The 57671-nt window shown below is 38.4% G+C and carries 54 protein-coding genes (1 of these 54 running past the window's edge); 52 read left to right on the top strand and 2 right to left on the bottom strand.

What is annotated here, in order from left to right; genetic code table 11:
- The 9 genes from fmt to spoVM are packed head-to-tail and all read left to right on the top strand — an operon-like array spanning position 1 to position 8529.
- Positions 1–942 (top strand): methionyl-tRNA formyltransferase, encoded by a 942-nt coding sequence (gene fmt / locus ACFVT8_RS11195; protein WP_387079903.1) that lies wholly within the window; start codon positions 1–3, stop codon positions 940–942.
- Positions 939–2300, top strand: a complete 1362-nt coding sequence (gene rsmB, locus ACFVT8_RS11190) for a 16S rRNA (cytosine(967)-C(5))-methyltransferase RsmB (RefSeq protein ID WP_387079905.1) — start codon at positions 939–941, stop codon at positions 2298–2300. Before fmt ends, rsmB begins: the two co-directional genes overlap by 4 nt.
- A complete protein-coding gene (gene rlmN / locus ACFVT8_RS11185; protein WP_387079907.1) occupies positions 2300–3442 on the top strand; it encodes a dual-specificity RNA methyltransferase RlmN in 1143 nt (380 codons plus the stop codon). Before rsmB ends, rlmN begins: the two co-directional genes overlap by 1 nt.
- Positions 3443–3448: 6 nt before the next feature.
- Entirely contained in the window at positions 3449–4198 is a 750-nt protein-coding gene (locus ACFVT8_RS11180; protein ID WP_387081475.1) for a Stp1/IreP family PP2C-type Ser/Thr phosphatase, read from the top strand.
- Between the two features lie 2 nt (positions 4199–4200).
- On the top strand, positions 4201–6192 hold the full coding sequence (pknB, locus tag ACFVT8_RS11175) for a Stk1 family PASTA domain-containing Ser/Thr kinase (RefSeq protein WP_387079909.1): 1992 nt from the start codon (positions 4201–4203) through the stop codon (positions 6190–6192).
- A gap of 11 nt (positions 6193–6203) precedes the next feature.
- Positions 6204–7088 (top strand): ribosome small subunit-dependent GTPase A, encoded by an 885-nt coding sequence (gene rsgA, locus ACFVT8_RS11170; protein WP_387079911.1) that lies wholly within the window; start codon positions 6204–6206, stop codon positions 7086–7088.
- A gap of 2 nt (positions 7089–7090) precedes the next feature.
- Positions 7091–7759 carry a ribulose-phosphate 3-epimerase gene (gene rpe / locus ACFVT8_RS11165; RefSeq protein WP_387081476.1) on the top strand — a complete coding sequence of 223 codons (669 nt, stop codon included), beginning with the start codon at positions 7091–7093 and terminating at the stop codon, positions 7757–7759.
- Positions 7756–8409 carry a thiamine diphosphokinase gene (locus ACFVT8_RS11160; RefSeq protein WP_387079913.1) on the top strand — a complete coding sequence of 218 codons (654 nt, stop codon included), beginning with the start codon at positions 7756–7758 and terminating at the stop codon, positions 8407–8409. The genes rpe and ACFVT8_RS11160 overlap by 4 nt, the downstream gene beginning before the upstream one ends.
- Positions 8410–8427: 18 nt before the next feature.
- A complete protein-coding gene (gene spoVM, locus ACFVT8_RS11155) occupies positions 8428–8529 on the top strand; it encodes a stage V sporulation protein SpoVM (RefSeq protein WP_156304606.1) in 102 nt (33 codons plus the stop codon).
- 379 nt (positions 8530–8908) lie between these two features.
- On the opposite strand, the gene rpmB is transcribed toward spoVM, so the two are convergent.
- Together rpmB and ACFVT8_RS11145 are read right to left on the bottom strand one after the other, a co-directional pair.
- Entirely contained in the window at positions 8909–9097 is a 189-nt protein-coding gene (gene rpmB, locus ACFVT8_RS11150) for a 50S ribosomal protein L28 (protein ID WP_004227417.1), read from the bottom strand.
- Positions 9098–9340: 243 nt separating this feature from the next.
- The gene (locus tag ACFVT8_RS11145; RefSeq protein WP_387079915.1) at positions 9341–10078 is read right to left on the bottom strand and encodes an IclR family transcriptional regulator; all 738 of its coding nucleotides are present in this window, start codon (positions 10076–10078) and stop codon (positions 9341–9343) included.
- 222 nt (positions 10079–10300) lie between these two features.
- On the opposite strand from ACFVT8_RS11145, the gene ACFVT8_RS11140 reads away from it, so the two are divergent.
- From ACFVT8_RS11140 to fliF, 43 genes are all read left to right on the top strand, one after another.
- Entirely contained in the window at positions 10301–11173 is an 873-nt protein-coding gene (locus ACFVT8_RS11140; RefSeq protein ID WP_387079917.1) for a dimethylarginine dimethylaminohydrolase family protein, read from the top strand.
- A 16-nt stretch (positions 11174–11189) separates the two neighbouring features.
- Entirely contained in the window at positions 11190–11951 is a 762-nt protein-coding gene (locus ACFVT8_RS11135) for a dimethylarginine dimethylaminohydrolase family protein (RefSeq protein WP_387079919.1), read from the top strand.
- Between the two features lie 392 nt (positions 11952–12343).
- Positions 12344–13777: an amino acid permease gene (locus ACFVT8_RS11130; RefSeq protein ID WP_387081478.1), complete on the top strand. Its 1434-nt coding sequence runs from the start codon at positions 12344–12346 to the stop codon at positions 13775–13777.
- 42 nt (positions 13778–13819) lie between these two features.
- Positions 13820–15424, top strand: a complete 1605-nt coding sequence (locus tag ACFVT8_RS11125; RefSeq protein WP_387079921.1) for a M20/M25/M40 family metallo-hydrolase — start codon at positions 13820–13822, stop codon at positions 15422–15424.
- A gap of 277 nt (positions 15425–15701) precedes the next feature.
- Entirely contained in the window at positions 15702–16895 is a 1194-nt protein-coding gene (locus ACFVT8_RS11120) for a diguanylate cyclase (protein ID WP_387079923.1), read from the top strand.
- 120 nt (positions 16896–17015) lie between these two features.
- Entirely contained in the window at positions 17016–17375 is a 360-nt protein-coding gene (locus ACFVT8_RS11115; RefSeq protein ID WP_053483333.1) for an Asp23/Gls24 family envelope stress response protein, read from the top strand.
- Between the two features lie 18 nt (positions 17376–17393).
- The gene (locus ACFVT8_RS11110) at positions 17394–19043 is read left to right on the top strand and encodes a DAK2 domain-containing protein (protein WP_387079925.1); all 1650 of its coding nucleotides are present in this window, start codon (positions 17394–17396) and stop codon (positions 19041–19043) included.
- Positions 19044–19392: 349 nt separating this feature from the next.
- Entirely contained in the window at positions 19393–20055 is a 663-nt protein-coding gene (gene sdaAB / locus ACFVT8_RS11105; RefSeq protein WP_387079927.1) for an L-serine ammonia-lyase, iron-sulfur-dependent subunit beta, read from the top strand.
- A 14-nt stretch (positions 20056–20069) separates the two neighbouring features.
- Positions 20070–20981, top strand: a complete 912-nt coding sequence (gene sdaAA / locus ACFVT8_RS11100) for an L-serine ammonia-lyase, iron-sulfur-dependent, subunit alpha (RefSeq protein ID WP_387079929.1) — start codon at positions 20070–20072, stop codon at positions 20979–20981.
- Between the two features lie 425 nt (positions 20982–21406).
- A complete protein-coding gene (gene recG / locus ACFVT8_RS11095) occupies positions 21407–23452 on the top strand; it encodes an ATP-dependent DNA helicase RecG (RefSeq protein WP_387079931.1) in 2046 nt (681 codons plus the stop codon).
- Positions 23453–23581: 129 nt separating this feature from the next.
- A complete protein-coding gene (fapR, locus tag ACFVT8_RS11090) occupies positions 23582–24154 on the top strand; it encodes a transcription factor FapR (protein ID WP_387081480.1) in 573 nt (190 codons plus the stop codon).
- 2 nt (positions 24155–24156) lie between these two features.
- Positions 24157–25149: a phosphate acyltransferase PlsX gene (gene plsX / locus ACFVT8_RS11085; protein WP_387079933.1), complete on the top strand. Its 993-nt coding sequence runs from the start codon at positions 24157–24159 to the stop codon at positions 25147–25149.
- 330 nt (positions 25150–25479) lie between these two features.
- Positions 25480–26433, top strand: coding sequence for an ACP S-malonyltransferase (gene fabD, locus ACFVT8_RS11080; protein WP_387079934.1), 954 nt, complete (start codon positions 25480–25482; stop codon positions 26431–26433).
- Positions 26426–27172 carry a 3-oxoacyl-[acyl-carrier-protein] reductase gene (fabG, locus tag ACFVT8_RS11075; protein ID WP_387079935.1) on the top strand — a complete coding sequence of 249 codons (747 nt, stop codon included), beginning with the start codon at positions 26426–26428 and terminating at the stop codon, positions 27170–27172. The genes fabD and fabG overlap by 8 nt, the downstream gene beginning before the upstream one ends.
- Before the next feature lie 61 nt (positions 27173–27233).
- A complete protein-coding gene (gene acpP / locus ACFVT8_RS11070; RefSeq protein WP_387079937.1) occupies positions 27234–27470 on the top strand; it encodes an acyl carrier protein in 237 nt (78 codons plus the stop codon).
- 538 nt (positions 27471–28008) lie between these two features.
- Positions 28009–28773, top strand: a complete 765-nt coding sequence (gene rnc / locus ACFVT8_RS11065) for a ribonuclease III (protein WP_387079939.1) — start codon at positions 28009–28011, stop codon at positions 28771–28773.
- 3 nt (positions 28774–28776) lie between these two features.
- Positions 28777–32358 carry a chromosome segregation protein SMC gene (smc, locus tag ACFVT8_RS11060; RefSeq protein ID WP_387079941.1) on the top strand — a complete coding sequence of 1194 codons (3582 nt, stop codon included), beginning with the start codon at positions 28777–28779 and terminating at the stop codon, positions 32356–32358.
- Positions 32355–33626: a signal recognition particle-docking protein FtsY gene (ftsY, locus tag ACFVT8_RS11055; RefSeq protein WP_387079943.1), complete on the top strand. Its 1272-nt coding sequence runs from the start codon at positions 32355–32357 to the stop codon at positions 33624–33626. Before smc ends, ftsY begins: the two co-directional genes overlap by 4 nt.
- A 198-nt stretch (positions 33627–33824) precedes the next feature.
- Positions 33825–34160, top strand: coding sequence for a putative DNA-binding protein (locus ACFVT8_RS11050; RefSeq protein ID WP_387079944.1), 336 nt, complete (start codon positions 33825–33827; stop codon positions 34158–34160).
- 12 nt (positions 34161–34172) lie between these two features.
- Positions 34173–35531 (top strand): signal recognition particle protein, encoded by a 1359-nt coding sequence (ffh, locus tag ACFVT8_RS11045; RefSeq protein WP_387079945.1) that lies wholly within the window; start codon positions 34173–34175, stop codon positions 35529–35531.
- 94 nt (positions 35532–35625) lie between these two features.
- A complete protein-coding gene (gene rpsP, locus ACFVT8_RS11040; RefSeq protein ID WP_049668417.1) occupies positions 35626–35898 on the top strand; it encodes a 30S ribosomal protein S16 in 273 nt (90 codons plus the stop codon).
- 15 nt (positions 35899–35913) lie between these two features.
- Positions 35914–36147 carry a KH domain-containing protein gene (locus ACFVT8_RS11035; protein WP_004269410.1) on the top strand — a complete coding sequence of 78 codons (234 nt, stop codon included), beginning with the start codon at positions 35914–35916 and terminating at the stop codon, positions 36145–36147.
- A 795-nt stretch (positions 36148–36942) separates the two neighbouring features.
- On the top strand, positions 36943–37458 hold the full coding sequence (gene rimM, locus ACFVT8_RS11030; RefSeq protein WP_387079948.1) for a ribosome maturation factor RimM: 516 nt from the start codon (positions 36943–36945) through the stop codon (positions 37456–37458).
- Positions 37458–38195 carry a tRNA (guanosine(37)-N1)-methyltransferase TrmD gene (trmD, locus tag ACFVT8_RS11025; protein ID WP_387081481.1) on the top strand — a complete coding sequence of 246 codons (738 nt, stop codon included), beginning with the start codon at positions 37458–37460 and terminating at the stop codon, positions 38193–38195. Before rimM ends, trmD begins: the two co-directional genes overlap by 1 nt.
- Positions 38196–38311: 116 nt before the next feature.
- On the top strand, positions 38312–38656 hold the full coding sequence (gene rplS, locus ACFVT8_RS11020) for a 50S ribosomal protein L19 (RefSeq protein ID WP_079560440.1): 345 nt from the start codon (positions 38312–38314) through the stop codon (positions 38654–38656).
- Positions 38657–38762: 106 nt separating this feature from the next.
- Positions 38763–39332, top strand: coding sequence for a signal peptidase I (gene lepB / locus ACFVT8_RS11015; protein WP_387079950.1), 570 nt, complete (start codon positions 38763–38765; stop codon positions 39330–39332).
- 55 nt (positions 39333–39387) lie between these two features.
- The gene (ylqF, locus tag ACFVT8_RS11010) at positions 39388–40263 is read left to right on the top strand and encodes a ribosome biogenesis GTPase YlqF (protein WP_387079952.1); all 876 of its coding nucleotides are present in this window, start codon (positions 39388–39390) and stop codon (positions 40261–40263) included.
- Positions 40264–40553: 290 nt separating this feature from the next.
- Positions 40554–41312, top strand: coding sequence for a ribonuclease HII (locus ACFVT8_RS11005; protein WP_387079954.1), 759 nt, complete (start codon positions 40554–40556; stop codon positions 41310–41312).
- A 95-nt stretch (positions 41313–41407) separates the two neighbouring features.
- Positions 41408–43300, top strand: a complete 1893-nt coding sequence (locus ACFVT8_RS11000) for a hypothetical protein (protein WP_387079956.1) — start codon at positions 41408–41410, stop codon at positions 43298–43300.
- A complete protein-coding gene (locus ACFVT8_RS10995) occupies positions 43297–43599 on the top strand; it encodes an EscU/YscU/HrcU family type III secretion system export apparatus switch protein (protein ID WP_387079958.1) in 303 nt (100 codons plus the stop codon). The genes ACFVT8_RS11000 and ACFVT8_RS10995 overlap by 4 nt, the downstream gene beginning before the upstream one ends.
- A gap of 162 nt (positions 43600–43761) precedes the next feature.
- Positions 43762–44922, top strand: coding sequence for an ADP-forming succinate--CoA ligase subunit beta (gene sucC, locus ACFVT8_RS10990; RefSeq protein WP_387079960.1), 1161 nt, complete (start codon positions 43762–43764; stop codon positions 44920–44922).
- A 17-nt stretch (positions 44923–44939) separates the two neighbouring features.
- Complete coding sequence (gene sucD, locus ACFVT8_RS10985; RefSeq protein WP_387079962.1) at positions 44940–45842, top strand: succinate--CoA ligase subunit alpha; 903 nt, start codon at positions 44940–44942, stop codon at positions 45840–45842.
- A gap of 184 nt (positions 45843–46026) precedes the next feature.
- Complete coding sequence (gene dprA, locus ACFVT8_RS10980; protein ID WP_387079964.1) at positions 46027–46923, top strand: DNA-processing protein DprA; 897 nt, start codon at positions 46027–46029, stop codon at positions 46921–46923.
- Between the two features lie 91 nt (positions 46924–47014).
- The gene (gene topA, locus ACFVT8_RS10975; RefSeq protein WP_387079966.1) at positions 47015–49093 is read left to right on the top strand and encodes a type I DNA topoisomerase; all 2079 of its coding nucleotides are present in this window, start codon (positions 47015–47017) and stop codon (positions 49091–49093) included.
- An 18-nt stretch (positions 49094–49111) separates the two neighbouring features.
- Positions 49112–50425: an FADH(2)-oxidizing methylenetetrahydrofolate--tRNA-(uracil(54)-C(5))-methyltransferase TrmFO gene (gene trmFO / locus ACFVT8_RS10970; protein WP_387079968.1), complete on the top strand. Its 1314-nt coding sequence runs from the start codon at positions 49112–49114 to the stop codon at positions 50423–50425.
- A 308-nt stretch (positions 50426–50733) separates the two neighbouring features.
- Entirely contained in the window at positions 50734–51633 is a 900-nt protein-coding gene (xerC, locus tag ACFVT8_RS10965; RefSeq protein WP_387079970.1) for a tyrosine recombinase XerC, read from the top strand.
- A gap of 20 nt (positions 51634–51653) precedes the next feature.
- Positions 51654–52199: an ATP-dependent protease subunit HslV gene (gene hslV, locus ACFVT8_RS10960; RefSeq protein ID WP_053483307.1), complete on the top strand. Its 546-nt coding sequence runs from the start codon at positions 51654–51656 to the stop codon at positions 52197–52199.
- On the top strand, positions 52199–53596 hold the full coding sequence (gene hslU, locus ACFVT8_RS10955; protein WP_387079972.1) for an ATP-dependent protease ATPase subunit HslU: 1398 nt from the start codon (positions 52199–52201) through the stop codon (positions 53594–53596). Before hslV ends, hslU begins: the two co-directional genes overlap by 1 nt.
- 87 nt (positions 53597–53683) lie before the next feature.
- Positions 53684–54463: a GTP-sensing pleiotropic transcriptional regulator CodY gene (gene codY / locus ACFVT8_RS10950; RefSeq protein WP_370042872.1), complete on the top strand. Its 780-nt coding sequence runs from the start codon at positions 53684–53686 to the stop codon at positions 54461–54463.
- Between the two features lie 951 nt (positions 54464–55414).
- Positions 55415–55807 carry a flagellar basal body rod protein FlgB gene (flgB, locus tag ACFVT8_RS10945; protein ID WP_387079974.1) on the top strand — a complete coding sequence of 131 codons (393 nt, stop codon included), beginning with the start codon at positions 55415–55417 and terminating at the stop codon, positions 55805–55807.
- Positions 55808–55810: 3 nt separating this feature from the next.
- Complete coding sequence (gene flgC / locus ACFVT8_RS10940; RefSeq protein ID WP_387079976.1) at positions 55811–56272, top strand: flagellar basal body rod protein FlgC; 462 nt, start codon at positions 55811–55813, stop codon at positions 56270–56272.
- A gap of 23 nt (positions 56273–56295) precedes the next feature.
- The gene (gene fliE, locus ACFVT8_RS10935; RefSeq protein ID WP_387079978.1) at positions 56296–56601 is read left to right on the top strand and encodes a flagellar hook-basal body complex protein FliE; all 306 of its coding nucleotides are present in this window, start codon (positions 56296–56298) and stop codon (positions 56599–56601) included.
- 336 nt (positions 56602–56937) lie between these two features.
- A protein-coding gene (gene fliF, locus ACFVT8_RS10930) for a flagellar basal-body MS-ring/collar protein FliF (RefSeq protein ID WP_387079980.1) crosses the window boundary here: on the top strand, positions 56938–57671 show its beginning. The gene runs 856 nt beyond the window's last position; the window shows 734 of its 1590 coding nt (coding positions 1–734); the start codon lies at positions 56938–56940; its stop codon lies beyond the right edge, outside the window.

Below are 57671 nucleotides of genomic sequence, written 5' to 3'. Positions count from 1 at the left end.
ATGACTTCAATAATTTTTATGGGAACACCTGATTTCTCCGCGCCAATTCTGCGTATGCTACATCATGAAGGCTATGATATTAAAGCTGTAGTTACACAACCAGACCGTCCAGTTGGGCGTAAACGTGTGCTAACACCACCACCTGTTAAGGCAGCAGCTATGGAGTTAGGTTTACATGTCATTCAGCCTGAAAAGCTACGCGGTTCTGGGGAATTGCAGCAAATTATTGATTTACAGCCTGACCTAATCGTCACAGCTGCTTTTGGACAAATTTTGCCGAAAGAATTACTAGATGCTCCACCGCTTGGTTGCATTAACGTCCATGCGTCACTTTTACCGAAGTATCGTGGCGGAGCACCTATCCACCAAGCAATTATTGATGGTGAAAAAGAGACTGGTGTAACAATCATGTATATGGAGCAAAAGCTTGATGCTGGTGATATCGTATCTCAAAAGGCTATTCCAATTGAAGAGGATGATCATACGGGTGGACTGTTTGACAAGCTTAGTGTTGTAGGGTGCGAATTATTAAAAGATACACTTCCTTCTATTATAAATGGAACAAATAATCGTACAGTGCAAGATGAAGCACAAGTAACCTTTGCTAGCAATATTTCACGTGAACAGGAACGTATCGATTGGACAAAGGATGCTACAACTTTATACAATCAAGTGCGTGGTCTTCATCCATGGCCAGTTGCCTATACAACATTTGAAGATGGAAACTTTAAAATTTGGTGGGCAAAGGTTGGCGAAACAAAGCACGATACTACACCCGGTGAAGTTGTTGCGATTTCAAAGGATCATTTTGAAGTTGCAGCAGGAAATGGTACAACACTTGCCTTGTATGATGTACAACCAGCTGGTAAAAAGCGCATGACAGCAGAGGAATACTTGCGTGGTACAGGTTCTAAATTACAGATTGGGGACCAATTTAAATGAGTAAAAAAAGCGTAGTAATTTGGGATGGAAATGTGCGTGATGCTGCACTTTCTATTCTGTTAGCAGTAGATAAAAATCAAGCCTATAGTAATTTACTTTTAAATGAAACAATAAAGCGCCATAAAATTGAAGCAAAGGATCGTGCACTTTTAACAGAAATAACGTATGGCACTCTACAATATAAAATGACACTTGACTACTATTTAGAGCCCTTCATTCGTGGCTCGGTGGATCATTGGGTGCGTTGGCTGTTACGTTTATCTTTATATCAAATGCATTATTTAACGCGTATACCACCACATGCAGCGGTGAATGAAGCTGTAGAAATTGCTAAACGTCGAGGTCACCAAGGCATTGCTTCAATGGTCAACGGTATTTTACGATCTATTTTACGTCAAGGTGTAGCTTCTACTGATGAAATTAAAGATCCAATTGAGCGCCTTGCTATTGAAACGAGTCATCCTGAGTGGTTAGTACAGCGCTTTGTCGATAACTACGGTATTGAAGTAGCAGCTGAAATGTTACATGAAAATAATGTACCTCCGGTGCAAACTGTACGTGTAAATACAACGAAAGCAAGCGTTGAGCAAGCGATTGCTAGCATAGAAGCTGAAGGATTATCAGCGAAAAGAAGCGATCTAATGCCTGAATGCTTACATGTAACAAATGGCCAACCAGCTCGAACAAAGGCATTCCAAGAAGGGCTTATAACTATTCAAGATGAAAGCTCCATGATTCCAGCAAATGTTTTGCATCCATCTCCTGGCATGCGCGTCTTAGATATGTGTGCAGCTCCAGGTGGAAAGACAACACATATAGCAGAGATTATGAAAAATGAAGGTTCGATTTTAGCAACCGACCTTCACCCTCATAAATTAGATTTAATCGACCATAATACGGATCGTCTAGGGATTGATATAGTAGAGACTGCTCCGGTTGACGGACGTAAAGCACCAGATTTTCTACAATTAGAATCATTCGATGCTATTTTAGTCGACGCGCCTTGTAGTGGTTTAGGTGTTATGCGCCGCAAGCCAGATATTAAATATACAAAGCGTGAGGAAGATTTAGAAAACCTCCAAAAAATACAATTAGCGCTATTAGATGCTGCAACAAAAGTATTGAAAATAGATGGTAAGCTTGTGTACAGTACATGTACAGTCGATAAAAGAGAAAATGAAGGTACTGTAGAGGCCTTTTTAACAACGCATCCAGAAATGGAAGCTATACAACTAGAATCTTTACCAACAAAATTAGCGGAAAAGCAAGCAAATGGCATGCTTCAAGTCTTTCCACAAGACTTTGGCAGTGACGGTTTCTTCGTTGCCGCCTTTCGTAAAAAAGGAGGATCCAACTAATGGTGGATCAAGATAAATTTAATGAGCGTATAAACGACTTAGTTGTTGAAGCAGAAGACAAGCCTGTTCGACGTGCAAAAAAAGAAAAACCAAATTTAAAGGAATCGGTATACTCATTACAGCCGAAACAATTAGAAGAATGGTTAACGGAAAACGGTGAAAAATCGTTCCGTGCAGCACAAATTTTTGATTGGCTTTATAATAAACGTGTAAAAACATTTGAAGAAATGTCTAACCTTTCAAAGGGATTACGTGAAAAGCTTGAAGCAAGTTTTGCATTGACGACATTGTCAACAATTATTCAACAGGAATCAAAAGATGGTACTATCAAGTTTTTATTCCAATTACAAGATGGCTATTCGATTGAAACTGTATTAATGCGTCATGAATATGGGAACTCTGTTTGTGTAACGACACAAGTAGGCTGCCGAATTGGCTGTACGTTTTGTGCATCAACTTTAGGTGGATTAAAACGTCACTTACTAGCAGGGGAAATTGTAGAGCAAGTTGTCAAAGTACAACAAACTTTAGATGAATTGGGCGAGCGTGTGTCACATATCGTCATTATGGGTATTGGAGAACCTTTCGATAATTATGATGCGATGATGAACTTCTTAAAAGTCATCAACCATGAAAAAGGGTTAAATATTGGTGCGCGTCACATCACTGTCTCCACATCAGGAATTGTTCCTAAAATTTACGAATTCGCTGAGGAACAGCTACAAATCAACTTTGCAGTATCCTTACACGCACCGAACCAAGAGGCTCGTCAAAAACTAATGCCAATTGCACGTGCTTACAAATTGGATGAATTAATGGAAGCTGTTCGTTACTATACTAAAAAAACTGGCCGACGTGTAACTTTTGAGTATGGTTTAATGTCTGGTGAAAATGATTCAGTTGAAATTGCAGAAGAATTATCTGCATTAATAAAAGGAATTAAATGCCACGTGAACTTAATTCCTGTAAACTACGTACCCGAACGTGATTATGTTCGCACATCCCGTAGTCAAATCTTTGCCTTTGAAAAAACATTAAAGAAAAATGGTATTAACGTAACGATCCGCCGTGAGCAAGGTTCTGATATTGCTGCTGCGTGTGGTCAATTACGTGCGCAAGAGAGATCTGAAGAGACGAGGTGACCAGTGTTGGAATACACAGTCGAAAGTGATATTGGGTTAAAACGAGCAATCAATGAAGACCGCGCGGCATTTTTTAAACGTCCAGACGGGCTTGCACTAGCACTTGTAGCGGACGGCATGGGTGGTCATAATGCTGGCGATGTAGCGAGTGATATGGCGATGAAAAAGATAGAATCCGTTTTTTTACAGGCAGAGGCACATCATTTTGCATCAACAACAACAAAAAAAGAATGGTTATTACAAGCAGTCAAGCAATTGAATAAAAGTATATACGACTATTCTTTATCACATGAAGACTGTAAAGGAATGGGCACGACGTTTATTGCAGTGTTAATTGAAAAAAATCATTGTTATATCGCACATGTTGGCGATAGTCGTGTGTATTATTTCTTTGATGATGGTGCACAACAAATAACAAGAGATCACTCCTATGTAAATGTTCTGGTTGAAAATGGTGAAATTAGTGAAGAGGAGGCGTTGACGCATCCGAAGAAAAATTTCATCTTAAAAGCTGTTGGTACAGAAGAAACGATTGAACCAGACTTTTACGAAGTTGATTTAGCATCAGAATCGTATTTACTCATTTGCTCTGACGGTTTAAGCAATAAACTTACAGTGTATGAAATGGCATCAATTATTACGTATCCAGATTCAATAGAAGAAAAAGGACGAAAACTTGTGGAATTAGCAAATGCAAGCGGGGGGGAAGACAATATCTCCCTCGTGCTAGTCACAAGGCAAGATGAGGAGGTGTAAGTATGCTTGTAGGTAAACGAATAAGTGACCGCTATAAAATTATAGAGCTTATTGGTGGCGGTGGTATGTCCAATGTTTATTTAGCACATGACATGATTTTAAACCGTGATGTAGCGATCAAAATATTACGCTATGATTTTACCAATGAAGATGAATTACATCGACGTTTCCAACGTGAAGCACTTTCTGCTACAAGCCTTACACATCCAAATATCGTTAGTATTTATGATGTAGGTGATGATGGTGATCTACATTATATTGTGATGGAATATGTCCAAGGAAAAACATTAAAGCAGTACATACAGGAATTTGCACCAATTTCTCCTGCTAGAAGTGTGCATATTATGAAGCAGTTAACATCAGCAATTGCCAATGCTCATGAAAATCATATTATCCATCGTGACATAAAACCTCAAAATATTTTAATGGATGCTGAGGGCAATGTGAAAATAACTGATTTTGGCATAGCGATGACACTTAGCGCAACGTCATTTACACAAACGAACTCCGTGCTTGGAACGGTGCATTATTTATCACCAGAGCAGGCTCGTGGTGGTACGGCAACAAACAAATCTGATATTTATGCGCTGGGAATTGTTTTATATGAATTATTAACAGGGGAATTGCCATTTTCAGGAGAGTCAGCTGTTTCGATCGCACTTAAACATTTACAATCCGAGACACCGTCAGTTCGTGCATTCGATGCTACAATTCCTCAAAGTGTGGAAAATGTTGTGCTAAAAGCTACGGCGAAAGATGCTTCTCATCGTTATTCAACTGTAGAAGAAATGCAAGCAGATTTAGAAACAATTTTATCGCCAAATCGTATCAATGAACCGAAGTTTGTCATACCGGAAGATAATGAAGTGACAAAGGCTATTCCGATTATAAGAGAGCCAGTTATACGTAAAGACGAAGATTTAACGAAGACAAGAGCAATTGAACCAATTACGCAGTCAAAGCCGAAACCCGAGGCTAAAAAGCCAGTTGAAAAGGCAGCACCTGTAAAGAAAAAGAAAAAGAAAAAATGGCCAATAGTTGTTACTGGACTAGTAATAGCAGCTATCGCTATCTTCCTATTCGTTTACTTTGCCACAGATTCATTTAGCCCGAAAAAGATACCTATACCTAGTGTGGCTAATATGACAGTTGAGGAAGCTACGAAGAAATTAGTGGCAGAAGGTTTTACTGTTGGTAAAGAACCTCAGGAGCGTTATGATGAAGACGTTGAAAAGGGTAAAGTCATTGAAACAGACCCTGCGGAGAGTACGGAGCGTATAAAAGGTACGGAAATAGATTTAATCGTTAGTCTTGGAGTAGAAACGACGAAAGTGGAAGATTATAGAGGACAGCAAATCAGCCAAGTTCGATCAATGTTAAAGGATAAATTTTTAGAGCCAGAAATTAAGTCTGTGCATTCAACAGAGCCAGAAGGAACAATTATTGATCAAGAACCGAAACCTCAAGAAGAAGTAATTGCTAAAGATACAACGATGAAATTTACTGTAAGCGCCGGAGTGCAAATGGTTACCGTAGATAATGTTGTGAATTACACAAAGGCTGAAATGGATGAATATGTAAGTAGGAAAGGTTTAAAATGGCGTATTTCTTCAGAAAACTTTAATGATACAGTAGCTGCCGGGAGTGTTATTTCACAATTGACAAAACCTGGGACTGAAGTTGAAGTAGGATCTACAATAGCGGTAGTTATAAGTAAAGGACCTGCCGAAAAACCTAAAAAAACTGTGGTAAAAACTGTGGCTGTGAAAATACCATATGAACCAGCTGAGGAAGGTATGGAGCAAAATATTCGTATTGTGATTCAAGATAAAAACCATACAATGTCATCAGCAGCTGATTCATTTACTATTACGGCTGATACAGACTATAAAATACAGCTTGTCATTGAAGAGGGCCAAATAGGCGCATATAAAGTTATACGTGATTCGGAAATCATTGCTGAAGATAGTTTCAGCTCTGATGATGTTAAATAAGGGGGAATTGGATGGCGCAAGGCCAAATTCGTAAAGCATTAAGTGGTTATTACTATGTATATGATGGAGAACAACTAGTACAATGTCGAGGACGTGGGGTATTTCGCAATCGCGGGGAATCCCCACTCGTTGGCGACATGGTAGAATATACTCTGGAAACAGAAGGCTCGGACGGTACTATCCGAAAAATTATGGAACGTCAAAATGAATTAGTACGTCCTCCAATAGCCAATATCGATCAAGGTATTTTAGTGTTTTCTGTCAAAGAACCTAATTTTAATACAATTTTACTGGATCGTTTCTTGGTTGTTTTAGAGTCATTTCATGTTCATCCGATTATTTGTTTAACAAAGTTGGATTTGCTAGAAGACCATGAACGTGAGGAATTGCAAGGCTATATAGCAGATTATGAAAGCATGGGTTATACCGTGCTACAAACCTATAAGGATGAAGAAGAATTAGTTGATCGTCTACAGCCGATTTTAAAGGAAAAGACTTCTGTATTAGCAGGGCAATCTGGAGTTGGGAAATCCACACTACTAAATACTTTGATTCCAGATTTAAATTTAAAAACCGGAATTATTTCACAAAGCTTAGGACGTGGGAAACATACGACTCGCCATGTCGAATTAATCGAAGTATGTGACGGCTTATTAGCAGATACTCCAGGATTTAGTTCATTTGATTTTGATGAAATAGAAAAAGAAGAATTAGGTGCATGCTTCCCTGAAATGGCCCGTATTGCAGATGATTGTAAATTTAGAGGCTGTTTACACTTAAAGGAACCTAAATGTGCAGTAAAGGCAGCGGTAGAAGCGGGAGAAATTCGTGACTATCGTTATAAACACTACGAACAATTTATGCAAGAAATTATGGATCGAAAGCCGAGGTATTAATGATGATACAAATAGCACCATCAATTTTAGCAGCTAACTTCGCTAAATTAGGAGAAGAAGTAAAGGAAGTAGAAAAGGCGGGGGCACAGCTTATTCATATCGATGTTATGGATGGTCATTTTGTGCCAAATATTTCTTTTGGCTCTATCGTATTAGATGCCATTCGTCCTTTAACTGATTTACCGCTAGACGTTCATTTAATGATTGAAAATCCCGATCAATATATTGAACAATTCGCTAAGGCAGGAGCGGACTATATTACGGTGCATGTAGAAGCTTGCCGCCATTTACACCGTACGATTCAATTAATTCGCTCATATGGAGTCAAACCTGGTGTTGTATTAAATCCTCATACACCAATAGAATCTATTCAACACATTTTAGAAGATATTGATATGGTGTTATTCATGACAGTGAATCCAGGGTTTGGTGGACAAAAATTCATTCATTCTGTTGTGCCAAAAATTGAAGCATTAGCAACTATTATTAAAGAACGTAATCTAGATATTGCTATAGAGATCGACGGTGGCATTAATGCAGAGACAATTATTCCTTGTGCAAAAGCAGGAGCAACAATTTTTGTAGCTGGCTCCGCTATTTATAGTAAAGAAGATCGTTCCGCGGCCTTACAAGAAATTTTAGCCGCTGGTGAGGCAGCGATTCAAGGATGACAGTAGTCGTTGTTTGTGCAGGTGGACCAAGAGAGGAACTCTGTTCATTTAGTCCGTATATAGAGCAAAGTGATGTGTTATTTATCGGTGCAGACCGAGGAGCACTATACTTAATCGAACAAGGAATCACACCACATGCCATAGTAGGAGATTTTGACTCACTATCGCAAGAGGAGTACGAGTTGGTGATGGCACATACAAATGATAGACAACGATTCCAGGAAGAAAAAGACGAAACTGACACAGACTTAGCGTTATTAAAAGCTTTGACCTATACACCGCTAGAAATTGTACTTACAGGTGTTACAGGTGGACGTTTAGATCATTATGAGGCAGCAGTTCGTTCGATTTATCGTTTACAAAAAGAGCATCCACAGGTAGTATTGAAGATTATTAATCATGCAAATATGATGCAATTTTTAATGCCAGGCAAGCACATCATTGAAGCAGACGAGCAATATCGTTATTTGTCTTTCTTTGCACATGAAGAGCCGATTAAAGATGTGACATTAAGACAAGTAAAGTATGAAACAACAAATGAAGAAATCTCTCTCGGTACATCTCGCTTCACAAGTAATGAAATAATAGGGAATTCAGGGTCTATATCTTTCTCGCAAGGCATATGTTTAATGATAAGAAGCATAGATTAGCGTAAGGGGGAGAGAGTCCTGAAAGTATATACGTTCCAGCTACCGAAATTTGTAAGTAGTATTACGCGTACGTGTATCAACATGTTTAAAAAAGAAAAGAAAGTAAAAAAATCCGACTAACACTAGTCGGATTTTTCTTATAGTATTGAAAAACAAATTCATTTTGAATATTATGGTGGATGATTTCCTTTCCAGGAAGCTCTGCTCTGTGCGAAAGCGTAGCGTCAGCAACAAAGCGCCCAGTCGGAACGGAAATCAACCCCTCGCTTTGTTGAAGAACTATACTTTATTATATCGTAACTGCCATTCTGCATAGGTGTTTTGTTGTGCTGCTATATGTAATGAAAGCCGCTAGGAATTACTATGAGAAGTAATTTCTAGCGGCATAGTCATTTTATTATATAAATATTCACAAAGGCGGTTGGTAGTGTGCCCAGTTAATAAGACAGAAAAAAATCGATTTGCGCCAAATGCGAAATCGATTTTTTGGAAGCAACGATTAAACGCGCTCGATTTTACCTGATTTTAATGCACGAGCAGAAACCCATACACGTTTTGGTTTACCGTCTACTAAGATACGAACTTTTTGAAGGTTAGCACCCCAAGTACGTTTGTTAGCGTTCATAGCGTGGGAACGGTTGTTACCAGTACGAGCTTTACGTCCAGTGATTACACATTGTTTTGGCATGTTGTATTCCCTCCTTACTGTTGATGCTGAAAGATTATTATTTCAGTTCGGTATTTCACATACCATAATAATTTAACATACGATGACGTTCAGTGCAACAGTTTTCACATAACCTTTCAAGAAAAAAACCTTTACAGACAAAAAACACTTGTTAAATAATGGATGTAAATACCTAGGTAATACAATTTCTGGTATATAGTAGTTCGATTTTTACGCACATTAACGCCTGATTATAGCTTCACTTTATTTCCCTCGGTAGCCAAGCTTCCTAGAAACATGTTTACCAGTTTCCACTAAACGCTCTGTAAGGGTATTAATATGTTCTGCTGATACGTTAAAGCTAACAAATCCTATACTTACTGCACCGACTACTTCATTGAAACCATTTAAAATAGAAACTGCAATGGAGGATGTTCCTGCTGTTCTTTCCCCGTGACTAATAGCAAATCCATGTAGTCTTATTTGCTCAAGCTGTGCCTCAAATTCAGCGATTTCTTCATGAGGAATAAGCTGTTCAATAATTTCCCTTGCTTGAGAAAATGGAATTGTGGCTAATATTGCCTTATTTGCAGCCCCGATATGCATCGGTATACGAATTCCTAACTGATCGTAAATACGAATTGGATTAGCTGCACTGTCTATTCTTTCGATAATAATTGTATCTAAACCAGCTGGCTTACTTAAATAGACACTTTCCTCGACTTCTCTTGCTAAACGCTCTAATTCTGGTCTAATTTTACTAATGTAGTCCATCGTATCATACACTTGTAAGCCAAGTTCCATCCATATTGTACCGAGTCGATATTGTTTAGTTTGATCGTCTTGTTCAATCATACCTTCCTTAATCATCGCTTTTAAAATTCTATGTAATGTACTAAGTGGTAAATTGCATTTTGCCGAAAGCTCTGAAATGGACAAGCTGTTTTCGCTTGCAGAAGCTAAAACTTTTGCGATTGTCATAGCTCGTTCTAATAATTGCATGGATGACCCACCTCTCCTTCATTTATTTTATTTTTAATCCTTGTCTACGTCTAGCTACATAATCATGAATCTCTAACTCATTATGTTTCCTAACTGAAAAAAGAATGAATATAGAAATTTTTCTAAATATATTGACAGTATACCTTAAAACACATATATTTTTCATATAAACTTTCCTCTATACGGAAACGTTTTCCACTACACGGAAAAGGGGTGAAAGGAATGCATTATTGTTCATCAATGTATGCACCTTTGAAACACGTAATAGTAAAACATCCAAAAGATGCTTTCCGAAGCCAAGAGCATCTAAGTGATGAATGGAAAACATTTAACTACTTATCAGAACCTAATTATGATGAGGCTCTGAAAGAATATGCTGAATTTATGAGCATTCTAGAAAAGTATGTTGAGAAAATTGATTTTTTACCAGAATCAGATGAAATAGGATTGGATTCGCTGTATGCACATGATCCTGTAAAATTCACACCAAATGGTGCCATTATCTTGAAATCTGGCAAAAAATTAAGACAGCCAGAAGCAGCGGTTTATAAAGCTTTTTTAAAGGAAAAGGGTATTCCGCTTATCGGGGAATTGACTGAAGGGGCTGTATCAGATGGTGGCGATATTATTTGGCTTGATGATCGTACACTTGTTGTAGGTCGAGGATATCGAACGAATGATGAAGCTATTCGACAGCTAAAAGACATGACCAAGGATATTGTCGATGAATTCATTGTTGTACAGCTACCACATGATTTAGGTGAAGCAGAATGTTTACACTTAATGTCCTTCATTAGTATGGTGGACAAGGATTTGGCGGTTGTACATTCAAGATTAATGCCAGTTTTTTTCAGACAGCTTTTAATCGAACGAGGTATTCAATTAATTGAAGTTCCGAAAGAAGAGTATAATGCGCTAGGCTGTAACGTATTAGCACTTGCACCTAGAGTATGTATTATTCCAAAAGGAAATCTAATTACAAAGCAACAATTACTTAATGCAGGCGCAACGGTTTATGAATATGAAGGTAATGAAATTTCGATAAAAGGAACAGGTGGACCAACATGTCTAACTTGCCCAGTAGTAAGAGGATAAAAGGAGATGGAGTAAAATGTTTAAAAATGTTATTGTAAAAAATCCAGGAAATAGCTATTTAAATGGCTTAACGACTAGTGACTTAGGAAAACCGATTTTAGAAAAATTATTTGAGCAGCATGAAAAATATATAGAAGCTTTAAAGACATGTGGCGTAGAGGTTACACAGATTCCAGCGAATGAAGCTTTTCCAGATTCCACATTCGTAGAGGATACAGCTGTTTTAACACCTGAATTTGCCATTATTTCAAATCCAGGTGCAGATGCTCGTAATCGTGAGATTGAGGAAATTGAACCAGCTGTTAAAAAGTTCTATGAAAATTTATATTATATCGAAGGTCCAGGAACACTTGATGGTGGAGATGTATTACAGGCAGAAAAGAAATTTTATGTCGGCATCTCTGACCGCACTAATGAAGAAGGCGCTCGACAATTTAAAGAAATCGTTGAAAAAGAAGGCTATGAGGCAACGATTATTCCGTTAAATGAATTTTTCCATTTAAAAACGGGCATTGCATATGTTGGTGATAATCGTATGGTGCTAGCAGGAGAGTTCATCGATCATCCTGCATTCGAATCCTATGAAAAAATTATTATTCCAAAAGAAGATGAGTATTCAGCAAACTGTATTCAAGTAAATGATTATGTCATTATTCCAGCGGGGTATCCAGAAACAAATCGTAAATTAAATGATCTAGGCTACCAAACAATTGAGCTTGAAATGACTGAATTTAGAAAACATGATGGTGGACTAAGCTGCTTGTCATTACGTTTTTAACTTCTTTCAGCGGGTGTAAAAACATCCACTGAGTGACCAACATCACGTTGGCCCAAAGCCTCCGGCGGATGTCACGGAATCGGAATGGAGCTCTTAAAGGATGTTAGCCTAAAATCATCGCATCCATGCGATAATGGCTAACTGATCTGCATCACGCAGGCCTAAGAACAAAGCCGATTCCTGCCGCATTGTTTATCTGCGCGAAAGCAAAGCGACAGTGGCAAATGGTTTCTGTAGCGAAAGCAAAGCGTCAGCTACAATTATGCCGAGGCATAATTGATTTTAATGTAAAAGTACCCAATCAATTTATCTCTTATAAATTGATTGGGTACTTTAGTAGAAATTTTATCAGAATATTCGATATATTAATAACAACTAGAGAGTGGGGATGGATGTTGAGTAAAGGGGAACAACGGCAAGATAATCAATTAAACCGTTCAATGAAGAGTCGTCATTTATTAATGCTATCGCTCGGTGGAGTTATTGGAACAGGACTATTTTTAAATGTTGGCTATACAATTAATCAAGCTGGTCCTGGGGGAGCGTTAATTGGTTATATATTTGGTGGCTTAATATTGTACATGGTCATGAATTGTCTTGGAGAATTAGCTGTTTACATGCCTGTAACTGGTTCTTTCCAAACCTATGCAACACGTTTTATTAGTCCTTCAGCAGGATTTTCTTTAGGATGGATGTATTTTGTCGGGTCAGCTGCCACAGCGGGGGTAGAATTTACTGCAGCGGGAATTTTGATGCAACATTGGTTCCCTCAAGTCCCTATTTGGATATGGTGTACCGTATTTATGGTGCTATTATTTACTTTAAATGCATTGACAACTAGGGGCTTTGCAGAAGCAGAATTTTGGTTTGCAAGCATTAAAGTCATTGCGGTGATTGCATTTATCGTTATAGGAGTTGCAGCAATCTTTGGATTGATTCCGTTAGCAGATCGACCAACTCCACATTTTACGAATTTAGCACCGTCTGGATTATTCCCGGCCGGTATTACGATTATATTTGTCACAATGATGAATGTTATCTTTTCCTATCAAGGTTCTGAACTTGTCGGTATTGCAGCAGGAGAAACTGAAAATCCAGAAAAAAATATTCCTCGGGCAATAAGAACAATTTTATTTAGAATTATTGTTTTCTATATTGCTTCTATTATCGTTTTATCTGCCATATTCCCGTCATCGGAGCTTGGACTACTGGAAAGTCCTTTTGTCACATTGATGAATTTAGCTGGCGTTCCATACGCTGCTAGTATCATGAACTTTGTTATTTTAACGGCGATATTATCGGTAGGTAATTCATGCCTATATGCTTCAACACGTTTATTATGGTCGATGTCAAAAGAGGGAATGGCTCCTAAATTATTTGGACGACTAACGAAAAATAAAGTGCCATTAAATGCACTCATTTTCACGATGCTTTTTTCGCTACTTTCTTTATTAACGAGCGTGATGGAAGCAGATGCAGTATTTGTTTTACTCATGTCTATTGCAGGAATTTCTGTAACAATTTCATGGATGGGAATTTGCGCATCTCAATTGATGTTCCGATATCGTTTTGTGAAAGCAGGTGGAGATGTAGCTGACTTGAAATTTAAAACGGCATTTTATCCATTGATTCCAGTGTTCTGTATTAGTTTTTGCATGCTAATTCTTGTCTTTTTAGCATTCGATCCAACACAAAGGGTTGGTTTACTATATGGTATTGGATTCTTTATCGCTTGCATGATTTTCTATAAATTAAAATTGAGTAAAACAAATAAAGTTTCTTCTAAGGTTGAAATGAAAAATGAGGAATCACTTGATATACATTGATATGTATTCTGTGTTGAGAAGATCGGGTAAAGGAGAATTTTTATGAATGTTTATCTTTGGAATACATCGGAAAAGCTACGTGCATTATTATGTGAAATTGTCAGTTGGGAAAGTAGGACATTAACAAAAGGTGAACATGAATTTGCCTATAAATTAAAAAATAAATTGCAAACGCTTTCTTATTTTCAGAAAAATCCAGAGTTTGTTGAATTACATGATGCGGGCCTTGAGCGCAATGCTGTGACTGCCTTGTATAAGCATCCATCTGCAACGGAAACAGTTGTGTTAATTAGTCATTTTGATACGGTTCATACTGAAGAATACGGTGAGCTGGAGCCATTAGCCTTCTATCCTGAAGAGCTGACAAAAAAGCTAATGGAACCTAAATACAAAAAGGATTTACCGGAAGCGGCAAGAATTGATTTGGAATCAGGTAATTATTTATTTGGTCGTGGGACGATGGATATGAAAATGGGGCTTGCTTTGCATATGCAGTTGATTGAAAAGGCGAGTGTCGAAGAATGGCCAATCAATCTTATTTTAACGGCTGTGCCAGATGAAGAAGTAAATTCTGCTGGTATGCGTGCAGCGGTTGTTGAGCTTGTCAGACTTCGTGAACAGCATGGACTCTCTTATAAACTATTTTTAAATAGTGAGCCTTCTTTTTCACAAGGCCCAGCAGATATCAATGAATATATTTATTCAGGAACTATCGGCAAAATTATGCCTGCTACCTTATTTTACGGAAAAGAGACACATGTGGGTGAGCCATTAAAAGGAATGACAGCGAATTTTATTGCTTCATACATGACGCAGCATATGGAGTGGAATCCAATTTTTCGTGAAATAGATCTTGGCGAAAGTACACCATTACCAGTATCCTTACAATTAAAAGATTTGAAAATGGAGTATTCTACACAAACACCATATCGTGCAGCAGCCCTTTACAATGTGTTTTTATTAAAGCGCACAGCATCGGAAGTAATGGATATTTTTGAACAAGTGGCATTGGAAGCAATGTCAGCTTGCAATGATCAATATAAACGAATTTGTGAGCGAGAAAAGGTAAATGGTGTAGGTGAAGTAAAAGTACTTCGTTACGAGGCACTTTTAGAGTATGCGATCAAGAAATTAGGCGCTGAGGAAGTAAATGTAATAAAAAGTCAAGTTCTTGAAAATAGTGCATGGGACGATCGTGAGAAATCTATTCGCATCGTGGATCAGCTAATGATTCGTTGCCAGGAACTTACGCCAGCGACAGTGCTATTATATGCTCCACCTTACTATCCGGCGATTAATTCATCCGATAATCCCCTTATAATTCAATCGATTGAATTAATGAAGAAAACAGCAAAAACATTTAATATTGAAGTGGAGCAAATTCACTATTTTAATGGTATTTGTGATTTGAGCTATGTCAATTACTCGGATGACTCAAACGAATGGACAGCATTCGAGCGAAATACACCAGTATGGGGGGACACGTATAGTATTCCATTTGAAGCTATGTCCGAACTACAGGGTCCTGTTTTAAACGTTGGACCTTTTGGCAAGGACGCCCATCAAAAGACAGAAAGATTACATGTGGATAGCGCATTTAAGGAAATGCCAGTGATGCTTGATACGCTTATAAAAAGCCTATTTTAATAAAAAAGTGATTCAAATAAATAGGGGAAACCCGTCTTATCGTTCGTCTCTACGTTAGCACTTCACTTTTGACTACAAAAACCTGCCAAGCAATATGGTAGGTTTTTTGAGCTTTTTTAAAAAGTAGAGATCATTTTGTACATACAAAGCCGATTCCGAACGCAATAATGCCTCGGCATTATTGATTAATAATTTTACAAAGACTACTTGTATTTTTAATTATTTAGACGATAAAAATAGGACTAATTATTGCAAGTCGTTATTAGGAGCGGAAGTTATGGAAAATCAAGAAAGGCTAACTCTCTCTATTCAAATAGAAATGCTTCAATATAATTTAATGAGAATGCGAACAGTAGCATGGACATTGATGTATGTAATAGCCATCATTACAATTATTCATTATGGTGAGGTCTTCTTTACAAAAACAGAAAGAGAGATGGTGCCAGCTTATATAGGCATTCACATTATATTGTTTTATATAGATTTAGCGGTGTTATTATTTGTAAAAGAAAAGAAACTTAAGGTAACATCTCTTAATTTACGAAAATACGAAACGATCTTACTTGTTTACATCTATACAATATTGTTATTAATTACTGTCATAACCGTAATGGACGTTTATTTTTTTAAACATACGGCTCTTTATGAGGTGCTGTTTTTATTGATTTGCACTGTTTTTGCTATCCCTTTCCTGAAAATTTTTTGGATTATGTTAATAACGGTGTCGCCAATTTTAATAAGTGCTTATTTGAGTGTTGGAATATCAGGTGAAAGTATTAAAATATTTTTACCGATGTCCCTTATTATTCCCATAGGGCTAATGATTCAGCGTCATACTTATAAAGTTCAAAGTAAAATTACGAAGCAACATATTTTATTACAAGAAGAAATGACAAAATCTAAGAATTTGTCAAAATTATTAGCTGAGAAAAATAATGAACTATCAGAGCAAGTGCTTCGGGACACGTTGACAAATTTGCCTAATAGACGAGCCTTTAATAATAAATTGACACAAATAGGGCAACAACTTAGTAAACCAACATCTTTATCAGTCATGATGATTGATATTGATTTCTTTAAAAATTTAAATGATTATTACGGTCATTTACAAGGTGACGAAGCATTGATAAAGGTGGCTACTTTATTAGTTGAAATAGCAGAAAAGTATAATGCATTTGCAGCGCGGTGGGGAGGCGAAGAGTTCGTGATCGTTAGTCAGCATGCCGCAAAGTTTTCAGAGCATGTTTGTGAGGAAATATTAGAGGAAGTGCGCAACTTAAATATTCGTCATGAACGTTCGGAAGTAGCTGATATTGTAACGGTTAGCATCGGGATGTGTCATGCTAAAATCTCGAATAGCGAGCAATTGAAAGCATGTTGTGTATTAGCCGATGAAGCATTATACACAGCAAAACAAATCGGTCGTAACAACTTTTTTAGAAAAAATGGAAATTTCAATAAAGACGTATGATTACCTTTATAATGTCAGAAAACGTTGATACAGTGCGCTTTCATGCCTTCCAAGGTTGCTTAATGTATAACGAAAGTGTTACAATATAATTTAGTCAAAAAGAGCCAAGGGGGCATTTCTATGTCAATTGAATTAAACAATGAATTCGGCCAAATTGATATTTCAACAGATGTACTTGCACAAATAGCTGGTGGCGCTGCTGTAGAATGCTACGGTATTGTTGGCATGGCATCTAAACATCAAATTCGTGATGGTCTAACTGATATTTTACGTAAAGAAAATTTTGCTAAAGGTGTTGTTATTCGAAAACAAGACGACGATTTACATATTGATATGTACATTATTGTTAGTTACGGGACTAAAATTTCGGAAGTTGCTTATCAAGTACAATCGAAAGTGAAATATACAGTGGATAAAACATTAGGTATGAGCGTAAAATCTGTCAATATTTTTGTGCAGGGCGTTCGTGTAGCGAATTAAGAGGAGGAACAAAATCGAATGCAGTCTTTAGACGGAATAAAGTTTGCAGAAATGGTGCAAATGGGTGCCCATCACCTATTCCAAAATGCAAATTATGTTGATTCATTAAATGTATTTCCAGTACCAGATGGTGATACAGGAACGAATATGAACTTATCGATGACATCTGGGGCAAAGGAAACGGAGCTTCATGCATCAGAACATATCGGCAAAACAGCTCAAGCTTTATCAAAAGGTTTACTTATGGGAGCACGCGGGAATTCTGGCGTTATTTTATCGCAGTTATTCCGTGGCTTTGGTAAATTTATCGAAAAAGAAGCGACAATTGATGCCAAGGGCTTTGCGGGTGCCTTCCAAGCAGGCGTTGAAACTGCCTATAAAGCAGTAATGAAGCCGGTTGAAGGAACAATTTTAACAGTTGCACGTGAAGCGGCGAAAAAAGGTGTAGAAGTGGCAGAAACTGAAACTGATATCATTGCGGTGATGGAAGCATTTACTGCTGAAGCACAGGCTTCATTGGAACGTACACCTGAGCTTCTACCTGTTCTAAAAGAAGTAGGGGTTGTAGATAGTGGCGGTCAAGGTCTTCAATTTGTGTATGAAGGATTTTTAGCATCCTTAAAAGGCGAGCCATTACCGGTGAAAAATGAAGCAACTTTAGATGATTTAATTAATGCAGAGCATCATAGAGCACAAGATTTCATGAATACTGCGGATATTGAATTTGGTTATTGTACAGAAATTATGGTACGTTTTGAAGAAGGAAAAGAGCCATTTAGCGAAGAACAATTCCGCAATGAATTAAACCCTCTAGGTGATTCTTTACTAGTTATTTCAGATGAAGAAATTGCGAAAGTGCATATTCATTCTGAGCAACCGGGCGCTGTTTTAGCGATGGGTCAAAAATACGGTAGTCTTATTAAAATTAAGGTCGATAATATGCGTGAACAGCATTCTGCCATTGTTGGTGAGGATCATAAAGCATCTTCTTCAGCTAAAAAAGCAGAAAAGCATCCATATGCAATTGTAACGATTGCAATGGGCGAGGGAGTTGCTGAACTACTTCGTTCAATTGGTGCCTCTTATGTGATTGAAGGCGGTCAAACAATGAATCCTTCAACTGAAGATATTGTGAAGGCAGTACAAGAAATTGGTGCTGAAAAAGTATTAATTTTGCCTAATAACAAAAATATCGTCATGGCAGCAGAACAAGCAGTAGAGCTTTTAGATATAGAAGCGGCTGTAGTGCCAACGAAAACAATCCCTCAAGGTATGGCAGCGATTCTATCATTTAATCCAGAAGCGGCAGTTGAAATGAACCAAGCAACAATGACAGAAGCTTTTGCAAATGTTAAAACAGGGCAAGTAACTTATGCAGTTCGAGATACATCTATTGATGGTGTAGAAATTCATAAGGACGATTTCATGGCTCTTGCGGAAGGTAAAATTGTATTATCTACTCCAGCGTTAAAAGATGCGGCTGAGAAGGTCATTACTGATTTAGTGGATGAAGATGCAGAAATCGTTACAATCATCTATGGTGAAGATACAACGGAAGAAAACGCTTCAGAATTAGTGAAATTTATTGAAGAGAAATATCCAGAGGTTGAAGTAGAGTTATTTAATGGTAAACAAGGATTATATCCATATATTATTTCAGTAGAATAATTAAATGCTACTTTGCATATAAGTAGACAAAGCAGTGCACATGCGTGTACTGCTTTTGTTTATGGTGCAAGGAGAATAGAGGATAAAAAATTATTAAATTAGCTAAAAATAAATGATTTGTTGTATGTATCCAGAGGACAATAAATTGGGGAATACTGGGACGATAGCGTTATGAAATCATTGTGTATATGGAGTAAACAAAATTAATCAGTATTTCCATTGTGTAAATTATAGTCGTGTAAATCTTCTGAAAGTTGATAAAGAAGTGCTTTACTTTTATAGTAACTATCAAGCATGATATAAATAAAAAATCGATATTATTATATGGATAGAATAGAGGGGTGTTATTATGAAGTTTACTTCAGTATTTGATATTATTGGACCAGTGATGATTGGTCCATCTTCTTCTCATACGGCAGGTGCCGCACGAATTGGGCGCGTTGCCAGAGATTTATTTGGAAGACAACCAAAGTGGGCGAAAATACACTTGTATGGTTCGTTTGCTGAAACGTATAAAGGTCATGGAACAGATGTAGCTTTAGTAGGTGGTCTATTAAATTACGATACATTCGATGAGCGGATTAAAACAGCTTTTGCCGATGCAGAAAAGGCAGGCTTAGAATATGAGTTTATTCCAGAAACAGCAAACATGGAGCATCCGAATACAGCTCGCCTTGTGATTGGCGATGATGAAGGAGAGATGTCTGTCGTTGGTATTTCTATCGGTGGCGGTAAAATTGAAGTGAGTGAGGTTAATGGCTTCAGACTACGTCTAACAGGTGGCATGCCAGCAATCCTTGTTGTACACGATGATCGTGCTGGTTGTATTGCTAATGTGGCAAATTGCTTAGCAATGCATGCAGTCAACATTGGGCATATGGAGGTTTCTCGTATTGAACGAGGTTTAACGGCTCTTATGGTGATAGAAGTCGATCAAAACATCGAGGATAAAGTATTACAACAAATTTCTTTAATACCACATATTTCGAAAGTTTCTAAAATCAATAACTAAGGAGGTGCCCCAATATGGACGTATTGTTTCATAATGTTCGTGAACTTGTTGAACGAGCGGAGCAAGAAGGAAAACTAATTTCAGAAATTATGATTGAGCAGGAAATGTTAATTACTGGACGCACTAGAACAGAAATTATACAGCAAATGGATACTAATTTAACGGTGATGGAAGAAGCTGTTGAAAGAGGCTTGAAGGGTGTTAAATCTGTAACGGGATTAACAGGTGGTGACGCAGTATTGCTTCAAAACTACATTGCGCAAGGCAATTCATTGTCGGGAGATTTATTATTAGACGCGGTGAGTAAAGCTGTTGCAACAAATGAAGTTAATGCGGCTATGGGTACAATTTGTGCTACACCAACTGCAGGTTCGGCTGGAGTTGTGCCAGGGACATTATTTGCAGTGAAGAACAAGCTAAATCCCACTCGTGAGCAAATGATTAGTTTTTTATTCACTTCGGGTGCTTTCGGCTTCGTTGTCGCTAACAATGCTTCAATTTCAGGTGCTGCTGGTGGCTGTCAAGCAGAGGTTGGCTCAGCAGCTGGTATGGCAGCGGCAGCGATCGTAGAGATGGCTGGCGGTACTCCGCAGCAATGTTCAGAAGCATTTGCCATTACACTGAAAAATATGCTAGGGCTAGTTTGTGATCCGGTAGCTGGATTAGTAGAGGTTCCTTGTGTTAAGCGAAATGCTATGGGAGCGGCAAATTCACTTGTGGCAGCGGATATGGCACTTGCAGGGGTCACGAGTCGCATCCCGTGTGACGAAGTGATTGGTGCGATGTATCGCATTGGACAATCTATGAGCCCGAATTTAAAAGAAACTGCACGTGGAGGCCTTGCTGCAACACCAACAGGTAAAGCTATTAGTAAAGCTATTTTTGATAATGGCAATTTAGAAAGTATCAAGTCACTTCAAAAATAAAAATATTTAACACGCTTTTCCTAAGTGGAAGGCGTGTTTTTTTGAGGTTCTACATGGTGTAGGTGAAAAGCCAAGGAAAGTGCCCAGCCGGAACGGAAATCAACCACACGTTATGGTGATGAGCCTAGAATAGGGAGTATCAGCAAGAAAATGTATTAGGATGAAAAAGTGATTATTCTTGCGATATAATTAACTATTAATCAATTGAATTGCTATCTTACTGAAAATGAAAAGTTATATAATGATATTGAATATATAAAATGCTTAGTATGATTTATTCAAAAGTGTTAAATGCAAACAACATTATTATGAAAGGCTAAGAGTAATCGTAAGAAAGGGGAAAACTCATATGCTGAAAAATAGTATGGTTATACGAATGACTATAGTACTGGCGGTGGAAAAAATTGGAGGAGCTGTCGTGCAAGGTGACTGATTTAACGAGTCCCGTGACTGATTTAAAAGGTATCGGGAAAGAAACAGCAGGACATTTAGAGACATTGGGCATCGAGACGATCGCGGATTTGTTATGGACGTTTCCGCATCGACATGAAGATTTTCGTTTAAAGGATTTAGCACAAACACCGCATAATGAACGTGTCACTGTTGAGTGTAAAGTGGAACGCGAACCGACAGTATTGTTTTTAGGTCGCAATAAATCTCGATTACAAGTCACGGTGCTGGCAGGCCGTCATTTAGTCAAGGTTGTTTTTTTTAATCAAGGCTATTTGAAGCAGAAGCTTGTACCGGGAGCTATTATTACCGTTACAGGTAAATGGGACCGCGGCAGACAAGTGATCAATGGGACTTCTGTTTCGTTTGGTCCGAAAACAGATCAGGTTGACTTTGAACCTGTTTATAGTCTTAAAGGGTTGATTCCGCAAAAGCGTTTTCGTAAATATATGAGACAAGCGCTAGATGAGTTTGGGGCAGAGATACCTGATGCAATTCCACAGCGTTTACAAGCTAATTATAAGCTAGCTACAATGCATGATGGGCTTGAGGGAATTCATTTCCCTATTGATGCAGGACATGCGAAACAAGCTAGAAGACGCTTTGCCTATGAAGAGTTACTAAACTTTCAAGTACGCATCCAAGCGTTACGTAAAATTAGAAAAGATAGTGAGCGCGGTACAGTTATACAGTTTGATTTGCAAAAGTTACGTGCATTTATTGAATCATTACCCTATGAATTAACGGGCGCACAAAAACGCGTCGTCAATGAAATTTGCAAAGATTTGAAAGAGCCACATCGTATGAACCGCTTACTTCAAGGTGATGTAGGGTCGGGGAAAACTGTTGTTGCGGCAATATGTTTATATGCAGCTGTAACTGCTGGTTTTCAAGGAGCGTTAATGGCGCCGACGGAAATTTTAGCTGAGCAACATGCTGAAAATTTACAGGAATGGTTTGAGCCATTTGGTGTACGTGTAGCTTTGCTATCAGGATCGACGAAGGCAAAGGAACGTCGTTTACTTTTAGAAGAACTGGCAAACGGTGACATAGATATATTAATTGGTACACATGCGCTTATTCAGCCTGATGTCGTTTTTTACAAGCTTGGTTTTGTTATAACAGATGAACAGCATCGTTTTGGTGTAGAGCAACGTAGAATATTGCGTGATAAAGGAGAAAATCCAGATGTACTCTTTATGACGGCGACACCAATACCGCGTACACTCGCGATTACAGCGTTTGGAGAAATGGATGTTTCGATGATAGATGAAATGCCAGCGGGGCGTAAGCAAATTGAAACGCATTGGATGAAAAAAGAGCAATTTGGCTCTGTTATGTCAAAGCTAGAATTAGAGCTTGCTGCAGGTAGACAAGCTTATGCTATCTGTCCACTAATCGAGGAATCAGACAAGCTAGATGTACAAAATGCAGTAGAAATCTATGAGCAGCTTGCAGCATATTTTAATGGGCGTTACAATGTCGGATTAATGCATGGTCGTCTATCCGCGGATGAAAAAGACGCTGTCATGCGAGCCTTTAGTGAGGGAACTATTCATGTGCTCGTGTCTACAACTGTTGTTGAGGTTGGGGTTAACGTACCGAATGCAACTTTTATGATTATTTATGACGCTGAACGCTTCGGCTTAGCTCAGTTGCATCAGCTACGTGGGCGTGTTGGGCGTGGTGAACATCAGTCGTATTGTGTGTTGCTAGCTGATCCAAAATCCGACGAAGGTAAAGAGCGAATGCAGTCGATGACAGAAACGAATGATGGCTTCCGCCTAGCTGAAAAGGATTTGGAATTACGTGGTCCAGGTGATTTCTTTGGGCGTAAACAAAGTGGTTTGCCTGATTTTAAAGTAGCGGATTTAGTGCACGATTATCGCATACTAGAAACTGCGAGAAAAGATGCAACGGATATGCTTGAGAAGGATGCGTTTTGGCATGATGATGAGTACAAATATTTGCGTGAAATGCTTGAAAATTCAGGCGTTTTACAAGGAGATCGCTTCGATTAAATGAATATTGGTTGCTCAATCAAGAATGTGGGCACTTGTTTTAAAACAAGTCTTGCATTCTTTTTTTATACTCTATATACTGATATTAGTACCAAGTGCTAATAACAACTAAAAAGGTGGCGAATGATGTTGAGACGAACGAAAAAAGAGCGACAGCGACTATTATCCGAAACGATAGCTGATAATCCATTCGTCACAGATGAACAGCTAGCAACACAGTTTCAGGTTAGTGTCCAAACAATTCGTTTAGATCGTATGGAATTAGCGATTCCAGAATTACGAGAACGAATTAAAGATGTTGCTTCTAAAACTTATGAAAATGAAGTGAAATCGCTACCGATTGATGAAGTAATCGGAGAAATAATTGATATTGAATTGGATAATCGTGCATTATCTATTTTTGACGTAAAAGAAGAGCATGTTTTTCAGCGCAATGGCATCGCACGTGGACATCATTTGTTTGCGCAGGCAAACTCATTAGCGGTAGCAGTTATTGACGACGAACTAGCATTGACAGTACATTCTAACATTACCTTTGTGAAACCTGTTAGAGCTGGAGATCGTGTTATTACAAAAGCAATCGTTATCGGACGTGATGAAGAGAGTCATCGTACAAAAGTAGAGTTAACGTCCACTGTTAACGGTGAAACAGTTTTTGTTGGTGAATTTGATATGTACCGCACGAAAGGTAAAGGTGAATAACAATGAAATTAGCGCTTGATGGAATGGGTGGAGACAACGCACCAAAATCAGTTGTTGAAGGTGCTTTATTAGCATTAGAGCAAATCCCAAATTTAGAAATTCAATTATATGGTCAGCAGCAAAAGCTTGAACCATTTTTAAAAATACATGATCGATTAACGATAGTAAATTGTGATGAAGTTGTCGAAGGAACTGACGATCCAGCACGAGCTGTTCGTCGTAAAAAGGACTCATCAATGGCACGAATGATGGATGCTGTTGAAGAAGGACAGGCGGATGCTTGTCTGTCAGCAGGTAATACAGGTGCTTTAATGGCAGGAGGCTTATTTAAAGTAGGGCGCATTGAGGGAATTGCTAGACCTGCTCTAGCTACTACACTGCCTACTTTAGACGGTAAGGGCTTTTTAATGCTTGATTTAGGGGCAAATGCAGATGCGCGACCTGAGCATTTATTGCAATATGCGATTATGGGCGATATTTATGCGAAAAAGGTAGGCGGTTTACAAAAGCCACGTATCGGCTTGTTAAACATCGGTACTGAGGATAAAAAAGGAAATGAATTAACGAAGGCAGCTTTCGGATTATTAAAAGAAGCGGATTTAAACTTTATCGGTAACGTAGAAGCTCGAGATTTACTTGAAGGGGTAGCGGACGTTGTTGTCACAGATGGCTTTACAGGTAATATGGTGCTGAAATCGATAGAAGGTACTGCTGGCGCGTTATTTTCAATGCTAAAAGAGGCATTTATGTCTTCAACAAAAACGAAAATTTCGGCAGCGCTTATGAAAAATAATTTGCGTGACCTAAAAAATAAAATGGACTACACAGAGTACGGTGGTGCAGGTTTGTTTGGTTTACAAGCACCTGTGATTAAGGCACATGGCTCATCTAATGCCAAAGCAATATACAGTGCAATCCGCCAAGCAAATACGATGGTTGAGCATACAGTCATCTCGACGATTACAGATACAGTACGTCACTTGGAAATTGATTAACTTATTTCAGCGGGTGTCCAAACACCTGTACCTGTCGCTACGCTTTCGGTACAAAAGACATCCGCTGAAATAGAGGAACTCAGTCTAAGAACGCCAAGTCCTGTGGCAACGACTGAGTGACCAACATCATGCTGTGTTGCTGTCGCTTCGCTTTTGCACAGACAAAAACACGTTGCTGACGCTGCGTTAGCACTACGCTTTCGCGCAAAAAACATCATGTTGGCGGCGGATGTCACGGAATCGGAAAGGAGTGCTTTGTGCATGCACAAAGCCGATTCTGGACGCAAATTATGCCGGGGCATAATAGATTAAAAAGGGGATTAATAAAAAATGACGAAAATAGCATTTATTTTTCCAGGCCAAGGTTCTCAAGTGGTTGGGATGGGGCAAGAGTTTATCGAGAATACGGTAGAAAGTAAAGCATTTTATGAGCGTGCAAATCAAACACTTGGCTTTGAGCTATCTAAGCTTATGTTAGAGGGACCAGCTGAGGAGCTAACATTGACTTACCATGCACAGCCGGCACTCTTGACTACTGGTGTGATGGTTGCAGAAAAATTACGTGTAGCAGGTATTATGCCAAATTATGCAGCTGGACATTCACTTGGAGAATACGGTGCATTAGTAATCGCTGGTGTGCTATCGTTCGAGGATGCAGTTTCTGTTGTGCATAAGCGTGGACTTTATATGAATGAAGCTGTACCTGCAGGGCAAGGTGCTATGGCAGCTATTCTAGGGATGGAGCTAGAGGCACTGCATGAAGTAACTGAAAAAGTATCTGCAGCAGGTGAGCCAGTTCAGGTAGCGAATGTAAACTGTCCAGGGCAAATCGTTATTTCTGGTACAAAAGAAGGCGTTGAAAAGGCTTCTTTAGCGGCAAAAGAAGCTGGTGCAAAACGAGCAATTCCTTTAGTTGTTAGTGGTCCATTCCATTCAGAGCTAATGCGACCATCATCTGAAAAATTAAAAGAAGCGTTGGCTGATTTATCATTATCAGCTCCGCAAATCCCTGTAATCGGCAATGTAATGGCGAAAGTATTAGAGGATGTTCCGGCTATTCAGCATGAGTTAGTAGAACAAGTATATAGTGCCGTGCAATGGGAAGCATCTGTACGTGAAATGATTGCACAAGGTGTGAATGTCTTTATTGAGTGTGGACCAGGCAAAGTATTAAGTGGATTAGTGAAAAAAATCGATCGATCTGTTACGACATACTGTGTTTATGATGAAGCATCATTGGAGGCTGTACTAGAAGCGGCGAAGGAGTGGACAATTAATGCGTAAATTAGAAGGCAAAGTAGCGGTTGTAACTGGTGCTTCACGAGGAATAGGGCGATCTATTGCATTAAAGCTTGCTGAAGAGGGTGCTAAAGTTGTCGTAAACTACAGCGGGTCACAAGCAAAGGCAGGAGAAGTTGTTGCGACAATTCAAGAGAATGGCGGCGAGGCTATAGCCGTACAAGCGAGTGTTTCTAAAACAGAGGAAGTTACAGCTTTAATGGATGCAGCGGTGAAAACATTCGGTTCGCTTGATATTTTAGTAAATAATGCGGGTATTACACGTGATAACTTGTTAATGCGTATGAAAGAAGATGAATGGGATGATGTCTTAAATACCAACCTAAAAGGCGTTTTCCTTTGTACGAAAGCAGTAACACGTCAAATGATGAAGCAACGTGCAGGTCGTATCATCAATATTTCATCGATTGTCGGTGTAGCTGGTAATGCAGGGCAAGCTAATTACGTAGCTGCAAAAGCAGGGGTTATTGGGCTAACTAAAACAACTGCAAAGGAATTAGCATCACGTAATATTTTAGTAAATGCGATTGCACCAGGCTTTATTGAAACTGAAATGACTGAACAACTACCAGAAGATCTAAAGCAAGGCATGCTTACGCAAATTCCTCTAGCAAAACTTGGGCAACCTGAGGATATCGCAAAGGCAGTAGCTTTTCTAGCTTCAGATGATGCTAACTATATGACAGGTCAAACGTTACATATAGACGGCGGCATGGTAATGTAGTAATTTCAATTAGTCATAGATAATGATTTTTTGTATAATCATTTGAGGGGAGGTGAATGTTTTGACTACAGTATTAGAACGCGTAACAAAAGTAATCGTGGACCGTTTAGGTGTTGAAGAAAGTGAAGTTACTCTAGAAGCTTCTTTCCGTGATGATTTAGGTGCTGACTCATTAGACGTAGTTGAGCTTGTGATGGAGCTTGAAGACGAATTCGATATGGAAATTTCTGATGAAGATGCTGAAAAAATCTCAACAGTTGGTTCTGCAATTTCATACATCGAAAGTAAATTAAACTAATTCCTTTAACTTTATTTTGCTGAAATTATTCACCTCTATCGGTGTTGACATGAATGCGGTCATTATACAATAAATGTTTATGATTGAATAAAGTTAAATCCTTAGGTACAAATTACTTATACTTTTTTTAAGTGTAAGAGAGTAGATATTATGCTAAGGTATGTTTAAAAAGGGGACGAAATGGTTCGTTTAGCGAACTGTGAACGTCCCTTTTTTTTATCTTCATTCAGTAGAAGACACTCACTTCTGAAGGTGATAAGAAGAAATAAAAGAGTCGTTCCTTTTTAGTAAGTGTCCTAACACCTACTGAGTGACCAACATCACGTTGGACTAAAGCCTCTGACGGGTGTCACGGATTGTGAAAGGAACGAATTGTGCAGGCACAATTCAAAATCCGGACGCAATTACGCCAAGGCGAAATTGACCTTAAACATAATTAATTTCCAAAACATTGTATTTAAGCCGAAATACTTTTGCATAAATGCCTTGAAAAAGGTACACTTAAACGGTAGAAACTATTAGGAAGGCAGATTGTTCAATGGCTATGAAAAGAAAAGGAACTATGCAGAAATCTGGCGTGCTTCCTGAAAAAGTACGCAATCAATTCGAGCTTTTACAGCATGAATTAAATATCACATTTATTAATAAAAATTTATTGTATCAAGCATTCACACATTCATCTTATGTGAATGAGCATCGCCGTAAATTGTTTACGGATAATGAGCGTCTTGAATTTTTAGGAGACGCAGTACTTGAACTGTCTGTTTCTAAATATCTTTTTGAGAAATATCCTCATATGAGTGAGGGGGAGCTGACGAAGCTACGAGCATCCATAGTATGTGAGCCGTCACTTGTTATCTTTGCAAATGAATTAGGCTTTGGTCGCTTTGTATTACTTGGAAAAGGTGAGGAATTAACAGGTGGACGGGAACGCCCAGCACTACTTGCGGATGTATTTGAGTCATTTGTAGGTGCCCTATATTTAGATCAAGGCTTACAAACGGTTGTTTGCTTTTTAGAACGAATCGTATTCCCGAAAGTAGAAATCGGTGCTTTTTCGCATGTGATGGATTTTAAAAGCCAATTGCAAGAAATGGTACAGCAAACAAATAACGGCCTTCTTAATTATGAAATTATTGATGAAAAGGGTCCTGCACATAACCGTACCTTTGTATCGAGCGTGCTATTAAATGGACAGGAGCTTGGTATTGGTCGTGGGAAATCAAAAAAAGAAGCCGAGCAGCAAGCTGCGCAATGCGCAATGCGTTCAATGCGTGAGCAAACTGCAAAAGAGGAGGCTTAATAGATGTTCCTAAAACGACTCGAAGTGATTGGCTTTAAATCTTTTGCGGAGCGCATTGGAATTGATTTTGTACCCGGTGTTACAGCAGTAGTTGGACCAAATGGCAGTGGGAAAAGTAATGTCATTGATGCCATTCGTTGGGTACTTGGGGAGCAGTCGGCAAAGTCGTTACGTGGGGCAAAGATGGAGGATGTTATTTTTGCTGGAAGTGACTCACGTAAGCCACTAAACTTTGCAGAGGTAACATTAATTTTAGATAATACAGATGAACAGCTTGCTTTTTCATATACAGAAGTAAGCGTAACAAGACGCGTATACCGTTCAGGTGATAGTGAATATTTACTAAATAACCAGCAGTGTCGCCTGAAGGATATTACGGACTTGTTTATGGACTCAGGACTTGGGAAAGAGGCCTTCTCCATTATTTCACAAGGCCGTGTCGATGAAATTTTAAATAGCCGACCTGATGACCGTCGCTCAATTTTTGAAGAGGCAGCTGGCGTATTAAAGTATAAACTAAGAAAGAAAAAGGCAGAGCATAAGCTTGTTGAAACTGATGAAAATTTATATCGTGTTTTAGATATTTTACATGAGCTAGACAGTCGTCTGGAGCCGTTAGAAATTCAGGCATCAAGTGCAAGAGATTATGTGCAAATGTCAACAGAGTTAAAGGATTTTGATATCGCAATCCTTGTGCACGATTTAAAAAATTGTGCACAATCTTTGCATGCTCTGAAAGCTGAGTATATGGAGCTATATGAAACGGAGCAAAAACAAGCTCATCATATTTCTTCAATCGAAAAGCAAACTGCAAGTATTCGGAAGCTTTTAAAAGAACTAGATGAATTTTTAGATACGACTCAGGCTGAGTTTGTTAATGCGACGATGGAGGTAGAGCGTTGGGATGGTCGTAAAGCGTTAATGGCTGAAAAGCGACAAAATGCTTCTAATCAACTACTTCAATTGAATACGGCATTACAAGAAGCAAAAGATGAGGTTGAGGCTCTTATAGCTCAAGAGCAAGAGAAAAAAGAATTGTTCACTGGAAAACAGCAAGAAGTATCAGAGTTGAAACAAAGCATTAAACAATTAGAACAATCTTTAAATCGCTCAGTTTCTGAGATTGAACAAGAAATTGAAGAACAAAAAAACCGATATATTGACTCCTTAAACGAAGAAGCAACAGTTAAAAATGAATTAAAAAATATTGAACAACAGTTAGCGCAGCAAAAAGCGATGGCGACGAGAATGTCAGATCAAACTGATGAAATTGGGCAAGAGCTTGCGCAAATTCTCGCTGAAAAAGAGAAGCTAGTTGTTGCTCATACTACAACATCTAACGAATTGCAGGGAAAACTTGAGCAATATGAAGCTTTGCAAATACAGCTGAAGAACGTCAATACATCGTTTAATGAAAAGCAGGATATGCTTTATAAAGCTTATCAGCACCAGCAGCAACTAAAGGCTAGAAAAGATACGCTAGCAGAGCTTGAAGCGGATTTTTCAGGCTTTTTCCATGGAGTAAAAGAAGTATTATTAGCACGTGATAAAGGTGAATTAGCTGGGATTGAAGGAGCCGTTGCTGAATTAATTCAAGTGGATGGGAAATATTCTCAGGCTATAGAAACAGCATTAGGGGCAGCCTCTCAGCATATAGTGACAACTGATGAGCGAAATGCTCAACAGGCAATTCAGTGGTTAAAACAAAAAAAAGCTGGGCGAGCAACATTTTTACCTAAAACAGTCATCAAGTCTCGGAAAATTAATCTATCCACAATTCAGCTAGCAACTGAGCACCCGGCATTTGTCAAAATGGCTGATGCACTTGTAACGTTCGATGAAGACAACCGCACAATTGTCGAGAACCTTCTTGGCAATGTCATCGTTGCATCTAGTTTAGAAGGTGCAAGTCAAATTGCCCGATTATGTGGATTTAGATATCGTGTTGTAACACTTGAAGGTGATATCGTCAATGCAGGCGGTTCATTAACTGGTGGTGCAATGAAACAACAATCTTCACTATTTACAAGAAAAGCGGAATTAGATGGTTTAATAGTAAAGCTAGAATCGTTAGAAGCATCTATTTATAGTGCTGAACAAGCTGTCTCAAGTGAAAAAGAGAAGCTTGCAACATTGCGAGACAAAGTAGATCAATTGAAGCTTGACGGTGAGCAACTTCGAAAAGATGAAATGCAACAGGCGAGTCGTATACGCGAGCTAGAGGTTGGCGAGAAAAGCTTGTCTGCACGTGTATCTTTTGCATCTAATGAAACACAAGATGTAAAAACACGCGAAGAAGCATTGTTAGCTCAAAAGAAAGCGGCTACGGAGCGATTAACGGCATTAGCAACAGAACTGTTAGAGATAAATGAAACAGTGGAACAATTAAGTAAGGTGAAGCTACAAAGTGAATCGGAGAAAGATGTACTTCGTGAGCAGTCAGCAGAAAAACGCTCGCAGTTAGCGGTAATGCAGGAGCAAATGTCACAAGTACAAATTGCTACAGCAGAGTTAGCCCTACAATTAAACAAAGCTCGTCAAAAAGTCGATAATATTTCTCAGGAAATAATCTGGCTTCAATCAGATGAATCGACAAAACTTTTAAGCGATGAAGAAGTAGCTGAGCAGGTTGCTGCGTGGAAAGCGAGAAGAGATTCTCTGCAAGACACGATTTCACAGAAAAAAGATGAAAAAATAGCACAACAACAAGAGCTTACTACTTTAGAAGAACAACTGAAGGAATTGCAACGTACACATAAAGGTTACCTTGAAGCGATACGTGCAAATGAATTGAAGCGAAGTCGCGTAGAATTCGAAATCAATAATTTCAATGAACAGCTAGAAGAAAACTATCAGCTAACATTAGAGGAAGCTGAGGAGCTTGCCCTTGCAATTGAAGATGAAGAGCATATGCGACGTCGAGTGAAATTACTGAAGAAATCAATTGAGGAGCTAGGTCCTGTTAATTTGAGCGCCATTGAGGAATACGATCGGGTACTTGAACGCCATTCATTTTTAACAGAGCAGCGTGAGGATTTACTTGCTGCACAGGAAACATTACATGAGGCTATTAAAGAAATGGATGAAGAAATGACGCTGCGATTTAGCGAAACCTTCTATGCCATTCGAGAGCAATTTAAACGTGTATTCCGTGAATTGTTTGGCGGAGGTCAGGCAGATTTAGTGTTATTAGATCCTCAAAATTTGCTAGAAACAGGGATAGAAATTGTAGCACAACCACCAGGTAAAAAATTACAAAATCTAAGCTTGCTTTCAGGTGGCGAACGTGCACTAACTGCAATCGCCTTATTATTCTCCATCCTAAATATTCGACCTGTGCCATTTTGTATTCTCGATGAGGTAGAGGCGGCTTTAGACGAGGCAAATGTTGTTCGTTATAGTCAATATTTGAAGAAATTTAGCCGTGACACGCAATTTATTGTGATTACACATCGTAAAGGAACGATGGAGGGAGCAGATGTGTTGTATGGTATTACAATGCAGGAATCTGGCGTATCTAAACTTGTATCAGTAAAATTAGAAGATGAACCCGTACTTGCGGAGCAAAGGAGCGAACAAGCATGAGTTTTTTTAAACGTTTAAAAGATAAATTGATGGGCAATGAGGATGAAAAAGTAGCAGCGATTAATGAAGAAGAAGCTGTTGAACAGAAGCAAGATGAAGTACAAGACGAAGCAACAGAACCTGCTCAAATTGCAGAACCTATAGACGAAATAGAAAAAGTTGAGGAAGTTTCTGTAACGAAAAGCTCAATTGAAACAGAAATTCCTGTAGCAATAGAAGATCAAGAGCAACAAGAAGTACAAGAGCAACAAGAAGTACAAGAGGTCGCAATAGTAGAAGAACCTGTAGAGGAGAAAAAACCTTCTGCATGGTCTATTACACAAAAGTTCAAGGCTGGACTTGAAAAAACGCGTAATTCATTTACTTCTAAAGTAAATGACCTAGTTGCGCGTTATCGAAAAGTGGACGAAGATTTCTTTGAAGAATTAGAAGACTTATTATTACAGGCAGACGTTGGCTTTGAAACAGTAATGGAGTTAATGGATAAATTACGCTTCGAGGTTCAACGTAAAAATATCAAAGATACAAACGGTATTCAGGCGCTTATTTCTGAAAAACTTGTGGAAATTTATGAGCAAGGTGAAACGGATTTAATCGAGCTTAATATGCAACCTAAAGGTGAACTTACTGTAATTTTATTCGTCGGGGTAAACGGTGTTGGGAAAACGACAACAATCGGTAAACTTGCCCATCGTTTAAAATCACAAGGTAAAACGGTTGTTTTAGCAGCAGGTGATACTTTCCGTGCTGGTGCCATCGATCAATTACAAGTTTGGGGAGATCGAGTAGGCTGTGAAGTGATTAAACAATCGGAAGGCTCAGATCCAGCGGCAGTTATGTATGATGCAATTCGTGCGGCGAAAAACCGTAATGCAGATGTGTTAATTTGTGATACAGCAGGCCGTCTACAAAACAAAGTAAACTTAATGAATGAGCTTGAAAAAGTTCATCGAGTGATCTCTCGAGAAGTACCGAATGCTCCACATGAAGTACTATTAGCTTTAGATGCAACAACAGGTCAAAATGCACTTGTTCAAGCACAAACATTCAAGGAAGCTACAAATGTAACAGGGATTGTTTTAACAAAGCTTGATGGTACTGCAAAAGGTGGTATTGTTCTTGCTATTCGTAATAAATTACACATTCCTGTGAAGTTTGTTGGTCTTGGCGAGAAAATGGATGATTTACAGCCATTTGATGCAGAGCGCTATGTGTATGGCTTATTTGCTGATGGTTTAGATAAAGAATTACAAAATAGTGAAGATTAACAGCTTAGCTCATTAAGTAGTTTGAAGCGCTCGTCTGTAAGCAGGTGAATCGCATTGTTTAAAAGGGAAATACTGGCTATAGGTGAAAAACGCCTAAAAAGCAGTTAATTAAAGCTTTTAGACAAGGAGATTACCTTGACACAGACGGGCGCTTTTCGTTATGATACAAATGACTAATAACGGGAGGAGAAACATTCGATGCTACTTGAAAAAACAACACGCATGAACTTTCTCTTCGACTTTTATCAAGCATTATTAACAGATAAGCAACGAAGTTATATGGAGCTCTATTATTTAGATGATCACTCACTTGGAGAGATCGCTGAATCGTATGGAGTTTCACGCCAAGCTGTTTATGATAATATTCGTCGAACAGAAGCGATGCTTGAAGAATATGAAGAAAAACTATGTTTACTTGAAAAATTTCAACAACGTACACAAATGCTTGCGCAGCTAACAACAGGGATTACAGAACAAAGTTTGACAGTTGAAGAGCAGCTAACGCTTATAGAACAGTTGAAAGAATGGGATTAGGAGGCGAAAGCAATGGCTTTTGAAGGATTAGCGGAACGACTCCAAGGAACGATCCAAAAGATTAAAGGTAAAGGGAAAGTATCGGAACAAGACGTTAAAGAAATGATGCGAGAAGTCCGATTTGCTTTAATCGAGGCGGATGTTAACTTAAAAGTAGTCAAAGAATTCGTTAAAAAGGTCAGTGAACGTGCTGTCGGTGTAGATGTTATGCAAAGCTTAACACCAGGTCAGCAAGTTATTAAAATCGTACAAGAAGAATTAACAGAATTAATGGGTGGCGAGCAAAGCCCAATTAAATTTAATACAAAGCCACCAACTGTTATTATGATGGTCGGCTTACAAGGTGCAGGTAAAACGACAACTACAGGTAAATTGGCAAATGTGTTACGTAAAAAATATAATCGTAAGCCATTACTAGTTGCTGCAGACGTTTATCGTCCTGCTGCTGTTCAGCAGTTACAAACATTAGGAAAGCAGTTATCCCTACCTGTTTTTGCGTTAGGAACCGATGTTTCCCCAGTAGAAATTGCACGCCAGGCAATTGAATTGGCAAAAGAAGAACATCATGATGTCGTTATTATCGATACAGCTGGTCGCTTGCATATCGATGAAGATTTAATGCAAGAATTAAAAGACATTCGTGCGTTAAAAGAGCCAGATGAAGTATTCCTAGTTGTAGATGCTATGACAGGTCAGGATGCTGTTAACGTGGCAGAAAGCTTTAATGAAGCAGTCGGTATTACAGGAGTTGTTTTAACAAAGCTTGATGGTGATACACGTGGTGGTGCGGCGCTATCGATCCGTTCCGTTACACAGAAGCCTATTAAGTTTGTTGGTATGGGTGAGAAGATGGATGCGCTTGAACCATTCCATCCAGAGCGTATGGCATCTCGTATTTTAGGAATGGGTGACGTTCTATCACTTATTGAAAAAGCTCAGGCGAATGTTGACGAAGCAAAGGCTAAAGAACTAGAAGAAAAATTTAAAACTCAGTCTTTTACGTTCGATGATTTTGTTGAACAATTGCAGCAAGTAAAGAAAATGGGACCACTTGACGAAATTTTAAAAATGTTACCAGGTGCTGGAAAAATCAAAGGCTTAGACAATGTTAAAGTTGATGATAAGCAAATGGGACGTGTAGAAGCGATTATTTATTCGATGACATCTGCTGAAAAGACGAATCCAGAAATTATTAACGGTAGCCGTAAAAAGCGCATAGCGAAGGGTTCTGGGACATCAATTCAAGAGGTAAATCGACTATTAAAGCAATTTGAAGAAATGAAAAAAATGATGAAGCAAATGACTGGCATGGCAAGTGGTAAAGGCAAGAAAAAGATGAAACTACCAGGCTTCGATTCATTGTTTAAATAATAATTTATAGGTGTTAAGAAAAAACACTTTACAAACAACCTAAACATTGATAATATACTATCTTGTGTGAAACTTATTCGGAGGTGCTATTAAAATGGCAGTTAAAATTCGCTTAAAACGTATGGGAGCTAAAAAATCTCCTTTCTATCGTATCGTAGTTGCAGACGCTCGTTCACCACGTGACGGTCGTTCAATCGAAACAGTTGGTACTTACAACCCACTTACTAAACCAGCTACTGTAAACATCGATGAAGAGAAAGCTCTTAAATGGTTAACTGACGGTGCAAAACCATCAGATACAGTGCGTAACTTGTTCTCAGAACAAGGTATCATGGAAAAATTCCATAACCAAAAATTCAGTAAATAATCGGGGGCGACGTCTTTGAAGCAGCTGATTGAAGCAATCGTTTTACCGTTAGTCGATTATCCAGAAGAAGTTCGTATAGAGACGGATGAAAATGCAAATCGAATTGTTTATAAACTTTTTGTTCATCCAGAGGATCGAGGGAAAGTCATAGGCAAGCAAGGGCGAGTAGCGAAAGCGATTCGTACAATTGTTTATTCAGCGGCGGGTAGTCACCATCAAAAAAAGACCTACGTCGATATATTGGATTGATAGAAAAGATTTTCACGCTCTTTTACATGCAACAAGCACTGGAGAGTCCTGATCGGTATGTTTACATGCACTAAGGAATTCAAAGTGGCTCTGAGGTAAAGCGTAAAATCTGGACTAAAAGGAAGGAGCTTGCCGGTTCCTTCCTTTTTTCATTATCATAATTATATTGAGAGGTAATTGAACATAATGACATTGAGGAAGACTGGTCAACGTCTAAGCTATAACACCGTCCACCAAAAGTTAAACTGCTTTTGTAGGTGAAAGGTGAGAGAAAGATACTTTTTGATTCTGGCTAGCTAGTAGCTTGACATGGATGAGTTTGTTTAGCATTTTTATCTTCATTCAGCATAAGACTCCCGCCTCTTAAGATGGTGAGATGAATGAGGAAGTGATTCCTTTTCAGTGGATAAACACCCGCTGATATAAAGGAACTCAGTCTAAGAACGCCAAGTCCTGTGGCAACGACTGAGTGACCAACATCATGTTGCTGTCGCTGCGTTAACACTACGCTTTCGCACAGAAAACATTTGTTGGCCTAAAGCCTCCGGCGGATGTCATGGATTTTGAAAATGAATATAGGATGTTAGCCTAAAACCTTCGCATCCTGCGAAAACGGCTAACTGACCTGCATCGGTAAAAACGCCACGTCATGTGGCATTACCGATATGGCCGACATCGTGTCGGCCCTCGTGCAGGCCTAGGCACAATTCAAAATCCGGACGCATTGTTTATCTGCGAAAGCGAAGCGTCAGCGGCAATTACGCCAAGGCGAAATTGATATGAGGTGAGATTTGAATGGAATGGTTTAATGTAGGTCGTATTGTCAATACGCATGGTATTCGTGGAGAGGTGCGAATATTATCAACAACAGATTTTGAAGAAGAGCGCTTCGCGGTAGGAAATAAGCTTGCAGCGTTTAAAAAAGACGATAAAAAGCCGACATGGGTAACAATTGAATCAATGCGTCGTCATAAAAACTTTATTTTATTAACTTTTGAAGGAATGTATAACATCAATTTTGTGGAGCCTTTCAAAGAAGGCATGCTCAAAATTACGAACGATCAAATGTCAGATGATTTATTAGAGGAAAATGAATATTTCTTCCATGATATAATTGGCTGTTCAGTTGTTTCTGAAGAAGGAGAAACAATCGGAGCAGTGACTGACATTCTTCAAACAGGTGCAAATGATGTATGGGTAGTCAAAGGTGCTAAAAAAGAGCATTACATCCCGTATATCGAAGACATCGTTAAGGAAATTAATATTGATGAGAAGAAAATTGTGATATACGTAATGGATGGCTTGCTATGATGAATATTCATGTGTTAAGTTTATTTCCTGATATGTTTACAGGCGTCTTTGGTGCATCGATATTAAAAAAAGCACAAGAAAAAGGTGCTGTAAAGCTAGAAGTAACTGATATCCGTGAATATTCGGGTAACAAGCACAATCAGGTAGACGATTATCCGTATGGTGGCGGTGCGGGAATGGTGTTAAAACCAGAGCCTATGTTTAGCGCTGTAGAGGCCATTACTGAAGGGAAAACTCCCCGTATCATTTTGATGTGCCCACAAGGTGAGCGCTTTACTCAGAAAAAGGCAGAAGAGCTAGCGCAAGAGAAAGAACTAGTGTTTTTATGTGGCCATTACGAAGGCTATGACGAACGCATACGTCAGCATCTTGTTACAGACGAGATTTCAATTGGAGATTTCGTATTAACTGGTGGAGAGCTAGGGGCTATGACGGTTATAGATAGCGTTGTACGACTTCTGCCGGGGGTTTTAGGACAAGAGGATTCTCACATACAAGATTCGTTCTCAACAGGTCTTCTAGAGCACCCACATTATACACGCCCTGCTGAATTTCGCGGAATGAAAGTACCTGATGTTTTACTATCGGGCAATCACGCAAAAATTGAGCAATGGCGTGAGGAAGAATCTCTGAAAAGAACATTCGAGCGTCGTCCTGATTTATTCGAGAATTATCCATTAACAGATAAGCAAAAATTGTATATAGAAAAACTTAAAAATAACAATAAAGATGCTTGATTGCTATCTATATTTATGATAACATCTATTCTGTACTTCTATGTGAAGTACTGAATTACGGTGTTCCGCTGTGGCATAGATTGCGTGCAAGAGCATCTGTCTAAGGAGAGAAAACAATGTCAAACATTATTACAGAAATTACAAAAGCTCAGCTTCGCACTGATCTACCATCTTTCCGTCCTGGTGATACTGTTAAGGTACACGTGAAAGTAGTAGAGGGTACTCGTGAACGTGTACAAGTATACGAAGGTGTAGTAATTAAACGTCGTGGTGGCGGAATTAGCGAAACTTTCACAGTTCGTAAAATTTCTTACGGTGTAGGTGTTGAACGTACATTCCCTGTACACACACCAAAAATCGCTAACTTAGAAGTTGTACGTCGTGGTAAAGTACGTCGTGCTAAACTTTACTACCTACGTAACCTACGTGGTAAAGCTGCTCGTATTAAAGAAATTCGATAATTATGACTTAAAAGTGAGGAGCTTGTGTAACAAGCTCCTTTTCTTTTTGCTTGTCATCTTAAATAACTATCAACTAAAATGAGGATAGACAAGGGGGCAAATCTCGATGGATAAACAGGTGAAGGAAAAGAATGAACTATGGGAATGGACAAAGGCACTTCTAATTGCATTTGCGATTGCAGCGATTATTCGTTATTTTTTATTTACACCCATTGCAGTAGATGGCCAATCCATGATGCCAACCCTTGAAGATGGCGACCGTATGATTGTGAATAAAATTGGTTATAAAATTGGTGAACCAAAACGTTTTGATATTGTTGTATTTCATGCTCCTGAGAAGAAAAACTATATTAAACGTGTTATTGGGCTACCAGGAGAGACATTGGAATATAAAGATGACCAATTATACATTAACGGTGAACCGATAGATGAGCCTTATTTAGATGCCTACAAATCAAAAATTACAGAAGGAACATTAACAGAGGATTTTACATTAAAAGACATTGATGTAAACCTAAAAGATAATGTAATTCCAGAAGGCTATGTTTTTGTTATGGGGGATAATCGTCGATACAGTAAGGACAGTCGAATTATTGGAGTCGTTGATCAGAAAGAGATTATTGGTAATACAAGTCTGATTTTCTGGCCGTATAGTGATATTAAAATTGTAAAGTAATTCTTGAAAGGGAGGGCTAAAACACTCCCTTTTTCTTTTAGTAGGAGGTATAGATATGACTATACAATGGTTTCCAGGGCATATGGCAAAGGCCCGCAGAGAAGTAACAGAAAAATTAAAGCTCGTTGATATTATATTTGAATTAATAGATGCACGTTTACCTCTATCTTCCCGAAATCCGATGATAGACGAAGTGATTAATCAAAAACCGCGTCTTCTTATCTTAAATAAGTCAGATATGGCAGATGAGCAGGAAACACGTAAATGGGTTGAATACTTTGCGCAAAGGGGTCATAAGGCAGTAGCCATCAATTCTCTTGAAGGCAAAGGATTACAGCAGGTTACAAAGGCTGCTCAAGAAATATTAAAAGAAAAATTTGAGCGTATGAAGTCACGTGGGATGAAGCCAAGAGCCATTCGTGCAATGATTGTCGGAATTCCGAACGTAGGGAAATCGACGCTAATTAATCGCCTAGCAAAGAAAAATATAGCAAAAACAGGGAATACTCCAGGGGTAACTAAGGCTCAGCAATGGATAAAGGTTGCGAAGGAGCTTGAATTACTTGATACGCCAGGTATTTTATGGCCGAAGTTTGAAGATCAAGAAGTAGGCTATAAATTAGCCTTAACAGGTGCTATAAAGGATACTATAACGAATATGGAGGATTTAGCTGTATATGGCTTACGCTTTTTATCGGTTCATTATCCAGCAAGAATGGAAGAACGCTATGGCTTCCAGTTTATCCATGAAGATTTAGTTGAAACCTTTGATCATATTGGGAAACTTCGACGTGTATTTGGTCCTGGAGGAGAAATAGATTATGATCAAGTAGCTCAACTAATTGTTCGAGATATTCGAGGATTACAATTAGGTAAACTAACCTTTGACTTTGTTGACGAACAGCTTGAAAAGGAAGCACAGCAGGAATAAGAAAAAACTGTCATACTCACTTGAGAAGATTGTGAGCATGGCAGTTTTTCTTTTAGGAATACTTCTTCTTGCCGATAAATGATATAGAGCGAGAAATTTATTTGATGTATTGTTGTCTATTGAAAAAAGGGAATACATATTTTCAGAGACTGTCGTCTATTCACAAAGACAAAAACTGATTGGCTTCGTCAATAATTTGAGTAGAATGATCAAAAGTAATGAGCGAAGATATATTAGAACGAAACATCGGCTACGAACTGTGGATGTAGAACCAAAAGGGAGTAAGTAATATGAAAACAATTAAAGAGATTACAGCAGCGTTGAAAGATGCAGAGGAATGGCAGGATTGGATGACCACTGTAGCAACCGACGAACGAGCGGGAGTGCAAAAAGCTTGGCAAAGTTGGGAGAAGCGACAGGAGAAAAAACAACAACTAGTAAAGGAACATCAAGCGAAAGTTGATTTTGACCAAAGCTATGGAGGGATAGGCGCACTCATTGCAGGGGTAGATGAAGCAGGGCGTGGACCGTTAGCGGGGCCAGTAGTAACAGCTGCTGTTATTTTACCTGCAAACTGTGATGCTCTAGTAGGATTAAATGATTCAAAGCAATTATCAAAAGATAAACGCAATGCTTTTGCTGCTTTAGTTAAAGAGCATGCAATAAGTTATTTTATCCATTTCCAATCAGCACAACAAATCGATGAATTAAATATTTATGAAGCGACGAAGCAATCGATGAAAACAAGTGTAGACTCGCTATCTATTAAACCTAATTATGTGCTAGTTGATGCTATGACGCTACCAATCTCTATTCCGCAGGATTCAATAATTAAAGGGGACGCGAAAAGTCTGGCTATTGCAGCTGCATCTATATTGGCGAAAACGGCTCGAGATGATTATATGGATCAATTGGACGAAGAATTCCCTATATATGGTTTTGCTCAACATGCAGGATATGGAACAAAGCAGCATTTAAAAGCACTTGAAGAGTACGGTCCAACTACTCATCATCGCAAGTCATTTGAGCCGATAAAGTCAATGCTTTAACGTATGTGATAAAACAATAAATAGTTGAGTGCATTACTTAAAATAAAAATGGAAGCCAATTACGCCAAGGAGTAATTGATGAAAGGAGTATGTATATGACAGCCACATCTTTTAATCCGATTCAAATGCAACAAACAGCTTTAACTTCAGCTAATCAGCCACTTACTTTAAAACAAGGACAAGTATTTCAAGGAACAATCAAACAATTATATCCAGATCAAATGGCGGAAATACAAGTTGGCCAGCAGAAGTTTATTGCTAAACTAGAAGTTCCGCTAAAAGCAGGCGATGCCCATTTCTTTCAAGTAACTGGTACAAGCCCACAAACAGAACTAAAAGTAGTTACGGGCCCTATGGAGCAAACGGCTTCCCAAAGTCAACAAATTAATCAGTTGCTCGAATCAATGAATTTGCCAAAAACAACTGAAATGCAGCAGCTTTTAGCTCATTTTATGAAAGCGCAACTACCGATTTCAAAAGAGCAACTGATGCAGGCAGAAATGTGGTTAAAGGCATTACCAGAAGGCATTACTAAAATGGATGCCCTGCAAGCCATTCAAAAAATGGTGGAGTTTAAAATGCCGATGACAAATGATGTTTTTCAAGCTCTTATTAGTGGACAAAAAACGAATGGCATGATTTCCGTAATGGAAAACTTTACGCAACTTTTAACGAAGGATATAGCTTTACCAGAAAACCTTAAGCAAAATCTAATGCAACAAATACAGGCAATTGCAAAGCCTTTTGAAGTAGAAACAGGTAGTTTAGTACTAGCCAAGTCCATACAAATATTAACTAGTAATGCGGCTTCTATGAGTGACAAGATTCAAGCCATGAATATTTTAAAGGATTCAGGGATACTTCCTCAGCAGGCGACCTTGCAAAACTGGTCAAGCCTTAGCGATGTAAAGTCTATCCAGCCAAATCAGCTTCAACAGGCTGGAGAAGTTATTCAAACTATTTTATCGACAAATTCTGACAATATAAAACATCTCGTTGACCAACTTAAATCATGGACAGCGAATCAAAGCTTATTAACCGATGAACAAAAGCAGTCATTAAATCAACTTATCGATCGATTTAATCAGCTACCAGCAACTAAACAAACGCTAGAGATTTTTGCAAAACAGATGCAAGAACAACTTATTAAAGCGTTTGCAGAAAATTCTACGGAGCGTTTGTTTACACAAGACGCCAATGCTCTTTCAGTGAAGGACCATTTATTATCGCTTTTAAAGCATGAAGCAACTTCTCCACTACAAAACGAAGCATTCATGCGAAGTCTTATGAAAAATAGTGTTGAATCCCCGCAATCAATGATTCAGCAGATTGTTACGCAAGCAGATGCCCATGTACAAAATTCTATGGACAGTAAAGCAATGGAACATGCACTTAAAACGGTATTAAAAAATCTAGGAGTTAGCTATGAAGCGACACTTAGTAATAAGTCAGCAGATTTACAGCAGATTGCGCATCAATTAAAACCTCAGCTACATACATTATTGCAGGAAACACATGTTACTCCGCAGCTGAAGGAAGCTGCAGAGATGTTAATGGCACGCATGAACGGCATGCAGTTAGCATCAGGAGAGAATGGCCATCAGCACCAGCTTATTATGCAAGTACCATTGGAATTCTTCGGTAAGAAAATGGATGCAACATTACAGTGGAATGGACGCATGAAGGAAGATGGTAAAATTGATGCTAATTATGCGCGTATATTATTTTATTTACAAATGGAATCTATGAAAGAGACGGTTATTGATATGCAGGTTCAAAATCGTGTAGTTTCTGTGACAGTATTTAATGAAAATAATGATATTATTCCGCTTGCAGAACCACTAAAAGCAGCATTAAAAAAAGGACTAGCTGAAAAAGAGTACCAACTTTCAGGGGTTTTTATTAAGCAATTTGAAAAAGCCCAACCTGAAATAACCCCTGTAGTAGAACAGCAGGAGGAACATAGTGGGGTGGATTTTCGCATATGAGTGAAGAAAAATTTACTCGAAAAGAGGCTATCGCTCTCACGTATAAGTTAGGACGTTTTGATAGTCCAACAGTCGTAGCAAAAGGAAAAGGGAAAATAGCAGAAAATATATTAGCACGCGCGAATGAGCACGATGTCCCTATTTATGAGGATCCTAACCTTGTTCAATTACTTGGACAATTAGATTTAAATGAGTCAATTCCAGAAGAATTGTATGAAGCTGTCGCTGAGGTATTTGCATTTATATATCGATTAGATCAACAACATGCACAAAAATACAGAAAAAACGAAGAATTCTGATTTTCATAAAACTCTGTTTTAGTACACTAAATAGAAGAAAGCGACATATTAAATGATAAAAAATGAATAAAAGACAAAGTGTAGACTTTATCAGAATCTTTAGTTAGAATAGATTATGTTAGTAAAACAATTTTATGCAAATGTTTGATGGGAGGATGTATTATGAATATCCATGAATATCAAGGGAAAGAGATTCTTAGAAAATATGGTGTAGCTGTACCAAACGGAAAAGTTGCTTTTTCCCCTGATGAAGCAGTTAAAGTAGCGAAGGAACTTGGCTCTAACGTGACAGTAGTCAAGGCGCAAATTCATGCAGGTGGACGCGGTAAAGCGGGTGGCGTAAAAATCGCTAAAAACCTTGACGAGGTGCGTACTTATGCAAAAGAATTACTAGGTAAAATTTTAGTAACTCATCAAACAGGTCCTGAGGGAAAAGAAATAAAACGCTTATATATTGAAGAGGGTTCTGATATTCAAAAAGAATACTATTTAAGTTTAGTATTAGACCGCGCAACATCCCGTGTAACAATGATGGGATCTGAAGAGGGCGGCATGGATATTGAGGAAGTAGCGGAATCACATCCAGAAAAAATCTTCAAAGAAGTTGTGGATCCTGTTGTTGGATTAACAGGTTTCCAAGCACGTCGCATGGCGTTTAATATGAATATTCCAGCTAACCTAGTAGGGAAAGCTGTTAAATTAATGCTAGGCTTGTATCAAGCATTTATCGACAAGGATGCTTCAATTGTAGAAATAAATCCCCTTGTTGTAACTGGACAAGGAGAAGTTTTGGCATTAGATGCTAAATTTAATTTCGATGCAAATGCGTTGTATCGTCATAAAGATATTGTCGAATTACGTGATTTTGATGAAGAAGATCCAAAGGAAATCGAAGCATCAAAATATGACCTTAGCTATATTTCGCTAGATGGTAACATTGGCTGTATGGTAAATGGAGCTGGTCTTGCTATGGCTACAATGGACACAATTAGCTATTATGGCGGAAGCCCTGCTAATTTCCTAGATGTAGGGGGCGGTGCAACGGCTGAAAAAGTAACAGAAGCTTTCAAAATTATCCTTTCTGATCCACATGTAAAAGGTATTTTCGTAAACATTTTTGGCGGAATTATGAAATGTAACATTATTGCTGAGGGTGTTGTGACAGCTGCCAAAGAAATTGGCTTAACTGTGCCGTTAGTTGTACGTTTAGAAGGTACAAATGTAGAGCTTGGAAAAGAGATTTTAAATGCATCTGGTTTAAACATCGTTGCAGCTGATTCAATGGCTGACGGTGCACAAAAAATTGTGGGACTAGTAGGCTAAGGAAGGCAGGGAGAACAATGGCTGTATTTATTGATAAAGATACGAAGGTAATTGTACAAGGGATTACGGGCGAAACAGCGCTTTTCCATACTAAGCAAATGCTTGAGTATGGTACTAAAATTGTAGCTGGTGTAACACCAGGTAAAGGTGGTCTTGAAATCGAAGGAGTGCCTGTATTTAACACGGTAATGGAAGCTGTAGCGGCAACAGGTGCAACAACTTCAGTTATTTATGTACCTGCTCCATTCGCGGCAGATGCTATTTTAGAGGCTGTTGATGCTGAATTAGAATTAACAATCTGTATTACTGAACATATTCCTGTCCTTGATATGGTTAAGGTTAAACGTTATATGGAAGGTAAAAAGACACGTCTAGTAGGTCCGAACTGTCCAGGTGTTATTACGGCAGATGAATGTAAAATTGGTATTATGCCAGGGTATATCCATACAAAAGGGCATGTAGGAGTTGTTTCTCGCTCTGGTACGTTAACATACGAAGCCGTACACCAATTAACACAAGCTGGTATTGGTCAAACTACAGCTGTAGGTATCGGTGGAGACCCTGTCAATGGTACAAACTTTATCGATGTATTGGAAGCGTTCAACAACGATCCTGAAACATATGCAGTTGTGATGATTGGGGAAATTGGGGGTACTGCTGAAGAAGAAGCGGCTGAGTGGATTAAAGCGAATATGACGAAACCTGTCGTTGGCTTTATCGGTGGACAAACAGCGCCTCCAGGAAAACGTATGGGTCACGCTGGTGCTATTATCTCAGGTGGTAAAGGAACAGCAGCAGAGAAAATTAAGGCAATGAATGCTGCTGGTATTGAAGTAGCAGAAACGCCATCTGTCATTGGTGACACACTTATTAAAGTAATTAAAGAAAAAGGGCTATACGAAAAGTGTAAAACCCATTAAAATGGAAGATGTAGCACATTGTGGCTACATCTTTTTCTTTATGAAGACATGGCTTGAATTGCTTCTATTGAAATGTGTTCAAGAGATGAAAACTCCCTACTTACTGTTTAAGAACCTTTCCTGAAAAAGCTATGTCATTAAAGATGCGGTCATTTAATTTCTTCTATTAAAAGGAGGTTTTTAAATGATTTTTTCAGTCGATACACAGAGATTACTAGCTTTACATTATATATACCCATTACCACTTCAAAAACTTCAGCAATTATTGTCCCCGGTGGATATACTAAGTTATTTTGAAGAAGCGCCCCCCTACGAGATTGCAAAAGCATTGCAAATATCATCACACAAAGCATTAGAAATATCTCGTAGCTTTCGACAAAATATGACATTGTCGTTTGAAAAAGCTTATGAACGGGCCGATATTTCCCCTATACCTTTTCATCATCCTTTTTACCCGGCGCAATTATTTGAAATATCCAGTCCACCTACTGTATTGTATGTGAAAGGTCGGTATTCTCTACTAACAAATGAAAAACAAGTAGCTATTATAGGCTCTAGAAAGGCTACAGCTTATACAAAAACTGCGATGGACCTAATTGTTCCGCCTCTTGTTGAACACGGATATACTGTTGTAAGTGGGCTTGCAAGAGGTGCGGATACGATAGCGCATGAGACAACTATTAAAGTTGGAGGTTCCACAATTGCAGTGCTTGGACACGGGTTTAATTATATATACCCTAAGGACAACCAGTCTCTCGCTAGGCATATGGCGGAGCATCAGTTACTTGTCACAGAGTATCCTCCGTATATGAAGCCTGAGAAATGGCATTTTCCAATGCGTAACCGGATAATTAGCGGATTGTCCAAAGCTTTAGTTGTAACTGAAGCAGCATTAAGAAGTGGAACGCTTATTACAACAGAATATGCATTAGAGCAAGGGAAAGATGTATTTGTTGTACCGGGTCCAATTAATGCGGAGCAATCAAAAGGTACAAATAAACTACTATTAGAAGGAGCTACTCCAGTGTGCAATGGTCACGAAATCGTTGAAACACTTGCTCTCTTTTCTAACAAAAATTGAAAAAAAGTTGCATTATCTTAAAATCTGTTATACATTTTGCAACAGGTAACTTAAAAAATTAGCAATAGACCTCGCTAAGGGGGAGACATAGATGGCGGATTATTTAGTGATTGTAGAATCACCAGCGAAAGCAAAAACAATTGAACGATATTTAGGAAAAAAATATAAAGTAAAGGCGTCTATAGGGCATGTTCGTGATCTACCACGTAGCCAAATGGGCGTTAGTCCTGAAAATAATTATGAACCTAAATATATTACGATTCGTGGTAAAGGGCCTGTTTTACAGGACTTAAAGTCTGCGGCTAAAAAAGTGAAGAAAGTCTTTCTAGCAGCCGATCCAGACCGCGAGGGAGAAGCGATTGCTTGGCACCTTGCGACTGCGTTAAATATTGATATTCATTCGGATTGTCGTGTCGTTTTTAATGAAATTACAAAAGATGCGATATTAGAATCCTTTAAAAATCCACGTCCTATTAATATGGATTTAGTAGATGCACAGCAAACACGTCGTATATTGGATAGACTTGTTGGTTATAACATTAGTCCGATTCTTTGGAAAAAGGTTAAAAAGGGATTATCAGCAGGACGAGTACAATCTGTAGCATTACGCATGATTATTGATCGTGAAAATGAAATTAAAAACTTCCAACCGGAAGAATATTGGACGATTGAAGGTTCTTTTGAAAAAGGTAAGAAAACGTTCGATGCGCTTTATTATGGTGATGGCAAAGAAAAAATTAAATTAACAAATGAAGAACAAGTTAAATCTATTTTAAAAAATGTTAAAGGTACAAGTTTTGAAGTTGTCAATGTATCTAAAAAAGAACGTAAACGAAATGCAGCACCTGCTTTTACAACATCTTCTTTACAGCAAGAGGCAGCACGTAAGTTGAATTTCCGTGCTAAGAAAACGATGATGCTTGCGCAACAATTATATGAAGGTATTGATATTGGTAAAAAAGAGGGGACAGTCGGTTTAATCACGTATATGCGTACCGATTCTACACGTATTTCGGATACAGCAAAATCAGAGGCAATTGCCTACATTGAATCCAAATACGGCAAAGAATTCATCTCCACAGAGACGAAGCAGGCTAAAAAAGCATCGAATGCACAAGATGCCCATGAGGCCATTCGTCCAACTAGTACGATGCGAACTCCAGAAGAATTAAAAGCAGTGCTTAGTCGCGACCAATTGCGCTTATACCGTTTAATTTGGGAGCGCTTTATCGCTAGTCAGATGGCACCGGCCGTACTTGATACAGTTGCTGTTGATCTACAAAATGGTGATGTTTTATTCCGTGCAAACGGCTCACAAGTTAAATTTGCGGGCTTTATGAAGTTATATATTGAGGGTACAGATGATCAAACAGAAGAAACAACCAAGCTTCTACCTGAAATGGAAGTTGGCGATCAAGTAAAATCTCTTGAAATTGAGCCAAAGCAACATTTTACACAGCCACCACCACGTTATTCAGAGGCGCGTCTTGTAAAAACAATGGAAGAGTTAGGTATAGGGCGCCCGTCCACATATGCACCGACCCTCGATACAATTCAGCGCCGTGGCTATGTCGTATTAGATGCAAAGCGATTCATGCCGACTGAGCTAGGAGAAATCGTGCATCAACTCGTACTTGAATTTTTCCCTGATATCATAAATATCGAATTCACAGCACAAATGGAGCAAGATTTGGATCATATTGAAGAAGGCGATCGTCAGTGGAAAGAAGTTGTACATGAGTTTTATAAGGATTTTGAAGTCCATGTAAAATATGCAGATGAGGCTATGGAAAAGGTTGTTATAAAAGATGAACCGGCTGGCGAGGATTGTGAGCTTTGTGGATCTCCAATGGTCTTTAAGCTTGGACGTTATGGGAAATTTATGGCTTGTTCAAACTTCCCGGATTGCCGTAATACAAAAGCTATTATGAAACCTATTGGCGTAAAATGTCCTTCATGTGAAACAGGCGAAATTGTAGAACGAAAGAGTAAAACGAAGCGTTTATTCTATGGCTGCAATCAGTATCCTGAGTGTGAATTTGTTTCTTGGGATAAGCCGATTAGTAGACCATGTCCGAAATGTAGTGCATTATTGGTAGAGAAAAAAATTAAAAAAGGTGTGCAAATTCAGTGTACGAAATGTGACTATGAAGAAACACCTACTCAATGATAGAAAGATGGTAAGAACATGACTGAACAAGTAGTAAATGTAATAGGCGCAGGTCTTGCGGGTAGTGAGGCTGCTTGGCAAATTGCTCAACGTGGTGTGAAAGTTAGACTTTATGAAATGCGTCCAGTAAAGCAAACACCAGCTCACCATACTGATAAATTTGCAGAGCTTGTTTGTTCAAACTCACTACGTGCAAATGGATTAACAAATGCCGTAGGTGTTATTAAAGAAGAAATGCGTATTTTAGATTCTGTTATTATGAAGGCAGCAGATGCATGTTCAGTACCAGCAGGCGGTGCATTAGCAGTGGATCGTCATGAGTTTGCAGGCTATGTGACAGAATCAGTGAAAAACCATCCTCTTGTGGAAGTGATTCATGAAGAAGTCACTGAGATTCCAGAAGGTATTACGGTTATATCTACAGGCCCACTAACATCGAAAGCTTTAGCTGAAAAAATTCAAGGCTTAACAGGTTTAGATTATTTATATTTCTACGATGCAGCAGCACCAATTATTGAAAAAGATAGCATCGATATGGAGAAGGTTTATTTAAAATCTCGTTACGATAAAGGGGAAGCGGCTTATTTAAACTGTCCTATGACAAAGGAAGAATTTGATCGTTTCCGTCAAGCGTTAATCGAAGCAGAGGTTGTGCCATTAAAAGAATTTGAAAAGGAAATTTACTTTGAAGGTTGTATGCCAATCGAAGTAATGGCTGCTCGTGGGGAGAAAACAATGTTGTTTGGACCGATGAAACCAGTAGGTCTAGAAGATCCAAAAACAGGAAAACGACCTTATGCTGTTGTCCAATTACGACAAGATGATGCGGCTGGAACTCTTTACAATATCGTTGGCTTCCAAACTCATTTAAAATGGGGACCACAGAAGGAAGTATTGCAATTAATTCCGGGATTAGAGAATGTTGAAATCGTTCGTTACGGAGTAATGCATAGAAATACGTTCATTAATTCGCCAAAGGTTTTAGAGAAAACTTATCAGCTTCGCGAGCAAAAAAATATTTTCTTTGCTGGTCAAATGACAGGTGTCGAAGGATATGTTGAATCAGCTGGTAGCGGATTAATTGCTGGTATTAATGCGGCTCGATTAGCATTAGGACAAGAACAACTTATCTTCCCATTTGAAACTGCTTTAGGAAGTATGGCGCGTTATATAACAGAAGCACAATCGAAAAACTTCCAGCCAATGAACGTCAACTTCGGAATTTTCCCTGAACTACCACCGGGACGTCGTTCGAAACCAGAGCGTGCAGAGATGCATGCTACTCGTGCAATAAGCACAATTCGTAATTTTGTGAATTCACAAACAATTTGATTGCAAAAAGCCTCTAAAAGTTGATATACTCTTAGAGGCTTTTTCTTTTTGTAGGCAAAATGCTAATTTACACGTATTTTATTATTTTGTATGGAGATTTTCTCAAAATATAAACATTTATACTTGCTATATGATGAAGATAGGTATAGTGTCAATATGTATGTTTTCTACATTAACGATACCCAAAGTGACGCACTAAAAAGGATATATGAAATTCGGTATCCTTTTATTGGTAAGCGTAAGTAGTTTTGGCTCATCAGCCATAATTTGAGAAGGTTATTAATTATCATTTGGTGGTGAATCTTTTAATGTTAGTTTCGTCCCAAGATGCACTTGAGCAGTTTATGCTTTATATTCAAATTGAAAAAAACTTCTCTGTTCATACAGTGCGAGAATATGAATCGGACCTACTAGATTTTTTAGCGTTTTTGCAAGTGGAAGGTGTAAATGATTTAGCTAGTGTTGAGTATATACATGCACGTCTTTATGTAACAAAGTTGTATGATGAAAAGAGAGCAAGGTCATCTGTATCAAGGAAAATCTCCTCAATACGCTCTTTCTTTCGCTTTCTAAATAGACAGTACGGATTAGATGATGGGGCATTTCGATCACTTTATCACCCCAAGAAAGAATCGCGCTTACCTAGTTTTTTCTACGAAGAAGAATTGAAGCAGCTATTTGATGCGAATATTGGCGATGATTTGAAATCATTAAGAAATATGGCTATATTAGAGCTGTTATATGCGACAGGTATTCGTGTAAGTGAGCTTACATCAATTCAAGTAGATGATGTTGATTTCCATTATTCGATTATTAGGGTAATGGGAAAAGGGCGAAAAGAACGTATTATTCCATTCGGGCAATTTGCGAGTTTAGCTATGCAGGATTACATAGAGCAAGCTCGTCCACGATTGATGAAAAACACAAGTCATCAGCAATTGTTTGTCAACATGCGCGGTGGGGAACTTACTCCTCGAGGTGTACGTCATATTTTAACTGAAATGATTGACAAGGCCTCGCTTCATACGAAAATATATCCACATATGCTTCGCCATACTTTTGCTACACATTTATTGAATAATGGCGCAGATTTACGTACGGTGCAGGAGTTATTAGGCCACGCTCATTTAACTTCTACACAAGTTTACACACATGTAACAAAAGAGCATCTTCGTCAAACATATATGAATGCTCATCCAAGGGCATAATAAGCTAAGGAGGAAGGCAAATGGGACAAATTCATGCGACAACGATATTTGCAGTTCATCATAATGGCGGTTGCGCTATGGCAGGCGATGGTCAAGTAACTCTAGGGAATGCGGTTGTAATGAAGGGTACAGCAAGGAAGGTCAGACGTCTGTTTAATGGGCAGGTACTTGCCGGATTTGCAGGATCGGTTGCTGATGCTTTTACACTTTTTGAAATGTTTGAAGGAAAGTTAAATGAATACAATGGTAACTTACAACGTGCAGCGGTAGAAGTTGCTAAGCAGTGGCGCGGTGATAAAATGCTACGTCAATTAGAGGCCATGCTACTTGTGATGGATAAAAGTACACTCCTTCTTGTTTCAGGAACTGGAGAAGTGATTGAACCAGATGATGGAGTTTTGGCAATTGGTTCTGGGGGTAATTATGCATTATCAGCAGGTCGTGCTCTGAAAAAATATGCGGGTGATACAATGTCTGCTCGTGAAATTGCAGAGGCAGCATTAGAAACCGCCGCTGAAATCTGTGTGTTTACGAATCATAATATTATCGTGGAGGCGCTTATCTAATGACAAAAAATAATTTAACGCCAAGACAAATTACTGAGCATTTGGATCGTTATATCGTTGGACAAAATGAAGCGAAACGAGCGGTAGCTATTGCGTTACGTAATAGATATCGTCGCTCACTGTTAAGTGATGAGATGAAGGCTGAAGTAATTCCGAAAAATATTTTGATGATTGGACCAACAGGTGTCGGAAAAACTGAAATTGCTCGAAGAATTGCAAAGCTAACAAATGCACCATTTGTGAAAGTAGAAGCAACGAAGTTTACAGAAGTAGGGTACGTTGGACGCGACGTAGAATCAATGGTACGTGATGTAGTAGAAGCTTCTCATCGACTTGTAAAAGAAGAAATGATGGAGTCAGTGAAGGACCAAGCAGAAGAATTAGCAAACGAAGCTATCGTTAAGTTATTGGTTCCTTCCTTACGAAAAAAACAGTCCATGCAAAATCCATTTGAAATGTTATTTGGTGGGAAAGAGCAGCAAACCAATGACGATTCCTCAGAAGAAACTGAAGTACGCTCCAAACGTGCTCAAATCGCTATCGATTTACGTAATGGTAAATTAGAGAATGAATGGGTTACGGTTGAAGTAACAGAACAAAACCCTTCTATTTTTGATGCGTTACAAGGAACGGGCATGGATATGTCTTCGAACAGTGGCATGCAAGATATGCTATCTAATTTGATGCCTAAAAAGCAGAAAAAACGCCGTGTACAAGTGAAAGACGCGCGCCGTATTTTAACAATAGAGGAAGCTAATAAGCTTATAGATGCTGATGAAGTTGCACAAGAAGCCATTGCAAGAGCTGAACAGTCAGGCATTATTTTTATTGATGAAATTGATAAAATCGCTAGTAAGGAAGGTAATTCTTCTGCGAATGTATCACGTGAGGGAGTACAACGCGATATTCTGCCAATCGTCGAAGGTTCTACTGTAACGACGAAGTATGGTGCTGTAAAAACGGACTTTATGTTATTCATTGCTGCTGGAGCATTTCATATGTCAAAGCCGTCAGATTTAATTCCTGAATTACAAGGTCGCTTCCCAATTCGAGTAGAACTTGAAAAATTAACGAAACACGATTTTGTACGTATTTTGAAAGAACCAGATCAATCACTAATTTTGCAATACAAAGCATTATTAGAAACAGAAGGCGTAGAAATAAACTTTACAGAAGACGCGATTGAGCGAATTGCAGAAATTGCAACCGAGGTCAATCAGGAGACTGATAATATTGGTGCACGTCGTTTGCACACAATTTTAGAACGTTTATTGGAAGAATTATCGTTTGAAGCTGCGGAAATTGCACCTGCAAATATTCCGATCAATGCTGCATATGTAGATCAAAAGCTTGCGGGTATAGTAAAAAACAAAGATTTGTCACAGTTTATATTGTAAGATAAGGCTGAATAGTTTCATTCAGTTATAAAAAACTTTAGAATATTAAGTAAATACTCTTCGGAATATTTATAGGAGGAACATATAATGAATTTATTAGAAAAAACACGTAAAATTAACTCGATGCTTCAAGCATCTGCTGGTAAGCCAGTAAACTTTAAAGAAATGGCAGATACATTAGGAGATATTATTGACAGTAATGTTTATATTGTAAGCCGTAAAGGAAAGCTTTTAGGCATTTCAATTCACCAACAAATTGAAAATGAACGTATGAAAAAGATGTTCGAAGAGCGCCAATTCCCAGAAGAATATACACATAGCTTGTTTACAATTTCTGAAACATCTTCAAACCTAGATATTCATGACGAACATACTGCTTTCCCAGTTGAAAACAAAGAGTTATTCCAAAATGCATTAACAACGATTGTACCGATTGTTGGTGGTGGCGAGCGTCTAGGTACTTTAATTCTTGCTCGTTTATCTTCACAATTCGAGGATGATGATTTAATTTTAGCTGAGTATGGTGCAACAGTAGTTGGTATGGAAATTTTACGTGAGAAATCTGAAGAAATTGAAGAGGAAGCACGTAGCAAAGCTGTTGTACAAATGGCAATTAACTCTCTTTCATACAGTGAGTTAGAGGCTATTGAACATATCTTTGAAGAGCTTGACGGACATGAAGGCTTACTTGTTGCTTCTAAAATTGCAGACCGAGTTGGCATTACGCGTTCAGTAATCGTAAACGCATTACGTAAACTAGAATCTGCTGGTGTAATCGAATCTCGCTCTCTAGGTATGAAAGGTACTTACATTAAAGTGCTTAATGATAAATTCTTAAATGCATTAGCTGAAATTAAAATGAAATAATTATAAAACGTCCTTTATGGAACGGTGTGAGGCATCTGGAATAATTTTATTCCAGATGCCTTTTATCTTCTCTCAGCGGGTGTCCAAACATCTGTACCTGTCGCTACCGCTTGCGGTACAAAAAACATCCACTGAAATAGAAGGAACACAGTCTAAGAACGTCATGTCCTATGGCCACGTTCTGACTCGTTAGCACTGCGCTTTTCGCTACCCAAATTGGAACTGAACTCAACCTCTAGTTTTGTCAAAAAGAGCTATGCTTTATCTAATATGGCACCTAAATATCATTAGTAAGTAATATGAAGGCATCTGGAACAATTGTTTTCCAGATGCCTTTTGAATATTTTTATATTTCGACAATGATTCGACTAAATTTTCAGCTGATTTACATAGCTCTAATTAAGTCGAATTATGATATAGTACTAAATAGGGGGGAGAAATCATCTATGTTTTAATCCTTTTCTTCATCTCCTATAGGTAAGTTTTCGACCCTCGCAGACGCAATTTTCATTGCTTTCTCCCTAAATTAGATTTTTTAAATACGCAATACTTTTTGCGTAAATGAGAAAAATGGATGCTCCAAATGTTACTTGTAGGACAGTCCGGAATCACTATTCAGAATTTTGTGGAATATTTTAGGCTAGGACCTAACTAGTAAAAAGGAACTCTAATTTAGACATTGTGTCTACCGTTATTTTGTAAAAAAAAGGAAGAAAACAATCCTAAAAGCGTAAACACTGTCGAAATAGTGTAAATTAACTAGATACAAGATGTATTGCCACAAAGCTAGGTATATCAAGGGATGCAGAAGTATTGTCCTGGTTATTTGTGAATAAAAATAGGGCGTATATACTACTAAAAAGTGACAAAAGACAATAGACACTACGTATCATCTTAATTACAATTGTATTATTGGATAAATAAAGAAGTACATAGAATGAGGTGAATGTTTTGGATTTGTTTGGAGGAACTATTAGTAGCCTGGAAAATGGACTTTCCTATGCAACTTTGAATCATAAAACGATCGCTAATAACATTGCGAATGTCGATACGCCGAACTATAAGGCGAAAAGTGTAAGTTTTAAAGATATGTTGGAGAAAGAACAACAAATGTCAATTTCGGCATATCGTACTGATAGTAGACATTATGATTTCGAGATTCGACAAACTACGCCTGGTGTGAATAATGTTAATGGCTTACGTTATCGAAATAATGGTAATGCCGTGGATATGGATGCTGAACAGGCGAAACTTGCGGAAAATCAAATTTATTACAACGCATTAATTGAACGTATGAACGGTAAGTTAAACACATTAAATACTGTTATTAAAGGAGGTAGGTAATAGATGTCTATTTTTCATGGAATGAATACCACTGCCTCAGCTTTAACAGCACAACGTTTACGAATGGATGTCATTTCTTCAAATATGGCAAACATGGATACAACGCGTGCTAAACAAGTGAATGGGGAGTGGGAACCATATCGCCGGAAGTCTGTGACATTTACAGCACAAGAGGGACAGTTTTCAAAGTTCTTTAATGCCGCAATTGGTAAAAACGCAAAGAGTGGCGTTGGCAACGGCGTAAAAGTTACGCAAATAAAAGAAGATACAGAAACACCTTTCAAACTTGTGTATGATCCAACTCATCCAGATGCAAATGCAGATGGTTATGTAAATATGCCAAATGTAGATCCATTAAAAGAAATGGTAGATTTAATGTCAGCCACTCGTTCTTACGAGGCAAACGTAACTGTATTGAATGCAAATAAATCAATGCTGACAAAGGCTTTAGAGCTTGGAAAATAAATAAGTAGAAAGGAAGATACATAATGACAATTTCGTCCGTTTCACAAATGACACCTATGCAGGTTGTAAATGAAACAAATAAACTTAACACGACACCTTATGAAGCTCAACAGAGCTTTGCGAACTCGTTAAAAGAAGCAATATCGAAAGTTAATGATCAACAAATTACTTCTGACAATCTTACTCAAAAGTTAATTAATGGTGGAGATGTAGAGTTGCACGATGTGATGATTGCATCACAAAAGGCAAGCATTACATTAAATGCAACAATTGAAGTTCGCAATAAGGTGATTGAAGCTTACCAAGAAATAATGCGAATGAGTGTCTAACTTTATTTGAACAAGTGATACATTCACTATTGAAGTAAAGAATATATCCCATAATTTATACTTTTTTTAATGAACGATTGATGTGGAGGCTAGGTAACTCCTTAGAGTCATGTTACAGATAATGCCCAGGAGCGAGACAATCACGTCCTGTGAAAATACCTTCGTGACCAACATCCTGATGGCCCCAAGTGGCTCACCGGATGCTCCTAGGAAAAAACCTAGTCGAAACGGAAATCAACCCGTTATGGTAATGATAATGATTGAATGTTATGGGATATCACTGTTTTCGCGAATTATTAGATGGATAGGTTATTCACTATAACCGGAGGATTCATAATGAATGAACGATTGACGAAAATAAAAAACGACACCAGCCAATTTTGGACAAGTCGTAGTAAAAAACAAAAATTTGTAATGCTTGGTTCAGTAGTAGGGGTTATAGTACTTGCTACCGTTATTACACTTTTTGCTACAAAAATTACATATGTACCACTTTATAAGGATTTATCGACAAGAGAAATCGGTCAAGTGAAGGAACAGTTGGACACCAAAGGTGTAAAATATGAAATTGCGCCAGGAGGGGCATCGATTTTAGTACCTGAAGATCAAGTAGATTCATTGTTAGTGCAGTTGGCATCGGAAGGATATCCACAAACAGGATCGATTGATTATTCTTTTGCCAATAGTTCTGGGTTTGGTATGACAGATAATGAATTTAATCTATTAAAAAAAGCAGCAACTGAAACGGAAATTGCAAAGCTCATAAAAAATCTAGATGGTGTAAAAGATGCAAAGGTAATGATTAACCTTCCAGAAGAGGGCGTTTTCTTAAAGGACGTTAAAGATGAAGCGACAGCATCTATTGTATTGAATACTGATCCTGGCTATAAATTCACAGAGCAACAAATTGCCACTATGTACAATTTAGTAGCGAAAAGTGTTCCGAATTTAAGTACGGATAATATTGTTATTTCTAACCAATTTTCTGATTACTTTGATCTGCATGCTGCGACTACTGATGAAACTTCAACAACGACAGCTGAAGGTCAGCTACAAGCGAAAAAATTGAT

This window comes from Lysinibacillus sp. NPDC058147 (assembly GCF_042884205.1).
Classification (GTDB): domain Bacteria; phylum Bacillota; class Bacilli; order Bacillales_A; family Planococcaceae; genus Lysinibacillus.
This window is presented reverse-complemented; position numbering and strand designations above follow the sequence as displayed.

Coding starts and splice junctions, on each gene's coding strand:
- fmt (WP_387079903.1), top strand. CDS start 1: ATGACTTCAATAATTTTTATGGGAACACCTGATTTCTCCGCGCCAATT.
- rsmB (WP_387079905.1), top strand. CDS start 939: ATGAGTAAAAAAAGCGTAGTAATTTGGGATGGAAATGTGCGTGATGCT.
- rlmN (WP_387079907.1), top strand. CDS start 2,300: ATGGTGGATCAAGATAAATTTAATGAGCGTATAAACGACTTAGTTGTT.
- pknB (WP_387079909.1), top strand. CDS start 4,201: ATGCTTGTAGGTAAACGAATAAGTGACCGCTATAAAATTATAGAGCTT.
- rsgA (WP_387079911.1), top strand. CDS start 6,204: ATGGCGCAAGGCCAAATTCGTAAAGCATTAAGTGGTTATTACTATGTA.
- rpe (WP_387081476.1), top strand. CDS start 7,091: ATGATACAAATAGCACCATCAATTTTAGCAGCTAACTTCGCTAAATTA.
- ACFVT8_RS11160 (WP_387079913.1), top strand. CDS start 7,756: ATGACAGTAGTCGTTGTTTGTGCAGGTGGACCAAGAGAGGAACTCTGT.
- rpmB (WP_004227417.1), bottom strand. CDS start 9,097: ATGCCAAAACAATGTGTAATCACTGGACGTAAAGCTCGTACTGGTAAC.
- ACFVT8_RS11145 (WP_387079915.1), bottom strand. CDS start 10,078: ATGCAATTATTAGAACGAGCTATGACAATCGCAAAAGTTTTAGCTTCT.
- ACFVT8_RS11140 (WP_387079917.1), top strand. CDS start 10,301: ATGCATTATTGTTCATCAATGTATGCACCTTTGAAACACGTAATAGTA.
- ACFVT8_RS11135 (WP_387079919.1), top strand. CDS start 11,190: ATGTTTAAAAATGTTATTGTAAAAAATCCAGGAAATAGCTATTTAAAT.
- ACFVT8_RS11130 (WP_387081478.1), top strand. CDS start 12,344: ATGTTGAGTAAAGGGGAACAACGGCAAGATAATCAATTAAACCGTTCA.
- ACFVT8_RS11125 (WP_387079921.1), top strand. CDS start 13,820: ATGAATGTTTATCTTTGGAATACATCGGAAAAGCTACGTGCATTATTA.
- ACFVT8_RS11120 (WP_387079923.1), top strand. CDS start 15,702: ATGGAAAATCAAGAAAGGCTAACTCTCTCTATTCAAATAGAAATGCTT.
- ACFVT8_RS11115 (WP_053483333.1), top strand. CDS start 17,016: ATGTCAATTGAATTAAACAATGAATTCGGCCAAATTGATATTTCAACA.
- ACFVT8_RS11110 (WP_387079925.1), top strand. CDS start 17,394: ATGCAGTCTTTAGACGGAATAAAGTTTGCAGAAATGGTGCAAATGGGT.
- sdaAB (WP_387079927.1), top strand. CDS start 19,393: ATGAAGTTTACTTCAGTATTTGATATTATTGGACCAGTGATGATTGGT.
- sdaAA (WP_387079929.1), top strand. CDS start 20,070: ATGGACGTATTGTTTCATAATGTTCGTGAACTTGTTGAACGAGCGGAG.
- plsX (WP_387079933.1), top strand. CDS start 24,157: ATGAAATTAGCGCTTGATGGAATGGGTGGAGACAACGCACCAAAATCA.
- fabD (WP_387079934.1), top strand. CDS start 25,480: ATGACGAAAATAGCATTTATTTTTCCAGGCCAAGGTTCTCAAGTGGTT.
- fabG (WP_387079935.1), top strand. CDS start 26,426: ATGCGTAAATTAGAAGGCAAAGTAGCGGTTGTAACTGGTGCTTCACGA.
- rnc (WP_387079939.1), top strand. CDS start 28,009: ATGGCTATGAAAAGAAAAGGAACTATGCAGAAATCTGGCGTGCTTCCT.
- smc (WP_387079941.1), top strand. CDS start 28,777: ATGTTCCTAAAACGACTCGAAGTGATTGGCTTTAAATCTTTTGCGGAG.
- ftsY (WP_387079943.1), top strand. CDS start 32,355: ATGAGTTTTTTTAAACGTTTAAAAGATAAATTGATGGGCAATGAGGAT.
- ACFVT8_RS11050 (WP_387079944.1), top strand. CDS start 33,825: ATGCTACTTGAAAAAACAACACGCATGAACTTTCTCTTCGACTTTTAT.
- ffh (WP_387079945.1), top strand. CDS start 34,173: ATGGCTTTTGAAGGATTAGCGGAACGACTCCAAGGAACGATCCAAAAG.
- rpsP (WP_049668417.1), top strand. CDS start 35,626: ATGGCAGTTAAAATTCGCTTAAAACGTATGGGAGCTAAAAAATCTCCT.
- rimM (WP_387079948.1), top strand. CDS start 36,943: ATGGAATGGTTTAATGTAGGTCGTATTGTCAATACGCATGGTATTCGT.
- trmD (WP_387081481.1), top strand. CDS start 37,458: ATGAATATTCATGTGTTAAGTTTATTTCCTGATATGTTTACAGGCGTC.
- rplS (WP_079560440.1), top strand. CDS start 38,312: ATGTCAAACATTATTACAGAAATTACAAAAGCTCAGCTTCGCACTGAT.
- lepB (WP_387079950.1), top strand. CDS start 38,763: ATGGATAAACAGGTGAAGGAAAAGAATGAACTATGGGAATGGACAAAG.
- ylqF (WP_387079952.1), top strand. CDS start 39,388: ATGACTATACAATGGTTTCCAGGGCATATGGCAAAGGCCCGCAGAGAA.
- ACFVT8_RS11005 (WP_387079954.1), top strand. CDS start 40,554: ATGAAAACAATTAAAGAGATTACAGCAGCGTTGAAAGATGCAGAGGAA.
- ACFVT8_RS11000 (WP_387079956.1), top strand. CDS start 41,408: ATGACAGCCACATCTTTTAATCCGATTCAAATGCAACAAACAGCTTTA.
- ACFVT8_RS10995 (WP_387079958.1), top strand. CDS start 43,297: ATGAGTGAAGAAAAATTTACTCGAAAAGAGGCTATCGCTCTCACGTAT.
- sucC (WP_387079960.1), top strand. CDS start 43,762: ATGAATATCCATGAATATCAAGGGAAAGAGATTCTTAGAAAATATGGT.
- sucD (WP_387079962.1), top strand. CDS start 44,940: ATGGCTGTATTTATTGATAAAGATACGAAGGTAATTGTACAAGGGATT.
- dprA (WP_387079964.1), top strand. CDS start 46,027: ATGATTTTTTCAGTCGATACACAGAGATTACTAGCTTTACATTATATA.
- topA (WP_387079966.1), top strand. CDS start 47,015: ATGGCGGATTATTTAGTGATTGTAGAATCACCAGCGAAAGCAAAAACA.
- trmFO (WP_387079968.1), top strand. CDS start 49,112: ATGACTGAACAAGTAGTAAATGTAATAGGCGCAGGTCTTGCGGGTAGT.
- xerC (WP_387079970.1), top strand. CDS start 50,734: ATGTTAGTTTCGTCCCAAGATGCACTTGAGCAGTTTATGCTTTATATT.
- hslV (WP_053483307.1), top strand. CDS start 51,654: ATGGGACAAATTCATGCGACAACGATATTTGCAGTTCATCATAATGGC.
- hslU (WP_387079972.1), top strand. CDS start 52,199: ATGACAAAAAATAATTTAACGCCAAGACAAATTACTGAGCATTTGGAT.
- codY (WP_370042872.1), top strand. CDS start 53,684: ATGAATTTATTAGAAAAAACACGTAAAATTAACTCGATGCTTCAAGCA.
- flgC (WP_387079976.1), top strand. CDS start 55,811: ATGTCTATTTTTCATGGAATGAATACCACTGCCTCAGCTTTAACAGCA.
- fliE (WP_387079978.1), top strand. CDS start 56,296: ATGACAATTTCGTCCGTTTCACAAATGACACCTATGCAGGTTGTAAAT.